Below are 46,576 nucleotides of genomic sequence, written 5' to 3'. Positions count from 1 at the left end.
AAATTACATACAATTTCAATTGCAAAAAGCACTCCTCATACAGTTTTTTTCACTTCCCTAGAGCATATTTACCCTGTTTTATAACATAATAAAATTTGAGCTGTAAAACATATAGAATTATCAATGTGCTTATGTAAAATGTTTACAACTAGGTATTTTAATTACATAATTAGGCAATGATAACTATTAGTAATATAACCGACTTAAATATACTCAATATAATCAGTCAGTTAGCTTCCGATGTTACAAGTGATAGTATCACCCCTTCGTCTGCTCAACTTGCCTGTGAAGTTAATGACTATATAACTACTCATGAGTTAAAAAACATTGATGTTATTAATTTACAACTTAAAACAACTAAGACACTTTATAAAAAAAAATTCATATCCATACTTGAATATAGGAAATATCAACAATACTGTAAACTTACTCAACTAAAAGACAGTATAGATCAATTTACATTATATTTTTCTTCAAACAATAAAGATTCCAAAAGCCTAGAGTTAGCCATTTCAGAATTAAAGAAGACATGTCAGTCAGATTTGATTCTTGAATTACCTTATGATTACATCAAAAAAATAGACAACCTCCTAAACATTATTGATAATGCAATTCAAAGATCTAGCTCTTTAAATAAAACTCTTCTAAAACAGTTTAATAAACTAAAAAATATTCTTTCAAAATATATTGCCTACAACTCAGTAATACAAAAACAAGAATTTGTAATAAATATAAAACCTATTAATGAAAGTTTTGAAGTTCAAAACATTAACTTCATATCTACAAATAACAAACAATACTTTAAACAAAATTCTCTTACACTCAAAAACTCACATATTAAAAATCTAAAAATATGTGAAAATATCTATGGAATAAGTGGAGACTTAACTTTTAATTTAGCATATATAAATAATCATAAGGATTTTGATTTTCTATTGATCCCAAATCAGCCCATATTGATAGATATTCAAATTAATGATAGTTTCAATTTCTATAAGAAAGACTCTAAGAAAGAACATCACACTAGATCAAGTCGATTTGTTGTCGTGGGATTTAACTCAAACAATGTGGATATCAATGAAGATTTTGAGTATAGCATTTACTCTTACTCTAAAAACATTTCTTCAGGTGTAAAGGAATTTAAAATAAAATTTCATGATCCTTTGAAAGCATTTTGGTCAAAACACAAGCCTTCTTATATCGATATCAATAAAAGTTTGGATGATATTTTTAAAGATAACTTTTTCTTTAATAGTTTATTCTCTCTAGATACAAACAAAAGTGATAGCTTAAAAAACCGTATACCTCAGGTATTCATTTCAACAGTGAATAGAAGTTTTTATGATTTTTTTATTGATCAACTTGAGCAGAATAAAAGCTACTTAAAATATTTCTGTGACAAGAAAAGTGGTAAGGTAACATACTATGTTGTCGATGAAGTAGATAACTCCTTACAAAATAATATTTCAAACTCTGATGAGAACTTAAAAACTAAATTATCTCCTTATGATATAAGCTGCTTTAAAAAACAATCTCTAATAGCTAATAAACCGAATCTCTATATTAAAGAAAATGACATCTCTCCTGATATAACTATCAATAACAAAAGAAAAGAAGAACGAAAAACTTCTAATGCCTCAGCAAAAGCTTTCTCATCAATATATAAAGATAATTTCCAAGCCGTACAATACCTACAAAATAGTAACAATGAAAATAAAGAAGTTAGCTCTTCAGAGTTTCAAATATTATTAACCTCAAAAAACACCCTTCCATTTATGGATAGTGAGATTAGTTTATCCAAGCTAGAAAATGATAATAGTTTTCTTTTAGGAACGACAGCTATAAAAAATTTACTTATATATGAAAGAAAATTATCATTTTCAAGAAGTAAATATACCACTAGAGAGTTATACAAGAATCTAGATAGGTTACATTACAAAACTGATTCTGAATCAGATGTATATGAGAAAATAGCTTTTACAAAAATTCTTAATCGAACTCACGATAATTTAGTGACATATAGAATTAAAAGCTATAGTAATATAGCTCCCGAGTATCCTAACTATGAAACATTTGATAGATTTTATATTAACGGCAAAATAACAATCGGAGAAAACGTTAATAACGATTCAAAAAAAGCTTATAAATTCTTTAAAAACTATAAACCTGAAGAAAGCTCACTCTCAGAATTTCAAGAAAGTGGAGAAAAAGGAAGCTCCATTATACAAAATAGCAAGACCAGTATTTTTTATGCAGTAGAAATCGCTAAAGAGATATTGCCTGATAAATCCTCTGAAAAGCCAATTATATACCTACCTATGAAGGTAAACATAAATTCTGCTAACAACCAATTTATGCCTCTTAGAAATGATGATATTATCTTAATTGAGGTTCAATCACTTGAAAGTGCTGAAATAATCCAACTAATCTCAAATTCAGCAATTTCAACAGAAAAAGCACAGCAACAGCTTTTACAAAGGCAACTTCTTGGTGCTAAAGAAAACTGTGAAATGGCATATACACAAACAAGTGATGGCGAGACATTCTCACTAACTCAACTAAATGAAGCTTGTGAGAATTCTTTTTTAATAAACAATAAAAAAGGGATCTTTCTTAGATACAAATCAAAAGGGAATTAAAATATGACTTTTATAAAAAATCATCAAATATTAATAATTTCTCTAGCAATAATAGTAATTATATTGTCAGTTATGGGTATTTTTTTTATAAGAAGATGGCTAAAAGCATCAAAATCTTCTAATAGAAAACCTATTTCAAAAATTGTAAAACGGGCAAAATCAGTTATTAAAACAAATAAGATAAAAAATAACTTGGGCGAGCTATATATATTCTATGGAGACTATTTAGCAGCAAAAGATTATATAATGAAAATAAAGCCTGATGCTCAAATCATTGATAATGATGAATTACCCCTAATAGTTATTGATAAAAATAACTCTTCATTACTATTCGCAAACGATGATCTTTCAAGCTTATATAAGTTAAAAAGTAAATTAAACTTGCAATTTTATAAGCTTAATTTTTGTATTGATATCTCTAATACTCACGAAAATAACAATATAAACGAAATTTATAAAGAACTATCAAAACTAAGATTAAAAAACTTTATTATATCTTTCTATACATCATCTGAACATTACCAAAGCTATAATAATGCTATTGGTAAGAAGTCAATATTCAAATTAACTTCAAATGAAAATTCAAATAATGTTGATGAAGCTATACTCTTAAAAATCCTTAGCCATAAAGATGATGTTGATGATAAATATCATAATATTAAAATATTAAATCAAATAAGAAAAACGTTAAAAAACATCTACCCTCAGTTAAAATCAATTGACAAGGATGTATTTATTAACTTTAGTCTAAATATACCAGATAACATAATAGCTAAAAGAGATACAATCTTTTTTAGTAGTTCTCCCAAAGGTATTATCATTAATTTAATATCTCTACTATTTAGCTGTATATTTATTATTAATATTTTTCAACAGATTGGATTGAAAGATAAGATCTCTATAAAAAACTTAGATCCTTCATCTGAAATTAATGCTCATCAAATTTTAAAAGAGGCTAGAAAAAAAATTGATGATACTTTGCTTCTTGATATTTTGTATCCAAAATCAATAAAATATCATTTTATTTACGAGCAATATGCTAATGCTCTACTAAAGAATGTAATTTTACCAAAGTATAATGACTCCTATGACTTATCAATGGTCACATCATTCTTAATATTTTTTGAATATTTAAATAATAAAGATGTAAATCAAGAAACTGACGGTATGCTTAGAATAATAAGCAGCTTTACAAACCTCTCCGAAAAGCAGCTAGAGGTTGTAATCAAGTATACAAATCGCGATTTGAAAGTTGAAACAGTTAAAACTGCTATTGGTAGAGCTAATAAGTTATATACAAATCGCCTGTTAGTTGTAGGAGAAGATTCTGAGAGTTATTTAAGTACACAGGGCTTCAATGCTGAGTATCTAGGAATATCAAATACTAAAAGAGCGAAATTCATCAATGATATATATATAAAATACCTGTATAAATGTACCATCGACAACTCCATACTAGACTTAAAAAATAATTACATAATACCAATTGAAGTAAATAACATTTTCTCAATGTATCAAGAACAATTTGACACATCATCAAAAAAATTATGTAATTCATCATATATAAGCTCAGTCACCAAAAGTGTTTCTCTAATATTTAATCAAGAAGAAACTGAAAGAAAATTTGAAAGCTTTAGTGATATGCTAGATCACATTTATTATTTAGTAAAATCTTTAGAAAAAAATGCTAATGACGTTACCGATGAAGGCAAAGAGCAAACAGGATCGATAACCGTTTCTCTAGTAAATTATGTTCTAAATAGTGTCGTCAATTCTACATATAACAAAGATGAACTTCCATTAATAAATCCTGTAAGTAAGAAACTGTATATGGAATTTGCACCTAATTTCTACAGTAAAAAAATATTAATATCGCCTATTTATTCAAAAGAATATATTAAAGATAACATAGAGCCTATCAACAAAAAATTCGATAGACTTCTTAATAATCTTAAAAGTAACTTTAACATAGAGCCTGACTTTATGATTGCTATTTATAAGAGCTCTATAAACAATTACAATGCAAAATATATAAATTCTTATAATAGAATGATAGATCGACTCAACAATGATATTGAATTTAGTAAAAACATCTCGAATAAAAATGCTCTAAATCTTTATTTGCTAGCTATGTCATCGAAAGACTCTTCTTTCAATAGTTTAATAGAGTTCTATAGCTCAAATACAGATTTAGTAAGCGATGAATCTGAAACAAATCCAACTAAAAAAATCAATAAGCTTCAACAATTCTATGGAAAAATAGTTAAATTAAGCAAACAAAATGATTCTAAAGAACAGAATGATGTTTCACTTTGGACACCTGTAGATAATTATTTTAAAGAGAATGACGAATACCTTAAATCAAAAAATTATATTGACTATAGAGAAGTCTATAAACAATTAAACAATTTAATAAGAGAGCAAGGTTATTCAGCTACTTATAAAGAAATTAAGCAGGGATATAAACCTCTACAAAAAGTTTATTCTGACCTTTCAGAAATAAATAATCCAAACAACAATAACTTGTATAAATTACTGAAAAAGCATATTGATGTTGCTATTGATACCATCAAAACAATTGCTATACAGGACGCTATTACTAAACTCGATAATACAGTTAATGTTGAGTATGAGTTTATAAATAGTCAATTCCCTTTTAATAAGGATAGTAATAATATAGCGACGAATGAAATGATAACCAAAGATTTTGATAGTAATGGTTATATATACTCAGCGTTTGTAGAGCAATTATCTCCATTACTATCTTATAATAAAACCGATGATAAGTGGTACAGTAATGATTTTACTACTTCTGAGCAGGTAGATTATCTAAATAAATACAACAAAGTCTACTTATTGAATAAATTATTATGGGATGAAAAGAGAAATCCTCAACCTATCAAATTTGAGATAACTCCTATACCAAATAAAGATAATGATTATACATTCTTTAGTATCATTCTAGATAAACAAAACTATGTTAACTCTTTGAATATAGCTTACTCAAATAGTATGGAAATTAGTTATAACTGGAACTCGCTTGAATCAACAACTATAACTATAAAATTTGAAGATGGCAGCACTGATCAAATAAGCTATCATGGTAAGTGGTCTATATTAAAAGCAATCAAAGATGCAAACTGTGATCAAAGTAATATATGCACATGGGAAGTTAAGCATAATGGTAAAACATATCCTGTAAGCTTTAAAATCGAATCAAAATTCTTACAAGTATTAGGTTGGCAGAAACAAGGAGATACTGATGTACAATAACTTATTTAAAAAGGTTTCATTGATACTAGTTATAGCTCTAGGCCTTAGTAGTTGTGCAAGTGATGGTCTGTATATCAACAACAATATACCTAAAACAAAAATAGTCCTAGAGTCAAAGCCTAACAAAAACACTTTCTACTCTGATAATTACCAATCAATTTCTCAAAGAATATATGATGATAATGTAAAAGTGTTAAATCTAAAAATTGGAGACAATGAGTTCCCACTTGATAAAGATAGTAAAGACTATGCTTTGTATTTCATATTGCCTGATAATAAAAGCATTGAAAATTGGAAATACATAATAAGCTCAGACTCTGTAAATGAATTTACTATTAAAAATGATAGCAGTATAGAAAAAGATTAAGGGGACACTGTTATGTCAAAAGCAGACCATATTTTCAACCTAGAAGAACAAGGGTTACTCATAGATATAAAAGATGAGTCAAAAGGCTGTACTACTAAATTAGAATCCTCAGGAAAAATCTCTCACAACGCAACAGACTCAATAGAGTCAACAGCTGAAAAACAAATTACCGAAAGTGTTAAAGATTCAAAAATTTCAATAACGGAAAAAGAAATATTATTAGCTACAAAAAAATCAAGTATCATGCTTAATGATAGCAAAATTGTGATAAAAATAGGCAATTCGACTATTGTGCTTGATGACTCAAGCATTTCTATAGAGTCTGCAACCATTAATGTAAAAAGCACTGCTAATACCAATATTCAAGCATCACAAAACATTGGGATAAAAGGTCTAAACACTAGTATCAAAGCTGATGTGAGCTTAAATACTGAAGGTGTGAATGTGAATATAAAAGGAAGTGCTACAGCAAGCATTAAAGGTTCTGCAGCAACAATGGTTGGATAACACTTATGGATAATTTGGATAATATCGTTAATAAAGGTTTTGAAACTTTATTTAAAAATATTGACTTATACTATGATCAAGAAAGATCTTTTAGAGTAAGTACAATTGAACAATCTATCGACAATATTATCAAATTTCAAGATAAGCATAATTATACAAAGTTTGATTTGTACAATCTTAGATATCTTATTGAAGATATTAGATATTCAACGAATCTTATATTGTCTGATACATCAAAAAGATTTTGTGAGCAGATATTAAAGGTTAGCGATAGTATTTTAGACTGTACTGATACTAAATTCTTTATAAGCCATTTCAAAGATTTAAAAAAATTACTTAATGACTATAAACTGGCAATCAATAAAGATATATTACATCGAATAGAAATTACAAAAGCCAAAGAAATTAACGAATTAGAGTCTATATTTTTGCATATTTTAAAAATTGATTGTTCATGGAATTATGATGATAATCTTATACGGCTATACATCAAAACCATACACAATCCTAACTCTGAAAATCTTATAGAAGAATATAAACAATATTTTCATATCCTCAAGAGTTTCGTAAAAGAGTATCAAAGTCTAAATAATTTTTTGCCATTGAGAAAAAATCCTATATTAAGCTTATTAAATTTAGCTTATGTAATCAAAAATGGTCTTTATAAAGCTGATGCTTTTTTGGCTACTGATCTTATACTTTTAAGAGCTTTTTATTCATCAACACAAGATACTAATAAGTTAAATATTATTAATGATAGAACAAAAATAGACATTATCAATACTTCATTAGTATCTCTACAAGAAAAGCAAGCTTCACAGAATTTAAAGAAAATTATCGACTTTATAGACTTACAAATTTTTAGTATATCCCAATATTTTAATGATTTTTCTTTAGAGGATATTTTTTTTCACAAAAGTACTGCGACAAGTACATCTAAAGCAGAATCGTTTGAACAACTCATACTAAATCTAAAAAACATCCCAAATATTATCTTTGATGAAGAAACCTTATACAAGATGATTAATCAAGAAAAAGATATTTACAAAAAACTATTCGTAGATGACTATCATAATAATCTTATTGAAAAAATTATAAATGAGTCTCCAGCAAATTTATTAAACAAAATATACAATAAATATTTTCAAGCTTTATTAGAGATAGCCACATCTATAAACCTTGCCTTATTTGATGAAAATTTAAAATTAATATACCCTTTTGTCGAATTTGAAAAACATCTAAAAAAAATTGCTATAGAAATAGCAAAAAAATCGGATTTCAATCCTGAAAAAATAAATATATCCATAAAAGAAATCCATAAAACATATCCACTACTGAAATCTAATTACTCTTTACTGAAAGATGCCGAACAACAAATAATCAAGGAAAAAAGAGGAATAGAAAAACTTAGTCTTTTTATTGATAAAAAAAACTTTTTAACATATAAACAAATTAAAATATCTATATCTAACAATAAAGGAATAAATATAGATAAACACCTTGTAAAAATAAATAAAAATATTGCTAGTACCAATTATAAAAGCGCACAAGCAAAAGCCAAGGAGTTAACTATCTTTCTTTTAAATCAAGCATGCTATGAATGCCCTACTCTCATCGGAGTACATGATTTACCTCCTTTTTCGAATAATTACTTATTAGCACTTAAAGAGATTACAGATAGTCCAATTATCGATAAATTAAAAAATAAGCAAGAAGCTTACTGGAGTGTGTAATGCTAGATATTATAAATGACTCACTAAAACGATTAGAAGCTATATCTAACAATGATGAAGATATTAAAGACTCAATCTCGAATCTAATATCAGAACTTAATAATATAAAAACATTACTAAATCCAACAAAGCTTAATCTGTCAAGTAGTGCCTCCACATTGATACCTTCGATGACTGCGCAAATTAAGTGTTCATTTAGTCTTGCACCAGGAATCTATTTAAGCACAAGGATAAAAACACTAGCAGGTAATTTACCAGCTTCAAATATTACTGATTCTAAACTTGGGGCTAATATACTTCCTTTTGCAGGATGTACCAACCCAGCAAATCCAACAATGAACCCTTTTGTTTTTCCTTGGGTTTGTATACCGAATCTTTCTCCTTTTATACCAACAAATCCAACCACTCTATTAGAAGGAGCACCAATAAATACTATGAATAGCAAAGCAATGTGTACTTTTGCACCTGGAGGCATTGTTAACTTCATAAGTAGTGGACAAATTAATGTAAAAACATCTTAAAAGGTACAAACATGAGTGAAATAAAAAATAATCTAAGTACAAATGATGCTGCTATTTTAAAGAAAACTTTTGATAAATTAAGTATCGATATAAAAGTTGACTTTGATAAAAGAATTTCTGACTATAGCAACAGCCTCTTATTCAAATATTATAGTAGTTTATATTATTTTCTCCCCAAATCGTGTTTATTAGAAATAAAAGATAAAGGTCATAATGGTTACTATATTCGTCCTCAAGAATATTTTTTTATTGAAGATAAGAGAACTAATAGATCTTTAACATATACAACTAGATCAGAAAGTCTTATCTTACCATTAAAAAATATAACTACAATCAAACAAAGCGATACTTTAATAAACGTATCTTTAGAGTTTGAGAATAATTTTGAATATGACTATATTACTATTTGGCTAGATCCTAGATTATGTGAAGAAGATCCATTTTTTGCAACGTATATTTTTAATCAAATATTAGTAAGTAATAGCTCTGTCAAAATTAAATTTTCTGATTATTCCTATACGACTAAAGATATAACAACAGAGCCTATTAACCTACAACTTAAACCTACAGAAAAGTTAGTGCTCAATATTCACTCCCCTAGTTTGATGTATGGATTCAATATAAGAATTAAAGATCTGTTTAAATATAAGCACAACAACTTAAAAAAAATAGATCTTAGCTTCAATATTAAAACCGATAATTTTAGTGAAGAAAAACTATCCTCACTGTTTAGAGCAAACTTAGTACCTATATTTAATAGTTTTGATGATTATTCAAGTGCTACATTTACTACATTGAACTTATCAGATAGTAAACTTAAACATCATCAAACAGACAATGCCCAAGCAATAGAAGTATTATCTATATATGAAAATAATAAACCCTGCTCTTTCGATGGTTTTCTTTTTTCGGGTCAAAATGAATATTACCTCAATAGAAATACTCAATCACTAAATTACAGCATCGTTTTTCCTGAACTTGATAATAAAATACTAGAAACAAAAATCCATACTTATACAACATGGACACAATTAGCTGAGGTTTCTGATCTTATTGAAATTAATTCAAATGCAATAACATCTATAAACTCAAGTATCTCTCCAATATTTATAAATAAAGCTATAGAAAACTACAACAGCAACTCTAGAGATATGTTTAATATGGTAGATATGATTATATCTAGGAATATGTACTCAAAAACAACATTTCTAGCTATAGCAAAACTTTTAAAGACTGATGATAATAATATATCATTACTATCAAGTCTATTGGATAAAGTAGAATTAGACTCGGTAATTAACGAACTAATTCTAACCACAAGCGATAGATATAACGAGAAATATAAATATTTCTTAGATTTTTTTATAGGTGTTATATGTAAGTTCATAAACCAAAATACCTTTAGCTTTATAAAAAAAATTGTTTTGAATAACTCTTGATAAAGGATATAAAAATGGCAGATTTTGTAGAAATAGAAATTATTCTAGACATTATAAAAAGTACAATAGAAATCACTAAAGAAAAGCATGTTGATAATGAACAAATTGCATACTATCGTAACAATATTAGAAAAAGTATATTTTTTCTTCAAGAAGAGCTATTAGAAAAATATAGTGAAACAATATGTAAATACATAACATTTCCAATAATTGCGTATGTCGATGAAAAATTAATGATTCTAAAAGAGGAATCAGGAAGTGGTATTTCTTGGGGATTATTACAATTAGAATACTACGATAGAAAAGATGGTGGCGAATATGTTTTTGAAATAATTGATAACCTACTATCAGATAATATTTATCCACAATTATGTTATCAAACAGTGTCACTAATTCTTAACAATGATTTTTATGGTAAATACTATGAAAATATTTATAACCATAATTTCCTTGCATATAAAAAAGAAGTTATTAAACATATAGATAGATCTGTAGTTGACTCAATTAGTTTTATTGATACGTCTAATAGTCCAACTCCTCCGAAAAGATATCACAAAATTGCGAAACTCTTATTAAGATTTGGTGTTCCTGTTACCCTATTCCTTGTAAGTTTATTAATTTTTTTAAGTTGGTAATACTAGGAGACTGCTGTGAGTAAATTAATATCAGTTTTAAATAACATAGACTTAGAGACCCAAGATAGAATAAATCTTATCAGTAATATGCAAATTCATGCAAAATATGAAAACGCAGAGTATGATCAATTTATAGAGAGAGTAGTTACTAATACTAATGACACAAAAAGCATAGATATATACAGTTTATTCCTTTGCTTAAATTCAGAAATATGTTTGACTTTAGATCAAATTAACAAAATTCCTGAGATTATTGAGAGTTATTTTTCAATTTTAGAAAGCAAATTTTATAATATTAGTCCCTCAGACTCTAAACAAAAAAATGAACTAGCGGAAAAAGGTATAAATAAGTTCTTAATTATAGTTGATGCTAACCTTAGTGAAATTAAAAATTTAGAAATTATATCTTCTGCCAACATAGATAATATTATAGACCTAATAAATAAACTGATAGACTTTTTTGATGATAATAATCTAATTTATGATTCTGATTTAAAAATACAACTTAGTAAAACATTAAATAAGCTCAAAAACACACTTACTCTTGAGGAACAAAAAAATCAGAATGATGAACAAGTACCTATTCAAACAACTGAAGAGGTAAAAACAAATAGTAAACAAGTCAAACCAGCTACAATGGCAAATACTAAAGGTTCTGAAAAGTGGCTGTCTCTAGTTGAGAAAATAGAAGTACTAAAAAGCCTAGTAGATAGTCAAAGAATATTTGAGACATCCATAGTTTATGATGATATCCAAAATTTATTAGCCAACTTTGATCCTAAAGAATATTTCCCTGAAGTTTTTTTTCCATTATACAAAAAGATCGCTCCAATCATTGGCGATATACATAAGAATATAGACTATTACTCATCTAGTATTCAATGGAGCGTAGCAAAAAAAATGTATGAAATTGACTATAACCAGTTTTTAGATAATCTTGAAAGAATGCCCGAAAATAATTTTCTCAATAACTCATCATCACTAGCTCAAGATCATTTTTATGAAACAAACTCTGAAGCAAAAAAGCAATATAGAGAAAATAATAAAATATTAGAAGATAGAGATGCCCATAAGTCGAATATAAATATAAAAACAAAGATTAAGAAAACTACGAACAATCCTCAAAATATTATGGATTCGGAGGATGATGTTGAAAATACTAATAATGACAATATTAGTGATGATGATTTAAATAAACTATTTAACTTTTAAAAGCATATAAATAATTTATGAATATAGAAAATTTAAATAGAATATGTCATAAACTTTCTCTGAATCATCTTCTTAGAATTTTTTCAGTCTACAATATTCAAACTAAAAATATGAGATTTGAACCAATCTTAATGGATAGTACAACAGCAGCTACTATCCTTAGAATCTTGAGAAAACAAGAACATATATATATTGATATAAATGTTTTCAAACTCAAACCTTTTGCTGGATTAGAGGTAAGATATCAGGAGTACATCAATGATAATAACAATTTAGCTCTTGAAGTATTAGAGTATGGTATTGGATCCTTATTGTATAGATATATTATAAGAACTAAGGAATTACATAGATTAACTCAAAGCAACTCTTATATTAAAGCAGCCCCTAAGTTTACTATTGATAATACAATAAATGCTTTATATAAAGCTTTAAGTGAAGATTACTGTACTATCATAAACTATGAAAAGGAACTAGTTAAAATCAAAAGATCTCCTTCTCTTGTTGGGCAAAAAAATATTGGCAATATCTATCTTGGTGGATATATAACTTCCTTTATATATTTAATTAAAGTAAATATAGTTCTTTTAAATAAAAATCATAATGATGTGAAGCGAATAAAGACTAGAATTAAGATAATTAAAAAAAATATTAGAAATAACTCAATAAGAATAAAACTAAACATAACTGTAGAAAATAATAAGCCCAATAACAAATATATTGGTGACACATACCTATAACAAAAACTACTATTAGGTAAATGCTATAAAGAAATCAAAGTTTTCACTACCTTCAAAGGCTGTAAAAACCGCACTACTATCCGCAAGTATAAAGTCCCATTCCGAGCCTTTTTGAATTTCATATATTGCATCAATATTATCAACCCGTGTTGTAAAATTCATCATAGAGTACTCAACTTCAACGAGTTTCACTCCAGAAAGAGAGAGAGTTACAACGTTTTTATTTCTACTTATACTTGTTATTCTCATAGCTTTTTTATTTTCAAATTTTACATTAGCTGGAGCTATTGCCTTTCTTTTGATGAAAATATAATACCTAGTAGCAACGAAAAACTCTTCGGGGAAGTTTTCACATAAATATTTTTTTCCTTGCAGTTCAAATTTAATAAAGTTATTAATTTTTCTATATTCACAAAGAGTCAATAATCTATCAGCCAATAAGTTTATCTTCCTTATAGATTTATAAAAATCAAACTCAATATTATCAACATCCTCAACCTTATCTAAGTTAAGCTGGATTAAACTATAAATATCATGAATTAGATCAAATATTTGCTTAGGAGAACTATTTAACTTATTAGATTCAGCAAATTTAAGTTCTCTTTCTAATTTATTAATTAAGAATACAAGTAAAATTGCAGCATATGATCTTGAGGTTGAGAAAACAAAACGATTGAAAGATTTTAATTCAGAAACCATTCTATTGAGCTTTATAAAAGTATCATGCATCAAATAGTGATTAAGAGTTAGTAAAGGAAAATCATATGTATCTGATACTAACTTGCCTCTATCTAACTTAAATAATGCAATTTGCGTACTATACTTAACACTATAATCATACTCTAATGAAAGTGATAGTTGATTATATATGTACTTAACACCTTCTTTTTCAACTATCTTCTCCTTAACATTTAAGAATAGAGAGATATCATTAGTTAACTCATCTGTCATTACCTGCAAAGATAGAGGATAGCATTTATCATAAAAAATAAATGTTTTTTCATCTAAGTACAATACAAGATCTTTTATTAGAATAAGTCCCGTCTGCAAACTCTCTATATCTAAATCGAAACTAACGATACCTTTATTAAGATTAGCTGGCAAATAATTTGCAGACTTTGACCTTTCTAAAATAGACAAATTCGATTGATCTAAGATATCTCTGTCTAATCTTAGACCATCTTCCCAATATATCCTTTCGAGAAACATTTTAATAATATAACTCCTATTTACTATGCAGCTGCTATGTACCCTATTTTAGCAACTCCTTTATCAGTACTTGCAGCACCGCATACAGGCAAGCTACCTTGTGAAGTTGTGAGTCCATCAATAGATATTATATGATATCTCATACCATCTTTCGCAACTCCCATAAGTTCAGTTGGTTCTATTTTTATACTAAATGCTTCTGCACTAATAGGATATAATTCTAAATTAGATATATCAATCATAATGCCCCAAGCATCATCTGTTTTGTACTCTTGTTTTTTGTTCGAGTTACCCAATTTTATTTTCATATCAGTTGCCCCTGCTTGTAATATACTTGATACAGCACCTTCAAGTAAAGTCCTAGTATTTGATTTAATCAAAGCTCCAAGTGTAATACTTATTGTTGGATTTATAGAGCCTGGAGTTATAGATAGGCGTATAACACTCGCTGCAGCAGTTGCAGAATCTGCTTTTGTAACATCCTCTCCGCCTTCTATAGCAACAATATTTTTATCAAGATTTACTCCTGCCATAGTAAATGAGTCTATAAATAATCTACGATTTGGATGAGATCCTATACATGCTGTAGGATCAGTCCTAACATGAATAGTTTCACCACTTGTCACTTGCTGTCTTGTTATCATCTCGCTCATAATCATTCTCCTTGTTTTTAGTTATTATTCGCACCGAATAATTCTGGTTCTAACCTAGTATCAATAGTCATTGTAGTATCCATACCTTCAAATTGAATGTGAGGAATCACATTTATTTTACATGAATACCACCCTGGTTTACCTGGTATAGTTTTAACATCAATAGAAACATTCCTAAAAGGATATCTTGCCATCTCTAAAGGTGTTGGTTGATATACAGTAGTAACGAACTCTGATATCCAATCTGAAAGAATATTTTGAATTTGCTCAGCACCTACAACACTTCCTATCTTATCTCTGATAACACACTTAATATAATGTGAAATTCTGGATATACACATAGTATAAGAAAGATTAGCAATCAACATTGAATTAGCAGAATCAAAATTATCTACAAACTCTTCAACTTTCTTAGCTGAGTTCACACTAAAGAAACAAGCGTTGCTTGTACCTTTTTCACTTACAAATGGTATTAAACCTATATTTGCTAATGACAACTCCATATAATCAGCAAATAGTACATTTAATGGCGACTTCGTTTCTAATACACCTTTATTGTCATAAACACACGATACTAAGTTTCTAACATAACCACCACTTTCAACACCTCTTATATACTGGAACCATCTAGTTTTATCATATGATCTCATCATATTTTTAACTAACTGAATAGATGAAGGTCCCCATAAGTAGCTATTATTATTCTCATAATCCACAAACTCATTAAAGCCTTCCATAAGCTTATATTGAACAGGGTTATTCTCAGGGTTATATGGCTGACGCAACATGAAATCTCCGACAGTCAAACCGATATATGCAGCTACATCTAGGTTTCTAAAGTCATTCCACTCTTTATATCTAGGATGTTCTAACAACGATTCAAAACTCTTTATGTGAGTTATTTCTGATAGATCTTTAACACCAAAAAATGACTTGTCTATTGATGCTATAAATGGCGCATGAGAATTCTTTGCCACCATGCCCATCCCTGTCAACCAAATTATATCATTTGTAGTGTTTTCAAAATTATACAAGCCAAGTATCGCACCATACGGTTCACCACCATATTGATCAAATTCTGCAACATACACTTTCTTAAAGAAGTCGCTACTAGATATGTCATATAGATTTCTCTCAAAATCATACTGTAATTCCTCTTTCTTAACATCTAATATACTTACTTCTACATTATCGTAGTCATCTTGACAAACTTCCTGAACTTTAAGCCACTCTTGCTCAAGAGATCTAAACTCATCATTTGATATAATAGCATTAACTTGTAAATCAATAAGTCTATCAATTACCGTAATAACTTTCTGGATATACTTTTGGTTATAGTTATTTATACTTTCATTATTTGCTAACACAAGAGATAATGCCATGAGGTTTCTAGCATTATAATCTGAAGATAAAGAAAGAACTTTAGATGCATCACCTGAAACATCAAAATCTATATTTTTAAGTACGCTATCAATCTCAGCTGAACCACCAAAATTGTTTAAAAGTTCATCTGTAAGACTTAAACTATTTTCTGACATTCTAAAATTCTCCTATTTATCCTCTATTGTCTTTTGATTGCTTGACTCTTGAGATTCTACAGCTTCTGCATCATCAGAATCTTTAATCGTATAGTTTGTTAAAGCAGGAATCTTACTCTTTAAAGCTTCTAGCTCATTATTATCTGAAAAAATCATATCTATAGTCTTTTTAAGATTGCGATTATTTTCAATATCCTTAGCAAAAGATGCTAATATCTCTTTCATTTCGAGTAGTGCTCTGATTTCTGGAACTTTTTTAGCAACAGCATCAGGTTTAAAATCTTTTACACTTTGGATTCTATAATTAACTTTTAGATTACTAGGATCTTTTGAAACAAAGTTTGGAGCTTCAAAGTCAAAAGATATATTCATATCTTCTAAGGCTCTATCAACACCATTATTTACTCGTCTAACAGCTCTATCAGTAAACTCTTTTTTTGCATCTACCGATCTTCCCTTTGACAAATCACCAACTACCAAAACTCTGTAAGGTAATTCTTTTTTCTTTAGAACTCCATCCACCTTAGTTTCATAGTTTATCATCAACCTTGAATTTGGAATCTTATTTTTTGCCATTATCACTATCTCCTGTTTAAAAACTTTCTAATAGAAAAACTACATTATCATCTGCTGTAAAACAATACTTTCTACAGCTAAAATCAAACCCAAATCATTGGTCTATAAACTCTATTTAAATCATCAATAGAATATCCTTTAGCAGGTATTGTTGCTAAAACACTAAATCCTTGCGAACTTCTCACTTCTTCATGTTCAAAACCAAGATTAAGCGCCACTTTTGCCTCTACGATATTTTTAATTTTCTTAACGTATTCATCTTTACTCATATTGCTATATGAGTAAAGGTTTTCATTGTCTTTATTAACATCAATAGATACATCATTAGTTATTGGGTCATATGTTAATCCTATATTAAAACCAGTTTTATCAGTATTTGTTGAATTTTCTTGTTTTAATATCCTAAAACCTCTAAATAATCTGTCTAAATCTTGTTCATCAAGCTTAGCGATGTTATCGTAAATATTCTGTAATACAGCTTCAGTATTAGCATCTCTATCAATGCTGGTAAACTCATTTACTTTACCATCACTAGATTTAATAGAAGAACTCTTAATGTTAAGTTTCATATCTTGATTATTTGAGCCAAAAAGTTCTGAAGAATAACTAAAAGTTGATTCAAATACAATTCCTGTAACTCCACTTTTTTCAACCGTATAACAAATATCTCTCAATAAGTCTTTATTATCATTGACTAAAGCAAAGAAAGAGTCACTAGGTACACATATTGAAGCACATAGTCTTTGTACCTCAACAAAACTATCCATAAAATTCAACATATTAACTAATGCAGACAAGAGTTCTGTATCTTCGACCTTTTGTGTAAAATTTTTATATGGTTCACATAACGATGTTAATATCTGCTTAACCATATTAAGATGACTTTCAGAAACATCATGAGATCCAACTCTTGAGTTTCTATTTTTTGCCATTCTTCTTAATAGCAAATAGAACCCTCTTGTAAGCTTATCTAAAGATCTGATAATACTACAAAGTTTGATTACTGTTTCAGATGATGAACTATCTTCTTCAATAGAAAAATTGATTACTAAACCTGTAAAATATGCATACTCCTGAGATAATTCGAAATCAAAACCAGGAAGTCTATCTTTCAACCATCCAGTAAAACTGAAGTTATCACTACTTGAGAATACACTTTTAAAAGATGAGCTACTCTTCCATTTAGCTTCTTTATTCAAAATCACTAGATTATCTAGCAATTTCTTTTGACACTCCATCATTGGTGATACAAATGACCTGATGAAATCAGCTTCATCATCCACACCCATAACTTCAATATATCGCTGAACTGTAAGCTTTGTAAAGTACTCTTCAAATGTTACTTTATACTTGTTTTTTCTAGTTGAGAAGCTTGATAATTCTTCAAGGGGAGAAGCACCAACCCTTGATACTCTAGAATTAAGAGCGTACATTCTATTGAATTCTGCCAAACTCACAGTAGAACCCAAAGAAACTGAGGATGCTTTATTATTTTCCGTAATAACAGAGCCAGCTCCTTTATTACACAACACATTTATTGAAGTATAACTAATATTTGATTCTGGACTTATTACAGTTGCTCTATTTTCTAAAGATTCAACAAATTGTTTTGTCTTTTCTGAATTTTCTTTTTTACTAAGAAAATTTTTAGCTTCTTCCTTTCCTGACTCACTAGTCATCATTTTACAAAGATTAAATAATATAGGTAAGTCACTACTATCATCAAACTCTACTACATTTATTACAGACATCTGATCTTTAAATTCTTCTTTTTTCAGAGTCTGCGAGTAGTTAATCAGAGTATCTTGGACATAAAATGAATCCGGGCTACTAAATGTTTTGGCTTTATTAAAACTAGGATTATACTGTTGCTGACTAGTTGATAATATTGCCTCAGAAGCTTTTTTCTTTATATCTAAAGATGCAATGTCTTTAAACTTTGACTTAAGCTCATTTAAATCCGCCCCAACATTACCAGATAAATTAGCTAAAGAGGAATTTTTTGACAATACATTAAGAATTTCATTAGAGTCAATATTAGTTAACTGATTTCCTTTAAGCTTATATATTTCACTTAGAGACCCTATTATCGAATCAAAAGTACCCCCTTTATCATATATGCTAGACAATATATTTTGAGCACTTCCATATGCACTTGTTCCTGTTGTTTTAGCAAGATCAAAGTCTTGTTGGGCCGCAGTTGAAACACTCTCCATCATCGAACCAGCCTTGTTCTTTGCATAATTACCAAAATCAACATAGTCTTTTGTCAAATCTTTAGCTGTTGATGTCAACTGATTCTTTAAATCTAAATTCTCACCTGTTAATAGTCTCTGTGCTGAGCTTTCTAATAACCCTTGCTTATATGCAATAGCTCCTTTCAAATCATTTCTTTGAGCCATCGAATATCCCATCCCCGATTTTATATCATATGATCCAGATGTTTGATTGAAATCTAACATCTTGGTAGTCATAGGTATAGAAATTCTTAGCGTTCTAAGCTTAGATGCTGACTGTTTAGAATATAGTCCAAATCTTGCCTTAATCTCCATATCACTAAACTCAGACAAGTTTGGTATCTTAAAAGGTGACTCATAACTTTCACCTATATTCTTTTTAATAATTGAATCAACCTGATTTCTAAACTTATTTACAGAACCTTTAGCATCTGCAAAACCTATCAAATTATCTGCCAAAATCTTACCTTTTATTTCGCCAGATAAAAGATCAAAGCTCGCAGTGTTAGTAGAAGTCTTTACTTGAATTAATGGATTTTCATAATCTTTAGAACTTACCGCAAGAGTCATGAGCCCTTCACCATTTTTCTCAATACCTAGGCTCTGTTTTTCATAATTACTTTTTGAATAACCAGAGAGTGCACTTCTACCAAAATAAATCTGCTCAATCTCAGGATATGTATACTCTCTAATTAAATCAAGACCATCTCTAGTTTTAGGAACTAAGTATCTATATGAACCATCAGGGGTATTCAAAACAAAGCCTAATTCATTCAAAAGTTTATAGTCTTCTTTAAATTTAGGTGTATAAACAAAGCTCTTAGCTTCTTTTGAGCCTTTTGCTGTTACTAGTTTAAGATTCACATTCCCTTTAAAATTATCTAGCAATTCCAAAGATTTCGAATCTGTAAAGTTCAACTTACTTGTATTTGCACTAATATCAACATTGTAACTAAACATTGCTGATGATGCTTTACCACTCATTCTAAGGTATAGAGGTATAAATGATTTAACATCTCCTCTTTCACTATCGAATATAGGTAAATTAGACCAGATATTTATACAAGAGCTACCCATAAAGCTTTTTTCACCCGCAGCAACAAGACTCGCAGCAGCTGAAGCATTTTCACTATTAATAGACGCTGTTAATTTAGCATTAAACTTAAATTTTGGCAGTGAAGTTAATTGCGCTACATTTCCACCACCAAGCATCTGGTTGACACTTGATTTTATGAAAAAATTATAAACTTCTGTATCAGTAATACTACTCCACAGTTTAACTCTAGTAGGATCTTTATAAAAAGCAAAATCTCTATCTTTAATTCTTGTAAGAATTCCTTTTTGTTTATGCGAGTCCTTCAAAAATTTTTCAAAATATTTTTTTCTTTCTACAGCATAAGTATTAGCCATGACATCTATTGTTTTTAATTTTTGAGCAACAATAATCTCATCCTCAAAAAACATATGCCTTTCAATGTCATTATAAAACCATGCTTTTATAAAATCAAAAAAGCCTCCATTAACCTTTTCTTTTTTTAGATCATCAGTATCATATAATATATCGTTAATATCTTCAGCCATGTAAACCCCAAACAACAAAACATCTGTATTTGTTATTTTTACATGAACCTTGCTACTAATTAAATTATTTTACAGCACTTCTAATAGATGTTTATCTGCCCCAATATCACTCTATCTTTTGCACCTGTTGCCGATGGGAGATTATTATAGCTATGGTTAAGAGTTTCATTTCCTAGCACAGCAAAGGCTATGGCTTCTTTTGCGTCACTATTATGACCAATATCTTCAAATGTTAAGACTTCAGTTTTGACTAATTTTTTAATAGTTTCTATCAGAAACTTATTATACGCTCCTCCTCCAGTGAAAATTATTTGATCAAGCTTAACTTTCTCAAATACAAAATCTCTATAAGCTTTAATTATACTCTCTGCTGTAAATATAGTTAGTGTATGGACTATATCTTTAGGACTGCTTTGCTTATATTTATCAAGAATATAATCCGTATATTCAATACCAAAAAGCTCTCTACCTGTTGATTTTGGTGGCTTCTGAGCTAAATATGGATTTTGCAAAAGCTCTTGCAACATATCTACAATAACTATCCCAGAGGCTGCTATTTCGCCATCTTTATCATAATCTCGATTAAACAAAACCTCCATTGCCCTATTTATCATCATGTTACCTGGACCAGTATCAAATGCATATATATCATTGATATTTGCATTTTTAGGGATAATTGTAGTATTGGCTATTCCACCAATATTATGTAGAGCACGTGATTTATTTTTATCACTATAAAGAATATAGTCGACATATGGTACCAATGGTGCTCCATCTCCTCCAGCTGCAATATCTCCCGCTCTAAAATTTGACACCACTGTTGTTCGACATTCATAAGCTATCGTCGCAGCATCACCCAACTGTAATGATGATTTAATAAATCCATCTTCATTTTTTGCTTGGTGATATATAGTCTGCCCATGACTAGCTATGAACGCGATATCTTCTAATTTTAGGTTATTTACAGCTACTAACTTCCTTACAGCATTAGCATATTCAATTCCAAGCTTAAAATTAAGACTACATAATAGCTGCGCATTACTTTTTGTTAAATCTAAAGACTGATTAATATCATTTAATAAATTATTAGAGTAAGAATAAGTCTTAAAGTCTAAAAGTTTAATATCTGTGTTTAATCCATATCCTCGAATCTTACATAAAGCTACATCAATTCCATCCAGTGAAGTTCCAGACATAATTCCAATACAGTATTTATACTTATTCATCATTACCATCCCAATAGTAAAATCTTAATTTTATTATAACCCACTGGCTAATTCACAAACACTGATTATTTCAATTTTTGAAGTCCTATTACTTTTTAGAATTACTCTTTCTTAGACTTGTTTACATATATAACTTTGTTTATCCTAAAGTTAGAAACAATTTTTTGTTAATCATATGAAATATTTTCAACTTAAACTTTCGCTATTTCTCATTTTCTTTATTAGTGCTATTTTACTTAATAGTGTTGGTATTGTGATTCTACAATCAGTTACTCACTATCAAGTCACAGAAGTTCAAGCAAGTATTCTTGAAGCATGTAAAGATCTTACTATAGCAATAGTTTCATTTGCCATTTGTTCATTTATACCAAGATTTGGTTATAAAAATGCCATGCTAACAGGACTTATAATAATAGCTACTGGTTGTATTGCTATGGCTACTTTAGATAGCTTTTTAACAGCTAAACTACTATTTATCTTAATAGGAGTAGCTTTTGCTCTTATTAAGGTATCTGTATACTCAACTGTTGGATTAATTACCAATGACTCAAAAGCACATGCTAGCTTAATGAGTTTATTAGAAGGAGTCTTTCAGATAGGTGTTGTATTATGTTTTTTTGTATTTAGCATATTTATTCATTTTGGTAACTGGCTTGGCACATACTGGTTATTAGCTGGCTTATGCTTAGTTGCATTTTTGCTACTTTTATTTACCAAACTTGATGAATCAGCAGTACAAACATCTAAAAATTCTAATTTTCTAGCAGATACTTTAAGTATGCTAAAACTCATAAAACTACCAATTGTGATGTTATTTATAATTAGTGTATTTTTTTATGTATTTATCGAACAAGGTGTACAATCTTGGCTTCCAACATTTAACACTAGAGTACTTCACCTTTCTACATCAACCAGTGTCTTTATGGCAAGTATTTTTGCTTTAAGCATAGCTGCTGGTAGAATCACTTTTGGCTTCATAATGAAAAAGATTGACTGGAAAGTAATTATTATCATAGGTCTTATATGCTGTGGAATATTAATAGTATCAACCTTACAACTATCTAAACTAATAGATACTAATCAAACAGATTCTTATTTAGCTGTAGTTATAGCCTTATTGTTTCCTATGATTGGTTTTTTTATGGCTCCAATATATCCAACACTATGTTCGAGCATTCTTAGTAGCCAACCTGAAAACTTACAAAGTGCTATGGCTGGTTTAATAATCATATTTTCTGCTCTAGGTGGTACTATTGGTTCTAGGATAATTAGTGAAATATTTGCACACTTTGGTGGCGTAACCGCATTTTACTGCGTACTTATACCTATAGCACTTTTAGTACTATTAATACCCCCTTATGCTAAACTTCATAGGAATAAATAATTATGTCTAATAATCAAGAACAGCTAATACAACTATCAGGTGAACTTTTTGAAGCAGTTCAATTAAAACCATGTTTTAACGACTCAAAATACTTTGTCGATATGACTCCTAAAAGATCTCCTGAAGATATCTTAGATGATTACAAAAAACTCAAAGACATTGTTGATTTTGATCTTAAAACTTTTGTTGAGAATAACTTTTATCCTCCAGTATCAGAAAAAACTTTTGATAATAGCAAAGAAATATCACTACAACAATACATAAAACAAATGTGGCATTTTTTACATCAATCATCAGATGAAAAAGACTCACTAAGTTCTCTTATAGCACTTCCAAAACCTTATATAATCCCTGGTGGAAGGTTTAGAGAGGTTTATTATTGGGACTGCTATTTTACCTGTGAAGGTTTACGAGTTGATGGCGAAATACAGATGATTAAAGATATTGCAGATAACTTTGCATATTTGATAGATACTGTTGGCTTTGTACCAAATGCAAATAGAAAATATTATCTAACTCGTTCGCAACCACCTCTATTTTACTTAATCGTAAATATCTTATATCAAGAGCTAGGTATTTCCGCTATTGAAAAATATTTACCATCTTTAGAAAAAGAATACTCATTTTGGATGAATACTCAAAGAAATGTAAACGGTTTAAATAGATATTGGGATGAGTCTGCCACCCCTAGACCAGAATCATATCGCGAAGATATTGAGCATGCGCAAAATATAGCAAACAAATCGGACTTCTATCGTAACATCCGTACAGCTTGTGAATCTGGGTGGGATTTTTCTAGTCGTTGGTTTGCTAATACAAATGATTTTAGTACTATTCAAACAACAGATATTCTACCTATTGATTTAAATAGCTATCTATATGGATTAGAGAATCTATTAGGTAAATGGTTCACTGAAATTTCAGACCAAGAAAAAACAACTAAATATTTAGAGTTAGCTGAAAAAAGAAAAAAACTTATTCAAAATACTTTTTGGGATAATGAAAAAGATTTTTTTTATGATCTAAATACTAAGACAAATAAAATTACTAGCATTACAAGCTTAGCAGGAGTGACACCACTATTTTTAAATATAGCCACTCAAGAACAAGCTATAAAGGTAGCTAAGGTTATAGAAAATCAATTTCTAACAGAGCATGGACTTATTACAACCACTTTAAATACTTCTCAACAATGGGATTCTCCAAATGGCTGGGCGCCATTACATTTTGAAGCTGTTATAGGTTTAAGAAATTATGGTTTTGACAAGCTTGCAGAAACTATTGCTAAAAGATTTGTAAATACAGTTAATGAAAAATTTAAAGAAACTGGAAAGATCCGTGAAAAATATGATGTAGTCAATCCTAAAGCAAATGCTGGTGGTGGCGAGTATATAGTACAAGATGGCTTCGGTTGGACAAATGGCGTTGTCGCAAACTTTATCAAAATGTATAAGTTATAAATATACAGAATCTTAACACTCTTAAACCATTAAGAATATCAAGCTAAATAAATGTAACTAACTAAAAAAATTCTGGCTAAAAATATAGAAAAAATTAGAAAGAAATATTATTTCACGATTGGATCAAGTTCACCACTTTCATAACGTTGGAACATTGTTTCAAGTGAAATTGGCTTAATTTTACTAGCCATACCAGCGCTACCAAATGCTTCATATCTAGCTTGACAGATTTCTGACATAGCTACTTTTGCTACGGCATTATATTTACGTGGATCAAATTCAGCAGGATTTTCTGCCATAAATCTTCTAATCGCACCAGTAGCAGCCATACGTAAATCAGTATCAATATTTACCTTACGCACACCATACTTGATTGCTTCAACGATTTCTTCTACTGGCACACCATAAGTCTCACCCATAGCACCACCATAAGTATTGATTACTTCTAACCAATCTTGAGGTACTGAAGATGAGCCATGCATTACTAAGTGAGTATCAGGAATTCTTGCATGAATTTCTTTTACTCTCTTAATAGATAGTACATCACCTGTAGGTGGCTTAGTAAACTTATAAGCTCCATGAGAAGTACCTATAGCAATTGCTAAAGCATCTACTTTTGTTTTCTTAACAAAATCAGCTGCTTCTTCTGGATCTGTAAGCATTTGATCCATAGACAGAGTACCCTCAGCACCAACACCATCTTCTTCTCCTGCCTGCCCAGTTTCTAATGAACCAAGACATCCAAGCTCACCTTCAACTGATACACCACAAGCGTGAGCCATATCAGAAACAGTTTTTGTAACATTAACATTATACTCATAATCAGAAGGAGTTTTACCATCTGATTTTAATGAGCCATCCATCATTACAGATGAAAAACCTAATTGAATAGATCTTTGACAAACAGATGGAGATGTACCATGATCTTGGTGCATACAAACCGGAATATGAGGATACTCTTCAATCGCTGCAAGGACTAGATGTCTTATAAACGGAGCTCCTGCATACTTTCTTGCACCCGCAGAACCCTGTAGAATAACTGGTGAATTAACTCTATCAGCAGCTTCCATAACAGCTCTTACTTGCTCAAGATTATTTACATTAAACGCTGGCAACCCATAACCATGCTCTGCGGCATGATCCAATAGTTGACGCAATGAAACTAAAGCCATGTTTATCTCCTTATCTTACTTGACCTGCAATTATTACTTTAATTTTATTAGTACTTCCATGTACACCCATACTATCACCACTTGTCAAAACAAGAATATCACCATCCTTGGCTAAGCCTCTACTTTCTAACTCTATAGAAGCTGATCTATTGACATACAACTTAGACATTCTAGTAGAGTCAAAATATAGAGGAACAACTCCTCTAAACAATGTCATTGCTCCTAATGTTGTAGCATTACGTGATAGTGCATAGATAGGTAGCTCAGAATTTACACGTGACATCCAACGCGAAGTATTTCCACCCTCTGTCAATACTATTAAGCCTTTAGCACCAATATCATTGGCAATTTTAACAGCTGCAACTGAAACAGCATGATCAACTCTATCACAATCAGCAATCTTCTGTTTCTTAGTAATATGTGTATATTTGCTTCTCTCTGCAGATTCACAAATTCTTGACATAGCAGAAATAGTTTCAACAGGATACTTACCGACCGCTGTTTCAGCTGATAGCATCACAGCATCGGTACCATCAAATACAGCATTTGCCACATCAGATGCTTCAGCACGAGTTGGAGATGAGTTTTCAATCATTGATTCCATCATTTGAGTAGCAGTAATAGAACCTTTCTCATTTCTTCTAGCTGTGCTGATAATTAATTTTTGTACAGTTGGAACATTTTCATCACCAATTTCAACTGCTAAATCGCCTCGAGCCACCATCACAAGATCTGAAGCATCTACTATACTTTTCAGATTATCTTCTAATACTGCCTCTGCTCGCTCAATTTTAGCAACCATTGCAGGCTTCCAACCAGCTTCATTTACAAGCTGACGTGCATACTCCATATCTTTGCCATCTCTGACAAATGAAACTGCTAGGAAGTCTACCTGAAGCATTGCTGCTACTTTGATATCTTGCTTATCTTTATCTGTTAAAGCAGGAGCAGTCAAGCCACCACCTTTTTTGTTGATTCCTTTATTATTGGAAACTTTACCTCCGATAACAACTTTTGTTACCGCTTTGTTACCCTTAACAGAATCAACTTCTAGAACAATTTTACCATCATCAACTAATAGTATATCGCCCTTCTTAACGTCCTGAATAAGCTCTTTATAGTCAATACCAACTGTATTTTCATCACCATCTTCGATACCAAGATCTGCATCAAGTGTAAATTTTTGACCTTTCTTGATTATCACAGAACCATTTTTGAACTTCGATAGTCTTATTTTTGGACCTTGTAAATCCGCCAAAATACCAACGTAAGTATCTTGCTCTTTTGCTATTTGACGAATTAGATCAACTCTTTTACGATGATCTTCAGCAGATCCATGCGAAAAATTACATCTTACCGCATTAACACCTGCTTTAATCATCTCTGTTAACGCTTCTCTAGATTCACTAGCAGGACCAAGAGTAGCTAAAATTTTCGTTCTTCTCATATAAATAACCTACAGTTATATAGTTGCTTTCTCTTTCAATATTTCTACAGCAGGTAGTTTCTTACCTTCAAGAAACTCTAAAAATGCTCCGCCAGCAGTTGATATATAAGACACTTTATCTTTAATATCAAATTTCTCAATCGCTGCGATAGTATCACCACCACCAGCAACAGAGAAAGCATCTGATTCAGCTATCGCTAAAGATAGAGCTTTTGTACCTTCTGCAAAATTATCAAATTCAAACACTCCTACAGGACCATTCCAAAGAATAGTGTTAGCAGATTTTAAAAGCGCTGCAATATTTCTTTCAGACTTCGGACCTATATCTAGTATCATTTCATCATCAGCAACATCAGCAACATTTTTAACTACTGCAACAGCATTTTCGCTAAACTCTTTTGCAACTCTTACATCTACTGGTACAGGTATGTTTACACCAAGCTCTTTCGCTTTTGCCAAGATATCTTTAGCTTCACCAACAAGATCTTCTTCATATAGTGAATTACCAATATTAAATCCTTCAGCTTTTATGAAAGTGTTTGCAATACCTCCACCAACAATAAGAATCTCAACCTTATCAAGAAGATTGTGTAAAACAGATAACTTTGTTGAAACTTTAGATCCACCAACTATAGCCACCATTGGTTTCTTAGGAGCCTTCAAAGCTTTTTCTAGTGCTTTGATTTCATTAGCTAAAAGTAGACCTGCACACGCTACAGGCACATACTTAGCTACTCCATAAGTCGATGCTTGAGCTCTATGAGCTGTAGCAAATGCATCCATAACAAACACATCACCAAGACTTGCTATTTTTTTTGATAGCTCATCGTCAGACTTTTTCTCACCTTTATTGAAACGTACATTATCGCACATAACAATTTCACCAGCTTTAGCATCAACACCATTTAGCCAATCTTTAGCAAATCTAACTGGTTTTTTGATGATTTGAGATAATGCTTCAGCAACAGGTTCAAGTGAAAATTGAGAGTCATACTCGCCTTCTGTAGGACGACCAAGGTGTGACATTAAAATCACAGCTCCGCCTTGATCTAAAATATACTGAATAGTTGGAATAGCCGCCTCAATTCTGACTTTACTTGTAACCTTACCATCTTTGATAGGTACATTAAAATCAACACGAACTAAGACTCTCTTATTCTCAAGATCAACATCTTTTAATGTTAGAAAACTCATTTATACCACCTATAAGTGTTTACAGAGCTCCAAAGTACTCTACTACTCTTACCATTTGATTTGTATATGACATTTCATTATCATACCAAGATACAACTTTAACTAGAGACTTATCTCCAAGTGAAGTAACTTTAGTTTGAGTTGCATCAAATAATGATCCTTCAGAAATTCCTACGATATCACTAGATACTAATTCCTCTTCAGTATAACCAAAAGATTCATTAGCAGCTGCTTTCATAGCAGCATTTACATCTTCAGCTGTTACACTCTTAGACACTACAGCAACTAATTCTGTTAATGATCCAGTAGGAACAGGAACACGTTGAGCAGCCCCATCTAACTTACCTGCAAGTTCAGGAATTACTAAACCAATAGCTTTAGCAGCACCAGTTGAGTTAGGTACAATATTTACAGCTGCAGCTCTTGCGCGACGGAAGTCATTTTTAGCATGAGGTGCATCTAAAGTATTTTGATCACCAGTATAAGCATGAATAGTTGTCATAAAACCACTTTCAATTGTTGCTAAATCATGGAGACCTTTAGCCATAGGAGCTAAACAGTTAGTTGTACAAGAAGCTGCTGAAATAATTTTCTCATCTGCAGTTAATATATCATGGTTAACACCAAAAACTACTGTTGGTAAATCATTACCAGCAGGAGCTGAAATAACTACTTTTTTAGCACCAGCATCAATATGAGCTTGTGACTTTGCTTTTGATACATAAAAACCTGTACATTCTAATACTAGATCTACTTTCAATTCACCCCAAGGCAAATTAGCAGCATCTTTTTCAGCATATATTTTAATTTCTTTACCATCTACAACAATAGCGTCATCTTTTGCAGTTGTAACAGCTGCTTTTGAAAATCTACCTTGAGCAGAATCATATTTTAATAAATGTGCTAACATTTTTGGATTTGTTAAATCATTGATCGCAACAATCTCTATACCAGCCTTGTCAAACATTTGACGAAAAGCTAAACGACCAATTCTACCGAAACCATTAATTGCAACTCTCATTTTAATCTCCTTAAGATATTATCTTTCGAAAGTTTATTACACATATTTAGCAACTATGTTGCTGATATTTTCTACAGTAAAACCAAAATGCTTAAATAAATCCTCAGCTGGCGCGGACTCACCGAAACTATAAATCCCTTTCACTTCACCACCAGCTTTAGGCATATACTTATACCACCCATCAGGCTGAGCCATCTCCACAAAAATTGCTGGGATATCATCTCTTATTACTGATTTTTTATACTCATGAGTTTGAGTATCGAAAACGTCGACACATGGAATAGAAGCAACATTAACTTTTATTGCTTTGTCTTCATATTCTTTTACTACTTTAATTGCTAGCTCGACTTCTGAGCCTGTAGCTACAATAGTTAATCTAGCATCTTTATTATTTCTGACTAAATACCCACCTTTCACAATATCAGAAACTTGTTCTTTAGTCTGAACCACAGGCTCTAAACCTTGACGCGTTAGTACCATAATACTTGGAGTCTCATTAGACTTAACCGCTTCATTCCAAGCAACCATTGTTTCTATAGTATCTGCTGGTCTCCAAACATTTAAATTTGGTATCAATCTTAAACTAGGTATATGTTCTATAGGTTGATGAGTTGGTCCATCTTCTCCCAAACCGATAGAATCATGAGACATTACATGAACCACGGGTTGTTTCATAAGAGCAGACATTCTAATAGCATTTCTAGAGTAATCACTGAACACCAAGAATGTTCCTCCGTATGGCTTTAAACCACCATATAAACTTAAGCCATTCATGATAGCAGCCATACCAAACTCTCTCACCCCATAAGAAAGATAGTTAGCTCCTTTATCAGTATTGTTCAACCAAATTGATCCACTCCAATTTGTATTGTTTGATCCTGTTAAATCTGCTGAACCACCAAACATTTCTGGCATATTCTTGCACAACACTTCTAAAGCCATCTGAGATGCTTTACGCGTAGCCACTTTTACAGGATTCGCTAGCTGTGAAGCAATATATTGCTCAACTTCCTGCTCAAGATTTGCAGGCAACTGTTTTTTCAACACTCTATCAAATTCTTCAAACTTAGGATTACTCTTATATAAATCCAATTGTTTCTGCCAATTTGCTTCTAAAGCTTGTCCTTTTTCTTTAGCATCCCAGTATTTATATACATCATTAGGAATTTCAAAAGGAGCATAATTCCAATCAAGCTCTTTTGCGACTGAAGCTCTTTCTTGTTCACTCAAAGGCGAGCCATGTACAGATGCAGTACCAGCCTTTTCTGGAGAGCCAAACCCAATAATCGTTTTACAACAAATCAAAGTTGGCTTACTTTGTTCAGATTGTGCTTTAGCTATAGCTTTTTCAATAGCCTCAAAATTATGACCATCTACATCCTCAATCACATTCCAGCCGTAGGCTTTGAATCTCTCAACTGTATTATCAGTAAACCAACCTTTTGTATCCCCATCTATAGAAATACTATTATCATCCCAAAATGCTATTAGTTTATTTAGACCTAAGGTACCAGCTAACGAACACGCTTCATGAGATATACCCTCCATTAGACACCCATCGCCTAAAAATACATAGGTGTGATGGTCTATTACTTTCAAGTCAGATGTATTGTATCTATCTGACAATAGCTTTTCACCTAGTGCCATACCAACAGCATTAGCCACACCTTGACCCAATGGTCCAGTTGTAGTCTCTACACCTGGCGCATAACCATATTCAGGATGACCTGGAGTTTTAGAATGAAGTTGCCTAAAATTTTTAATATCATCAATACTTAAATCATAACCACTAAGATGCAGTAAAGAATATAAAAGCATAGAACCATGACCATTTGAAAGTACAAATCTATCACGATTTATCCAGTTTGGATTTTGAGGATTATGTTTAAGAAACTTGGTCCACAAAACCGTAGCGATATCGGCCATACCCATAGGCATACCTGGATGTCCTGATTTTGCCTTAAGTGTTGCATCGATAGATAAAAATCTTATAGCATTTGAAAATTCTCTAGGGATAGATAAAGACATTATTACTTGATCCTTTTACTGTGTTATCAATTTAAAAAAATATAACTAGTAAGATGATACAGTACAGACTTTCATAAAACAAGAAATGTATATAGAATAGTATCACAATGAAATATGAAAAATACATATATGAAAGGCAAACACAGCCAAATAAACTATAGCATATACGCAAAACAAAAAAGAGAGTTAGAAAACATACAAATAACTATAGAAAACTTAAACCATATCTCTAAACTCATAGTTGACACGCCACACACATTTAACTGCTCTTTTTCTTTTTTTGAAGAGAAAAATCACGCATGCATTAGATATAATGTTAATGGCGTAATCAAACTAATATGCCAAGACTCTCTTGAGCCATTTGACTACCCTATTACAATTACAAATAGCATAATAATTACTGAAGATGATAGACTCGTTCAAGATAGCTTACACGAGCCTTTTATCTGCGAAAGCGCATTGATAGATTTAAAAGATATTATCAAAGAAGAAATACTTCTAGAACTACCATTAGCACCAAAAAAAGATGCTAGCTCTTGTAAAAAGACAAAAAAACATTCATACTATAGCGAGCAAGAAACTGTTACTGAAGAAAAACCGAATCCTTTCGAGATTCTCAAAAAGCTTAAGTAACGACAGATTTAGAATTTAAAAATACATAAAAGAGGTTATCTAAAATGGCTGTACAACAAGTTAAAAAAAGCAGATCAAAAAGAGACATGAGAAGATCTCACGATTCTTTAACAGGTCCAACATTATCTACTGACAAATCTACAGGTGAGTTGCACTTAAGACATCATGTCTCACCTAACGGATTCTACAAAGGCAAGAAAGTAGTAGATACAAAATCTGAAGACTAATATTTATTCCAGTCATCTTTTAAAATCATCTCACACTATATTTATGCCTTGGTTGGTGAGTATTTACAAATATATCAATTAGCGACATAGGAAGTTTTATTAATTATGGGTTACAAAATATCTATAGATGCAATGGGTGGAGATAATGGTTTAAACACCACTATTCCTGCAGCTCTTGAAGCAGTTAAAAAAGACTCTAACTTACAAATAGTATTAGTTGGAGATCACCACAAAGTAAAAAGAGCCTTAGACAGATATTCAAAAGTCAAAAAAATAAAACTGCCCGTTTTACAGAGAATAGCTATTCATCATGCTAGTGAAACAGTCGGTATGGATGAATCTCCTTCAATAGCAGTAAGAAAAAAGAAGGACTCATCAATGCGTGTAGCTATAAACCTTGTTAAAGATGGGACTGTAGATGCTTGCGTGAGTGCTGGTAATACAGGCGCATTAATGGCAACTTCAAAGTTTGTACTCAAAACCGTAAACGGGGTTGATCGCCCTGCTATAGTATATGCATTGCCTGCATTTAATAGAGATACAAAGCAACTTAGCAAAACATACATGCTTGATCTTGGTGCTAACGTTGTTTGTTCTTCTGAACAGCTTTTCCAATTTGCTATTATGGGATCGATACTTGCAGCTAGCTCAAAAGGCTTAGCTGAGCCAAGAGTCTCTTTACTAAACATTGGTGAAGAAGAGATGAAAGGTCTAGATAATATTAAGAATGCTTCAAAATTATTACAAGGCTGTGATTTCATTAACTATCAAGGATATATTGAGGGAAAACACATTTTTGATGATACAACAGATGTAATTGTATGCGATGGTTTTGTCGGCAACGTTTCTTTAAAAACAATGGAAGGTAGTCTAAGACTTATAGAATCATTGATTAAAAAATCGATTACAGAAACATCGTTATTAATGAAGATACCCGTAATTATGTCTCTACCACTATTTAAAAAAATGAAAAAAGGAATGAACCTAGATAGCTTCAATGGTGCATCATTACTAGGTTTAACAGGCATAGTTGTTAAAAGCCATGGTAGTGCAAGTGCGAATGCATTTGAAACTGCCATCTATGAAGCTGTAAAAGAAATCAAACACAACATTCCTAAAACTATTCAAGAATCATTAGAAAAAGTTCTTTAATCTTTACCAATCGTGATACAATGTTTTTAGACAATAGGCTTTCTTATGACTGCTTATTTACAATAACTTTTGTTACTAATCTAACTAAATAGGTATAACTATATAATGTTTGCACAAATACTTGGTACAGGAAGTTACTTACCTGAAAAAATCTTAACCAATGAAGATATAAGTAAATTTGTTGATACTTCAGATGAATGGATCAAGCAAAGAGTTGGTATAGAAAGACGCCATTGCGCGAATGAAACAGAAACCACGAGCTTTATGGCAACTGAAGCAGCAAAAAAAGCACTAGATTCTGCCAAAATTAATGCTAACGACATTGACATGATAATAGTTGCTACAAGCACGCCAGATTTTATAATGCCATCAACAGCATCCATGGTACATCAAAATTTACAAATTGATCATTTTAATGTTAGGTGTTTTGACATATCAGCAGCCTGCAGTGGTTTTGTGTATGCTCTTGATATTGCAAAACAATACATTGAAACAGGCATATCAAAAAATATATTAGTAATTGGTGCTGAGAAAATGACTCGAGTTCTTGACTGGAGTGATCGTTCAACATGTGTACTTTTCGGTGATGGTGCCGGAGCTGTAGTTATTTCTATAAGTGACGAGAAAAAGATCTTATCATCTTTACTTTATACAGATGGTTCATGTTTAGATATGCTTAATGTACCTAACAATCTCCCTACATCAAGAGGAGAAGCCATAAACATAGACCCTTATCTAATTATGGAAGGGAACAAAGTTTTCAAATTTGCTGTCTCAAGGCTTTCATCTCTTGCAGATAATCTAATCAAAGAAGCAGGAATACAAGCTAATCAAATAGACTGGCTAGTTCCACATCAAGCAAACTATAGAATATTAAATTCAACTGCTAAGAAAATAGATATGCCTATGTCAAAAGTAGTTACAACACTTCAAGATCATGGTAATACATCAGCAGCTTCAATACCTTTAGCCCTAGATCATGCTATCAAAACAAACCAAATCAAATCAGGAGACACCATAATCTCAGAAGCATTTGGCGCAGGATTCGTATGGGGCGGATTTATTGCAAAAATTTAGTCATTTTTTTAAAAGTTATTTCAATATCATAGAGGAGATTTATTATGTCAAAAATTGCTGTAGTTTTCCCAGGTCAAGGATCACAAAAGCTAGGAATGCTTCAAGATTATTATGAAAATTTTGAGACTTTTAGAAATATCCTAGACGAAGCAAAGACGCACCTAGGCTACGATTTATGGGATATTATACAAAATGATGAGTCAACCTTAAATAAAACAGAGTTTACTCAGCCAGCACTGCTTGCTACAAGCTATGCTATATATAAAGTTTTAAAAGAACAGAAGCCAGAACTACAAATAGAGTACTTCGCTGGGCATAGCTTAGGAGAATACACTGCTCTACTAGCGGCCGAGTGTATCTCATATAAAGATGCTCTACAATTAGTATCAACTCGCGGAAAATTAATGCAAGGTGCCGTCACTGACAAGGAGTGTGCTATGAGCGCAATCTTAGGACTGTCAAATGAAGATGTTATAAGTAGCTGTCAAGAGGCATCTGATGCAGGGATTGTTGAAGCAGCAAACTTTAATTCAACTGGCCAAGTAGTAATATCAGGTGAAAAAGCCGCTGTTGAAAAAGCTAACGAAATAGCAAAAACAAAAGGAGCTAAAAGAGCTCAAATTCTAGCTGTAAGTGTACCCTCGCACTGCTCACTTATGAAAGCCGCAGCTGATAAATTTGAAGTAGCACTTAACAATGTCGAGTTTAAAAAACCTACGACTGCCATAGTACAAAACTTCGATGCGATGTCACATGAGACACCAACAGAAATAAAATCAGCGGTTATTAAACAGCTTTATAAACCTGTGCTTTGGACTCAATCAATAGAAGAGCTAGTTAAACTTGGAGTTACCGAAGTTATTGAATGTGGACCTAATAAAGTCTTATCGGGATTAGTAAAAAGAATTGATAAATCACTAACTATCAAAGACACTAATAGTGTTGATAGTCTAGAAAATATTTAAGAGGAGATAATATATGTCTTTAAATGATAAGATTGCTCTAGTTACAGGAGCTAGCAGAGGAATTGGTTTTGAAGTTGCTAAAGCAATAGCAAGCAAAGGGGCTATGGTAATAGGTACAGCTACTAGCGAAGGTTCTGCAGAAAAGTTTGAAAATGAAATGAAAAACAAAGGATTCAAGGCAAAAGGTCTAGTTTTAAATATCTCTGATATTGAAAGTATTCAAAATTTCTTTGCTCAATTAAAAGCTGAGAACCTAGCTATAGATATTCTAGTTAACAATGCTGGAATAACTCGTGATAATCTAATGATGCGAATGTCAGAAGATGAATGGCAATCAGTTATAAATACTAATTTAAGCTCTATTTTCCGCATGTCAAAAGAATGTGTAAGAGGCATGATGAAAAAAAGATGGGGCAGAATAATCTCTATCGGCTCTGTGGTAGGCTCTGCTGGTAACCCAGGACAAACAAACTATTGTGCTGCTAAAGCTGGGGTTATTGGCTTTTCAAAGTCATTAGCCTATGAAGCTGCAACTCGCAATATTACAGTAAACGTTGTTGCACCAGGCTTTATAGCTACAGACATGACAAACAAACTTACAGATGAACAAAAATCATTCATAGCTACTAAGATACCATCTGGTCAAATGGGTGAACCTAAAGATATTGCAGCTGCAGTTGCTTTCTTAGCTTCTGAAGATGCAAAATACATAACAGGACAAACTATCCATGTAAATGGTGGAATGTATATGGCTTAAATTTTGCAAAGTTATTGCAAAAGTGATTAAAAAATAATATTATTGGATGTGAATAGTAATTTTAATTTTTTCAAAACAAAAATAAGAAGGAAAAAAACATGAGCGCAAATGAAGTATATGCTAAAGTTAACTCTATAATCGTTGAGCAATTAGGTGTTAAAGAAGAAGATCTTAAACCAGAAGCTTCTTTCATCGATGACCTAGGTGCTGACTCTTTAGATACAGTTGAACTTGTAATGGCTCTTGAAGAAGAATTTGATACTGAAATCCCAGACGAAGATGCTGAGAAAATCAGAACTGTTAAAGATGTTTACGATTATATCGATTCTAAAGTAAACTAATCAAAATTAATCTCTAAAGTCAGTACGATTTGTGTTCGTACTTTTTTTCTAAATGAATATAAACAGGTTAATTTAAATTATGAAATCTAATCGTAGAGTAGTTGTTACTGGCCTTGGTATGGTAACACCTTTAGGAAATGATGTCCCTACAACTTGGGCTAATATCTTAGCTGGTAAAAGTGGTGTAGCGACGTTAACAGGATTCGATACGCCTGCTCCAGATATTAGCGAGTTTAAAGTTAGATTTGCAGCAAGGATTAAGAACTTTGATGTAAATACACTTGTAGGCAAAAAAGATGCTAAAAGAGTAGACCCTTTCTGCTACTACGGTATCGCTGCTGCTAACGAAGCTCTAAAGGATGCTGGCATTGATAAAGTATCTGAAGAAGATTCATATAAGTTTGGTGTTTGTGTTAGCTCTGGTATCGGTGGTATCGAAACACTAGAAACTACTAAATCTGTAATAGATACTAAAGGACCTTCTAAGATATCTCCATTCTGTATCCCATCATCTATTGTTAATATGCTATCTGGTATTATTTCAATAAATCATGGTTTACGTGGTCCTAACGTTCCTATAGTTACTGCTTGTACTACTGGTACTCATAATATTGGTATGGCTGCTAGGCTAATCGCTAGCGGTGATGCTGATGCTATGCTTGCTGGTGGTTCAGAAAAAGCTAGTAATGCTATTGGTATGGGTGGATTTGCTGCGGCTAGAGCACTATCAACTCGTAATGACGATCCTCAAGGCGCTTCTCGTCCTTGGGATAGAGATAGAGATGGTTTTGTTCTTGGTGATGGTGCTGGCGTTGTAGTACTTGAAGAATATGAAAAAGCTAAAGCGCGTGGTGCTAAGATATATGCTGAAGTAGTAGGTTTTGGTATGTCAGCTGATGGTTATCATATGACAATGCCATATGCTCCAGGTCAAGAAAGATGTATACAAAATGCTTTAGCTGATGCTGGTCTTGAGAATGATCCTGATGCTATTGACTATATAAATGCTCATGGTACTTCTACTCCTCTAGGTGATGTACAAGAATCTCAAGTAGCAGAAAAAGTAATTGGTCAATATAGAAAAGATCTAGTAATGAGTTCTACAAAGTCAATGACAGGACACTTATTGGGTGCTGCTGGTGCAATTGAATCTATATTCAGTGTACTATCTATAAGAGATCAAATAGCTCCTCCAACAATCAATCTACATAACTTAGATGATGGTTGTAACTTAGATTATGCTGCTAATGCTGCTAAGAAAATGAAGATTGATTATGTACTTAACAATTCTTTTGGATTTGGTGGTACGAATGGATCTGTAATTTTCAAAAAGATTTAATCAAAAGACCTCTAATATTTAAAGCTAATTAAATGGCCACAAATGTGGCTTTTTTTATATAAAAGGAATGGTAATCATGCAAATCCACATTATAGATTTAAAATATTTAGTCAATGAAGATACGGTCGCAGCTGTAAGACCTCTTCATAGAGAGTTTCTGGATATAGGATATGAGAAAGGTATCCTTCTAGCTTCAGGACCTAAATCAGATAAAACTGGTGGAATCATCCTCGCTAAAGGAGATATAGAAGATATTAAAAAATTTATTGAAAATGATCCTTTCTATACAAGCAATATAGCTCAGTATAGCTTCAATACTTTTGATGCTGTCAAGCATATAAAAGAATTAACTAATTAATGAAAGTACCATACATCATTTCTCTCTTCTTACCAAAACCTATGTCTTTATTAACTTTAAAACCATACTTCTGCAATAATTTTCTAATTTTTGATGCTGATGTAAAAGTCGCAAAACTACTTTGATTTTTTGATAATTTCATCATATTTGCAAAAAAAGATTCATCCCAAATGCTAGTATTTTTTGCTGGTGAAAATCCATCGAGAAACCATGTATCTACTTCACCTAAATCATAATTGCTAATATATCTAGCATCATCAATAATTAACTTTAAAATTACATTATTAAATTTGTATATATTCAGTCCAAGCTTAGGATCATAAACACTCAAAAGTTTTTCATGCTCTGTTATACCATTTAGTGCTATAAATATCTCTTTTAAATCACATGGTGAAATAGGATATTTCTCAAATGAGATATATTCTAATTTAGCATTATTGGGAGCTAAGTTTTCCCAGAGATTCATAGTTAGAACAAAATTTAATCCAGTACCAAAACCAGTTTCACAAACTCTAAAGATCTGATAATCAGCTAGCTTCTTAAATCTCTGTTGTAGAAAGTTATGCTCTAAATAATTATATGCGCTTTCATCAATCCCAGATATACTAGAAAAATAAAAATCATCAAACAATTCTGATTTTGGAGTATTATCTTGCCATATTATTTTTGTATACATATATCACTTATATTTAAATAAATTTGTCCGAATAATTAACAAGATTAGTATCTTGCTAAAAATAACTACTTATGCAAAAATAATCATTCTATATCCTCACAATATAAAATCAACATGGAAAGTGGAACAAACAACACATCGTCATTTAAAAATAAACTACTAATAACTTTTATATGTTACCTTTGTTACTTTTATACAGCTAATGTAGTATTAGTTACCGGGGCTGTCATGAAACCCCTATCTGAATATTTTAATAACAGCAATATTGGTTTTGCATTCACATTTATTAACGTAGCAATGTGGTTTGCTATCTTAATTATTGGTATTTTGATGAATAGATTTTCAATAAAACTACTACTTGTAGCAGCTGTGGCTATTGGTGTTATTTCATCACTTATAACTGCTATTGTACCATCTATGTTCACACTTAAAATACTACTAACTTGCGTGGGTATAACAGGCGGATTATTTATGGCAATAGCAAGCTATATGATTGTACATATTTATAACGATCATAAAATTAGAGCTATGAATGTAATTTTCACAGACTTCTTTTTTAGCTTTGGTGGAGCTTTAATTCCAATATTTGCAGCTTATTTGATTACCCAAAACTTCCAATGGTATACTATTTACTCAATCCTACAAATAACTGCTGTTATTATTCTAGTTTTAGTTATTTTTTCTGATTTCTCTATACTAAATAGACATAAAACAGTAAATGACGTAAATACAAAACTAAGCTTTTCATCTTGGAATTTAAGCTTATATTGTATTGCTTTTGCAGCATTTTTGTTTCTACTAGCTCAATTAATAATGACTAGTTATGCTCAATCATATTTCCAAGAAATATTAGGCTGGGGCACGATTGATGCAAACAAACCACTTTCTTATTTCTGGACTGCACAATGTGTAGGGTTATTTATAAGTCCACTTATAACAAGATTCGTACCATTAAGATATATTTTGCCTACATTTATGTTAGTTGGATTAATCGCATTATCTGGCATATTATATATCCCTGATATGAGTACAGTAATCAAATCAGCTATTATATTTGGTTTATTTAACTGCTATATATATGCAGGTTTACTAGCTTATGGAACTTTCCAAATGGAGAATGCTCCTCCAACTCTTATTACGACTATTCTTTTATTTGGTACAACAGGTACAGCGCTATCTACAACAACAGGTGCTTTTATAAATAAATATTTCGGACTTACTAATGTAATGCACTCTGTAGTTATTTTTTATATAATATCGTTCATACTTGTAATATCAGCTGTTATATTCTCAAAAGAACAAAAAAACGCATAAGTCTCAAGATATAAATTTTTCTAATAATAGATATAAATACTTTTAGTTATAAAATAGTAGACTGATAGTATATATTTATACAAAACTTATTTTAACTAACGATAGAAAATCATGAAAAAACATTTCACTCAACCGATGATTCTAGGCGTACTGTTAGTAGCAATTCTTGCTGGCATAGCCTATTTTATAGCAAAGATCCCTGCAATTGAGGATCTTGGAATTAGCCCATTAATTATAGGGATTGTGCTAGGTATGGCATTAACTCATACACCAGCAAGTAAAATTATTCATAAATGGAAAGAAGGTATTGTATTTAGTGCAAAGAAAATCCTTAGATTTGCAATAATCTTTTATGGCTTCAACCTAACTTTCCAATTAATAGCATCTGTTGGTTTAGCTGGGCTTTCAGTATCAATAATTATGCTAGTTTCTACCCTAGTAATAGGTATTGTGCTAGGTACTAAGGTATTTGGCTTAGATAGAGATAGCTCTATTTTAGTAGCTGCTGGTAGTGCTGTATGTGGTGCTGCTGCTGTATTAGCTACCGAAGGCACATTAAAATCAGAACCGTATAAGGCAGCTATGGCTGTAGGTACAGTTGTATTATTCGGGACTGCTGCGATGTTCTTGTACCCTATTCTAATGAAAGCTGGTCTTTTAGGTCATATGACTGATGCTCAATATGGTATTTTTGCAGGTGGTTCAATACATGAAGTTGCTCAAGTTGTAGCTGCTGGAAGTGGTGTAAGTGCTCATGCTGAAGAAGTTGCTGTGACAGTCAAAATGATACGTGTGATGATGTTAGCGCCTATGCTAATCGTGATAGGTATATGGATAGCTAAATCTGCAGCGACTGTAGGTGGAGTAAATGGATCAAAGCCTGAAAAAGGATCAATTAAAAAAATCATTCCATGGTTTGCTATTGGTTTTATAATAGTTGCTGGCTTTAACTCTCTAGATTTACTACCAGTAACAACTGTTAGTAGCATAAGAATAGCTGACCAATTTTTATTAGCTATGGCAATGACTGCTTTAGGACTTGAAACTCATGTATCTAAATTTATCCAAGCTGGAATAAAACCTTTAGTGTTAGCGTTAATATTATTCGCATGGTTATTTTTCGGTGGTATAGCAATCACTTATGGTATTACTAGTATAATATAGTCTCTTATTTGACCAAAGCTATCCTATTTTGAAACTAAATAATGTATCATATCTAAAAATAATAATCTGACAATTTTCACAACAAATGAAACCTATTCTTAATGCTGTAACAACTATTGCTAGAAAAGCAGGTAAAATTATTCTACAAGCTCAAAATGATCCTAGTACTATCCAAATTTCTCAAAAATCTGATAATACAACTGTATCAAATGTTGATGTAGCAGTAGAAAATTTCATCATCGACAATATCAAAAAATCTGGATTCAATGACTATTTCATAACTGAAGAAAGTGGTGAATTTGGTAACAAAGATAGTCGCTTTACATGGATTATTGATCCTATAGACGGTACTAATAACTTTGTCCATGGCCTGCCACACTGCTGTATTTCAATTGCAGCAAAAAAAGATAATGATATCGTTTTAGGTGTTATTTATAATCCATTCTTAGATTTAATGTTTTGTGCCTATAAAGGACAAGGCGCCCTACTTAATGGTAAAAAAATTAGAGTTGCGCAAAGTCAAGACTTAGAGAAGACTTTAATTTCAGCGTCTCTAAAATACTCACGTAGAATATTCAAAGATACTTATGTTGCTGAACTTATCAAACTTCAACAAGTAATTTCTGGCTATAGATATTCTGGAAGTATAGCTATGGATATGGCTTACTTAGCAGCTGGTTATATCGATGGATTATGGGCTTGTGGTAGTGTCAAGATATGGGATCTAGCAGCTGGATATATAATCATGAAGGAAGCTGGTGCTATAGTTACTGACATTCATGGTAGTAGCAATCTTGAATCTGGTCTAATCGTAGCAGGTAATAAAAAAGTTCAACCTAAGCTTATCAAAATTTTAGCAAAACATATCAAATAATGAATACCCGTGCTATTGCAGCTAAGTCAATTTTAGATATTATTGATAACAAACACTCTCTATTAACTATAGAACATAAGCTTATTGAACATAATTTATCAGATAAAGATAAATCGTTCGTAAAACTATTATGTTATGAATTCTTTAGAAATTATTATTCTTTAGAAAATGTAGCTAGTTTATATTTAGCTGAAAAAACTAAGCTAAAAGCTAAAATATTAGTAATGCTGGGTATCCTACAGATTTTTGAGATCAATCAACCTCATTATGCTAGCATTAATGAAACTGTAGCAGCTTGTAAAAATCTAAAGATACTATGGGCAAAAAAACTTGTTAATGGTGTACTAAGACAAATAGTTCGTGATTTAGAGGATATTACGCCGAATTATACAGAACATAAAACTCATGATCTTGCACAATGGCTTAGTAATATGCTTAAAGAACAATACCCAGTTGATTATCAAAAAATAGCTAAAGCTGTAAACTCAAAAGCAGATATGTTTATTCGCCTGAACAAAGCAAAAGATCCTCAATATGTTATTGATTATTTTGATAAAAACAATATTAGTTACTCAAAAACTGAACTAGAGAACTGCATCAAATTAGATAAAGCCATTGATGTCAAAAATAATACTCTTTTTCAACAAGGTTATTTTAGTGTTCAAGATATATCCGCTCAGTATATGGGACATATTATTAATGTCCAAAATAATGATATTATTTTGGATGCTTGTGCTGCTCCTGGTGGCAAAACAACTCATATCCTAGAATTAGCTCCACAAGCTAAAATTACAGCTATAGATATTATTGATAAACGCCTAGAATTACTTAAAGAAAATATAACAAGAATAGCCAAAAATAATCATGTAAATGTAACAAAGCATGATCTGACACAACCTCTAGCCGGACAGTATAACAAAATCATCCTAGATGCCCCATGTTCTGCTCTTGGCACACTTAAGAGAAATCCTGACATCAAAGTTTTAAGAAAATCTGAAGATATAAAGTCTATCCAAACTCTTCAAGCTGAAATACTTGATAGCTTATGGAACAACAATCTTACAAACAATGGCTATCTGCTATATATTACATGCTCTATTTTGGCTCAAGAAAATCAATTACAAATAAAGAATTTCCTATCAAAACATCAAGATGCTGAGATTGTAGAAATTAAAATTCTAGAAAATTATAAAACTGATTATGGTTATCAGATATTACCTACAGAAGATAAAGGTGATGGATTTTATTATTGTTTGATTAAGAAGATTTCTTCTTAGCTGCAATTCTCTCAGCGGCTTCCTTTGGAGATATGGACAATTTTAATCTGTTTAGTTTATATCTATTATCAAAGAAAATATCATCTATTCTATCATCAATAATAAATCCTAATGCTGTATAAAATGCTAGAGAGTGCATATCAGAGCAATAGACATAAGCAGTATCTATATCATGATTTTCAAATAAATACTTAACCATTGCTTCACCAAGACCTTTACCAAAAAAGCTTGGTAATACAGGGGAAAACAATAGTTCCTTATCTCTAATACATGCAAAGCCTACATTTTTATCATCCACAACTTGGACAAAACACTTAGTTTCTGGCGTATCGAAATATTTTTGTTCTAGAATTTCAACTTCTTTATTTATCTCACTCGTTGTTAAAAATTCACAGGTTGTAGATATACACTCTTTCCATATATTTAGCATATCTTTGAAATCTTTAGATGTTGCTTTTCTTATTTTCATAGTAACCCTTTAATAATTTTGTAAGTGATTTAATAAAAAGTATCCACAATTTAATTCTATGATAAAGCACAGAAGTTGTAAACTGTTATTAAATACTACCTAAAAAAGCTCTATGAGTAAACTTTTTATCTAATGATAAATTATTAGGGTGTGAGCCAGACTCACCTTGAGGAACTTTTAGACCATACTCACCATAGAAATCTATCCAGTACTTCGATACTTCAATATCGTTAAGTGCAATATAGTTAAGGCTATGCTGAGCAAAATATTGATCCTCACACACACTGTTAAAAGCTACATGAATTAATTCTGAACAATAGAGTTTGCCTTTTATATTCGGTAAAAACAAATCATTATAAGCAAAACCTATAAATTCACTAGCATTATTAACTAATTCTTGTAAAAACTCCTTACTCTCTGATACACGAGCCACTAGAGTTTTCTTATTTGAATATTTAGATAATTTAGCTTGTATAACTCCTGCAACAGGAATAGCTTCTATAATATTTCCATTGCCTATATATAAGGCACAATGATAGTAACTATAACCACCAAATCCTGTAGATAAACTAGAAATATTTTTCTCAGCGTCATCTACTATGAAAACTACATCACCCATTTTTAAGTTATTAATCTTCATAACAAATTTTGCAAATCTTCTTCAAAAATAACCTCAACACCTAAATCTTGAGCTTTGATAAGCTTACTTCCTGCATTATCACCACAAATAACCATATCAGTTTTTTTAGAGACACTTGAGGTAACTTTTGCACCCATTGATTTAAGAAGTTGTGTCAATTCTGTACGGTTATAGTTTTCAAAAGTTCCTGTAATCACAATAGTTTTATTTGTAAAACTCTCATTATGCGCTTGCTCAATTTTTTCTGGATTTTGGATATTAATAGAATTGCCTAGTAATTCATCAACAATTTGTATGTTTAGGGAATCTTGCCAAAATGAAACAATATTTTTAGCAATAATTTCACCAATATCATTAATCTCTATTAATTGCTCAAATTTAGCTTCACGGAAACTTTCTAAACTACCAAAATGATTGGCTAAAGCTTCTGATGACACCTCACCAACATCTTTAATCCCTATTGCAAAAATAAATCTTGCTAAACTTGGCTCTTTACTTTTTGTGATAGAGTCTAAAACATTTTGCGATGATTTAGCACCCATTCTTTCTAAGCCTGTCAATTGTTCAAAATTGAGCTTATAAATATCCGCTGGATACTTGATCAAATCTGCAGCAACAAGTTGCTCAATTAGTTTAGCTCCAAGCTTATCAATATCCATTGCTTTACGAGAGACAAAGTGCTTCAAGCGCTCAGTAGTTTGAGCCTGACAATGCCACCCTCCTGTACAACGATATATAGCCTGATCGTTGATATTCTCAATTGTTGAATCACAAACTGGACAATTTGTTGGCATCTCAACCATCTGTGCATCAGGCTTACGGTATTCTGATAAGCTTTTGACGACTTCTGGAATTACATCCCCTGCCCTACGTACAATGACTCTATCACCGACTCGGATATCTTTGCGTTTAATTTCATTGATATTATGCAAAGTTGCATTTGAAACTATTACACCACCAACTGCAACTGGCTTAAGTCTTGCAACTGGGGTAATTGCTCCTGTTCTGCCAACTTGGAACTCTACATTTAGCACTTCTGACTCAACCTCTTCAGCTGGAAACTTATATGCTATAGCCCACTTAGGTCCTCTAGCAGTGTAGCCAATAGTATCCTGTAATTTAATGTTATTAACCTTAAAAACTAAACCATCAATATCATAAGCTAAATCTGCACGCTGATGACTCATCTTATGGTGATACACTTCAACTTCTGAGAAGTTTTTTGCCAAAAACATATTATCACTGATAGTAAAGCCAAAGCTTTGTAATAGGTTCATAAGCTCAAATTGAGTTTCAGGATGTACAAAGTCTTTAGAAAAGTAGCCAATACCATAGCTATAAAGCTTAAGTGGTCGCTTTGCTACGACTTTTGAGTCAAGCATACGAATACTTCCAGCTGCTGCATTACGCGGATTTGCAAAAGTTTTATTCTCATGAGTTTGCATATACTCATTAAGAGATAGAAAACTTTGCTTATCTAGGATAATCTCACCACGAACTTCTAGTTCTTCTGGAGGATTTGAA

General features: G+C 31.4%; 40 protein-coding genes (1 of these 40 cut by a window edge). 25 read left to right on the top strand and 15 right to left on the bottom strand.

Features of this window, described 5'->3' with window-relative positions:
- Window positions 1–176: 176 nt before the first annotated feature.
- The 10 genes from FTPG_RS05320 to iglJ are packed head-to-tail and all read left to right on the top strand — an operon-like array spanning window position 177 to window position 13,063.
- Window positions 177–2,639: a hypothetical protein gene (locus tag FTPG_RS05320; protein WP_004287399.1), complete on the top strand. Its 2,463-nt coding sequence runs from the start codon at window positions 177–179 to the stop codon at window positions 2,637–2,639.
- Window positions 2,640–2,642: 3 nt separating this feature from the next.
- Entirely contained in the window at window positions 2,643–5,912 is a 3,270-nt protein-coding gene (locus tag FTPG_RS05315) for a hypothetical protein (protein ID WP_004287398.1), read from the top strand.
- Window positions 5,902–6,279 carry a type VI secretion system lipoprotein IglE gene (gene iglE, locus FTPG_RS05310; protein ID WP_004287397.1) on the top strand — a complete coding sequence of 126 codons (378 nt, stop codon included), beginning with the start codon at window positions 5,902–5,904 and terminating at the stop codon, window positions 6,277–6,279. Before FTPG_RS05315 ends, iglE begins: the two co-directional genes overlap by 11 nt.
- A gap of 12 nt (window positions 6,280–6,291) precedes the next feature.
- Window positions 6,292–6,786, top strand: a complete 495-nt coding sequence (gene tssI, locus FTPG_RS05305; protein WP_004287396.1) for a type VI secretion system tip protein TssI/VgrG — start codon at window positions 6,292–6,294, stop codon at window positions 6,784–6,786.
- A 14-nt stretch (window positions 6,787–6,800) separates the two neighbouring features.
- Window positions 6,801–8,519 carry a hypothetical protein gene (locus FTPG_RS05300; RefSeq protein WP_035722461.1) on the top strand — a complete coding sequence of 573 codons (1,719 nt, stop codon included), beginning with the start codon at window positions 6,801–6,803 and terminating at the stop codon, window positions 8,517–8,519.
- On the top strand, window positions 8,519–9,040 hold the full coding sequence (gene iglG / locus FTPG_RS05295; protein ID WP_004287394.1) for a type VI secretion system PAAR-like protein IglG: 522 nt from the start codon (window positions 8,519–8,521) through the stop codon (window positions 9,038–9,040). Before FTPG_RS05300 ends, iglG begins: the two co-directional genes overlap by 1 nt.
- Window positions 9,041–9,051: 11 nt before the next feature.
- Entirely contained in the window at window positions 9,052–10,479 is a 1,428-nt protein-coding gene (gene iglH / locus FTPG_RS05290) for a type VI secretion system baseplate subunit TssF/IglH (RefSeq protein WP_004287393.1), read from the top strand.
- Window positions 10,480–10,493: 14 nt separating this feature from the next.
- Window positions 10,494–11,114 carry a DotU family type IV/VI secretion system protein gene (locus FTPG_RS05285; RefSeq protein WP_004287392.1) on the top strand — a complete coding sequence of 207 codons (621 nt, stop codon included), beginning with the start codon at window positions 10,494–10,496 and terminating at the stop codon, window positions 11,112–11,114.
- A 15-nt stretch (window positions 11,115–11,129) separates the two neighbouring features.
- Entirely contained in the window at window positions 11,130–12,326 is a 1,197-nt protein-coding gene (locus FTPG_RS05280) for a type VI secretion system protein IglI family protein (RefSeq protein WP_004287391.1), read from the top strand.
- Window positions 12,327–12,343: 17 nt separating this feature from the next.
- Window positions 12,344–13,063 (top strand): type VI secretion system baseplate protein IglJ, encoded by a 720-nt coding sequence (gene iglJ, locus FTPG_RS05275; RefSeq protein ID WP_004287390.1) that lies wholly within the window; start codon window positions 12,344–12,346, stop codon window positions 13,061–13,063.
- Window positions 13,064–13,075: 12 nt separating this feature from the next.
- Here iglJ and tssK read toward each other — a convergent pair whose 3' ends face one another.
- The 6 genes from tssK to anmK all read right to left on the bottom strand — a co-directional run bounded on the left by tssK (window position 13,076) and on the right by anmK (window position 22,083).
- On the bottom strand, window positions 13,076–14,272 hold the full coding sequence (gene tssK, locus FTPG_RS05270; protein WP_004287389.1) for a type VI secretion system baseplate subunit TssK: 1,197 nt from the start codon (window positions 14,270–14,272) through the stop codon (window positions 13,076–13,078).
- A 23-nt stretch (window positions 14,273–14,295) separates the two neighbouring features.
- The gene (gene iglC, locus FTPG_RS05265; RefSeq protein ID WP_035722451.1) at window positions 14,296–14,925 is read right to left on the bottom strand and encodes a type VI secretion system tube protein IglC; all 630 of its coding nucleotides are present in this window, start codon (window positions 14,923–14,925) and stop codon (window positions 14,296–14,298) included.
- Between the two features lie 17 nt (window positions 14,926–14,942).
- Window positions 14,943–16,463: a type VI secretion system contractile sheath large subunit gene (gene tssC / locus FTPG_RS05260; protein ID WP_004287387.1), complete on the bottom strand. Its 1,521-nt coding sequence runs from the start codon at window positions 16,461–16,463 to the stop codon at window positions 14,943–14,945.
- Between the two features lie 12 nt (window positions 16,464–16,475).
- A complete protein-coding gene (gene tssB, locus FTPG_RS05255) occupies window positions 16,476–17,039 on the bottom strand; it encodes a type VI secretion system contractile sheath small subunit (RefSeq protein ID WP_004287386.1) in 564 nt (187 codons plus the stop codon).
- A gap of 83 nt (window positions 17,040–17,122) precedes the next feature.
- The gene (locus tag FTPG_RS05250) at window positions 17,123–20,857 is read right to left on the bottom strand and encodes a hypothetical protein (protein ID WP_004287385.1); all 3,735 of its coding nucleotides are present in this window, start codon (window positions 20,855–20,857) and stop codon (window positions 17,123–17,125) included.
- An 80-nt stretch (window positions 20,858–20,937) separates the two neighbouring features.
- Window positions 20,938–22,083: an anhydro-N-acetylmuramic acid kinase AnmK gene (gene anmK / locus FTPG_RS05245; protein WP_004287384.1), complete on the bottom strand. Its 1,146-nt coding sequence runs from the start codon at window positions 22,081–22,083 to the stop codon at window positions 20,938–20,940.
- Window positions 22,084–22,258: 175 nt separating this feature from the next.
- Here anmK and FTPG_RS05240 point away from each other — a divergent pair, with 175 nt between their 5' ends.
- Window positions 22,259–23,467 carry an MFS transporter gene (locus FTPG_RS05240; protein ID WP_004287383.1) on the top strand — a complete coding sequence of 403 codons (1,209 nt, stop codon included), beginning with the start codon at window positions 22,259–22,261 and terminating at the stop codon, window positions 23,465–23,467.
- Window positions 23,468–23,469: 2 nt separating this feature from the next.
- On the top strand, window positions 23,470–24,927 hold the full coding sequence (locus FTPG_RS05235; protein WP_004287382.1) for a trehalase family glycosidase: 1,458 nt from the start codon (window positions 23,470–23,472) through the stop codon (window positions 24,925–24,927).
- 107 nt (window positions 24,928–25,034) lie between these two features.
- Here FTPG_RS05235 and fba read toward each other — a convergent pair whose 3' ends face one another.
- From fba to tkt, 5 genes are read right to left on the bottom strand one after another with little or no spacing between them, the layout of a single operon-like run.
- Window positions 25,035–26,099, bottom strand: coding sequence for a class II fructose-bisphosphate aldolase (gene fba, locus FTPG_RS05230; protein WP_004287381.1), 1,065 nt, complete (start codon window positions 26,097–26,099; stop codon window positions 25,035–25,037).
- A gap of 10 nt (window positions 26,100–26,109) precedes the next feature.
- Window positions 26,110–27,546: a pyruvate kinase gene (gene pyk / locus FTPG_RS05225; RefSeq protein ID WP_004287380.1), complete on the bottom strand. Its 1,437-nt coding sequence runs from the start codon at window positions 27,544–27,546 to the stop codon at window positions 26,110–26,112.
- Between the two features lie 15 nt (window positions 27,547–27,561).
- On the bottom strand, window positions 27,562–28,740 hold the full coding sequence (locus tag FTPG_RS05220) for a phosphoglycerate kinase (RefSeq protein ID WP_004287379.1): 1,179 nt from the start codon (window positions 28,738–28,740) through the stop codon (window positions 27,562–27,564).
- 19 nt (window positions 28,741–28,759) lie between these two features.
- Window positions 28,760–29,761 carry a type I glyceraldehyde-3-phosphate dehydrogenase gene (gap, locus tag FTPG_RS05215; RefSeq protein WP_004287378.1) on the bottom strand — a complete coding sequence of 334 codons (1,002 nt, stop codon included), beginning with the start codon at window positions 29,759–29,761 and terminating at the stop codon, window positions 28,760–28,762.
- Between the two features lie 36 nt (window positions 29,762–29,797).
- On the bottom strand, window positions 29,798–31,789 hold the full coding sequence (gene tkt, locus FTPG_RS05210; RefSeq protein ID WP_004287377.1) for a transketolase: 1,992 nt from the start codon (window positions 31,787–31,789) through the stop codon (window positions 29,798–29,800).
- A 129-nt stretch (window positions 31,790–31,918) separates the two neighbouring features.
- On the opposite strand from tkt, the gene FTPG_RS05205 reads away from it, so the two are divergent.
- The 9 genes from FTPG_RS05205 to FTPG_RS05165 all read left to right on the top strand — a co-directional run bounded on the left by FTPG_RS05205 (window position 31,919) and on the right by FTPG_RS05165 (window position 38,638).
- Window positions 31,919–32,422 carry a YceD family protein gene (locus FTPG_RS05205; protein WP_004287376.1) on the top strand — a complete coding sequence of 168 codons (504 nt, stop codon included), beginning with the start codon at window positions 31,919–31,921 and terminating at the stop codon, window positions 32,420–32,422.
- A 44-nt stretch (window positions 32,423–32,466) separates the two neighbouring features.
- On the top strand, window positions 32,467–32,649 hold the full coding sequence (rpmF, locus tag FTPG_RS05200) for a 50S ribosomal protein L32 (protein WP_004287375.1): 183 nt from the start codon (window positions 32,467–32,469) through the stop codon (window positions 32,647–32,649).
- A gap of 105 nt (window positions 32,650–32,754) precedes the next feature.
- Entirely contained in the window at window positions 32,755–33,801 is a 1,047-nt protein-coding gene (gene plsX / locus FTPG_RS05195; RefSeq protein ID WP_004287374.1) for a phosphate acyltransferase PlsX, read from the top strand.
- Between the two features lie 105 nt (window positions 33,802–33,906).
- Window positions 33,907–34,878 carry a beta-ketoacyl-ACP synthase III gene (locus FTPG_RS05190; RefSeq protein ID WP_004287373.1) on the top strand — a complete coding sequence of 324 codons (972 nt, stop codon included), beginning with the start codon at window positions 33,907–33,909 and terminating at the stop codon, window positions 34,876–34,878.
- Window positions 34,879–34,922: 44 nt separating this feature from the next.
- Window positions 34,923–35,843, top strand: a complete 921-nt coding sequence (fabD, locus tag FTPG_RS05185; protein WP_004287372.1) for an ACP S-malonyltransferase — start codon at window positions 34,923–34,925, stop codon at window positions 35,841–35,843.
- Between the two features lie 13 nt (window positions 35,844–35,856).
- Window positions 35,857–36,600, top strand: a complete 744-nt coding sequence (gene fabG / locus FTPG_RS05180) for a 3-oxoacyl-ACP reductase FabG (protein ID WP_004287371.1) — start codon at window positions 35,857–35,859, stop codon at window positions 36,598–36,600.
- Window positions 36,601–36,698: 98 nt separating this feature from the next.
- Window positions 36,699–36,941: an acyl carrier protein gene (gene acpP / locus FTPG_RS05175; RefSeq protein ID WP_004287370.1), complete on the top strand. Its 243-nt coding sequence runs from the start codon at window positions 36,699–36,701 to the stop codon at window positions 36,939–36,941.
- A gap of 79 nt (window positions 36,942–37,020) precedes the next feature.
- The gene (fabF, locus tag FTPG_RS05170; RefSeq protein ID WP_004287369.1) at window positions 37,021–38,280 is read left to right on the top strand and encodes a beta-ketoacyl-ACP synthase II; all 1,260 of its coding nucleotides are present in this window, start codon (window positions 37,021–37,023) and stop codon (window positions 38,278–38,280) included.
- 76 nt (window positions 38,281–38,356) lie between these two features.
- Window positions 38,357–38,638 (top strand): YciI family protein, encoded by a 282-nt coding sequence (locus FTPG_RS05165; RefSeq protein WP_035722447.1) that lies wholly within the window; start codon window positions 38,357–38,359, stop codon window positions 38,636–38,638.
- Here FTPG_RS05165 and mnmC2 read toward each other — a convergent pair.
- Window positions 38,631–39,314, bottom strand: a complete 684-nt coding sequence (gene mnmC2 / locus FTPG_RS05160; RefSeq protein WP_004287367.1) for a tRNA (5-methylaminomethyl-2-thiouridine)(34)-methyltransferase MnmC2 — start codon at window positions 39,312–39,314, stop codon at window positions 38,631–38,633. The genes FTPG_RS05165 and mnmC2 overlap by 8 nt on opposite strands.
- A gap of 114 nt (window positions 39,315–39,428) precedes the next feature.
- Between mnmC2 and tsgA the strand changes: the two genes are divergently transcribed.
- The 4 genes from tsgA to rsmB all read left to right on the top strand — a co-directional run bounded on the left by tsgA (window position 39,429) and on the right by rsmB (window position 43,943).
- Window positions 39,429–40,628, top strand: coding sequence for an MFS transporter TsgA (tsgA, locus tag FTPG_RS05155; RefSeq protein ID WP_004287366.1), 1,200 nt, complete (start codon window positions 39,429–39,431; stop codon window positions 40,626–40,628).
- A 111-nt stretch (window positions 40,629–40,739) separates the two neighbouring features.
- Window positions 40,740–41,792 carry a YeiH family protein gene (locus FTPG_RS05150; protein WP_004287365.1) on the top strand — a complete coding sequence of 351 codons (1,053 nt, stop codon included), beginning with the start codon at window positions 40,740–40,742 and terminating at the stop codon, window positions 41,790–41,792.
- 85 nt (window positions 41,793–41,877) lie between these two features.
- Entirely contained in the window at window positions 41,878–42,666 is a 789-nt protein-coding gene (locus tag FTPG_RS05145) for an inositol monophosphatase family protein (RefSeq protein ID WP_004287364.1), read from the top strand.
- Window positions 42,666–43,943 carry a 16S rRNA (cytosine(967)-C(5))-methyltransferase RsmB gene (rsmB, locus tag FTPG_RS05140; RefSeq protein ID WP_004287363.1) on the top strand — a complete coding sequence of 426 codons (1,278 nt, stop codon included), beginning with the start codon at window positions 42,666–42,668 and terminating at the stop codon, window positions 43,941–43,943. The genes FTPG_RS05145 and rsmB overlap by 1 nt, the downstream gene beginning before the upstream one ends.
- Here the strand turns inward: rsmB and FTPG_RS05135 are convergent.
- The 3 genes from FTPG_RS05135 to ligA all read right to left on the bottom strand — a co-directional run.
- Window positions 43,924–44,412 carry a GNAT family N-acetyltransferase gene (locus tag FTPG_RS05135; protein WP_004287362.1) on the bottom strand — a complete coding sequence of 163 codons (489 nt, stop codon included), beginning with the start codon at window positions 44,410–44,412 and terminating at the stop codon, window positions 43,924–43,926. The genes rsmB and FTPG_RS05135 overlap by 20 nt on opposite strands.
- Before the next feature lie 88 nt (window positions 44,413–44,500).
- Window positions 44,501–45,052 (bottom strand): YiiX/YebB-like N1pC/P60 family cysteine hydrolase, encoded by a 552-nt coding sequence (locus FTPG_RS05130; RefSeq protein WP_004287361.1) that lies wholly within the window; start codon window positions 45,050–45,052, stop codon window positions 44,501–44,503.
- Window positions 45,049–46,576: the 3' portion of an NAD-dependent DNA ligase LigA gene (gene ligA, locus FTPG_RS05125; protein ID WP_004287360.1), read on the bottom strand. The gene runs 509 nt beyond the window's last position; the window shows 1,528 of its 2,037 coding nt (coding positions 510–2,037); the start codon falls outside the window, past its right edge — the gene reads right to left on this strand; the stop codon is at window positions 45,049–45,051. Before ligA ends, FTPG_RS05130 begins: the two co-directional genes overlap by 4 nt.

It is taken from the genome of Francisella philomiragia subsp. philomiragia ATCC 25015 (genome assembly GCF_000156715.1).
Classification (GTDB): domain Bacteria; phylum Pseudomonadota; class Gammaproteobacteria; order Francisellales; family Francisellaceae; genus Francisella; species Francisella philomiragia.
The sequence above is the reverse complement of the archived record's forward strand: the minus strand, read 5'-3'. Positions and strand labels throughout refer to the sequence as shown.

Bases quoted from the DNA above. Each gene is read 5' to 3' on its own strand.
- FTPG_RS05150 (WP_004287365.1), top strand. From the start codon at position 40,740: ATGAAAAAACATTTCACTCAACCGATGATTCTAGGCGTACTGTTAGTA.
- FTPG_RS05130 (WP_004287361.1), bottom strand. From the start codon at position 45,052: ATGAAGATTAATAACTTAAAAATGGGTGATGTAGTTTTCATAGTAGAT.
- FTPG_RS05145 (WP_004287364.1), top strand. From the start codon at position 41,878: ATGAAACCTATTCTTAATGCTGTAACAACTATTGCTAGAAAAGCAGGT.
- iglJ (WP_004287390.1), top strand. From the start codon at position 12,344: ATGAATATAGAAAATTTAAATAGAATATGTCATAAACTTTCTCTGAAT.
- FTPG_RS05240 (WP_004287383.1), top strand. From the start codon at position 22,259: ATGAAATATTTTCAACTTAAACTTTCGCTATTTCTCATTTTCTTTATT.
- FTPG_RS05165 (WP_035722447.1), top strand. From the start codon at position 38,357: ATGCAAATCCACATTATAGATTTAAAATATTTAGTCAATGAAGATACG.
- pyk (WP_004287380.1), bottom strand. From the start codon at position 27,546: ATGAGAAGAACGAAAATTTTAGCTACTCTTGGTCCTGCTAGTGAATCT.
- tssC (WP_004287387.1), bottom strand. From the start codon at position 16,463: ATGTCAGAAAATAGTTTAAGTCTTACAGATGAACTTTTAAACAATTTT.
- iglG (WP_004287394.1), top strand. From the start codon at position 8,519: ATGCTAGATATTATAAATGACTCACTAAAACGATTAGAAGCTATATCT.
- FTPG_RS05285 (WP_004287392.1), top strand. From the start codon at position 10,494: ATGGCAGATTTTGTAGAAATAGAAATTATTCTAGACATTATAAAAAGT.
- FTPG_RS05135 (WP_004287362.1), bottom strand. From the start codon at position 44,412: ATGAAAATAAGAAAAGCAACATCTAAAGATTTCAAAGATATGCTAAAT.
- rsmB (WP_004287363.1), top strand. From the start codon at position 42,666: ATGAATACCCGTGCTATTGCAGCTAAGTCAATTTTAGATATTATTGAT.
- tsgA (WP_004287366.1), top strand. From the start codon at position 39,429: ATGGAAAGTGGAACAAACAACACATCGTCATTTAAAAATAAACTACTA.
- tkt (WP_004287377.1), bottom strand. From the start codon at position 31,789: ATGTCTTTATCTATCCCTAGAGAATTTTCAAATGCTATAAGATTTTTA.
- tssI (WP_004287396.1), top strand. From the start codon at position 6,292: ATGTCAAAAGCAGACCATATTTTCAACCTAGAAGAACAAGGGTTACTC.
- FTPG_RS05320 (WP_004287399.1), top strand. From the start codon at position 177: ATGATAACTATTAGTAATATAACCGACTTAAATATACTCAATATAATC.
- acpP (WP_004287370.1), top strand. From the start codon at position 36,699: ATGAGCGCAAATGAAGTATATGCTAAAGTTAACTCTATAATCGTTGAG.
- iglH (WP_004287393.1), top strand. From the start codon at position 9,052: ATGAGTGAAATAAAAAATAATCTAAGTACAAATGATGCTGCTATTTTA.
- FTPG_RS05235 (WP_004287382.1), top strand. From the start codon at position 23,470: ATGTCTAATAATCAAGAACAGCTAATACAACTATCAGGTGAACTTTTT.
- fabF (WP_004287369.1), top strand. From the start codon at position 37,021: ATGAAATCTAATCGTAGAGTAGTTGTTACTGGCCTTGGTATGGTAACA.
- FTPG_RS05250 (WP_004287385.1), bottom strand. From the start codon at position 20,857: ATGGCTGAAGATATTAACGATATATTATATGATACTGATGATCTAAAA.
- iglC (WP_035722451.1), bottom strand. From the start codon at position 14,925: ATGAGCGAGATGATAACAAGACAGCAAGTGACAAGTGGTGAAACTATT.
- fba (WP_004287381.1), bottom strand. From the start codon at position 26,099: ATGGCTTTAGTTTCATTGCGTCAACTATTGGATCATGCCGCAGAGCAT.
- fabD (WP_004287372.1), top strand. From the start codon at position 34,923: ATGTCAAAAATTGCTGTAGTTTTCCCAGGTCAAGGATCACAAAAGCTA.
- FTPG_RS05315 (WP_004287398.1), top strand. From the start codon at position 2,643: ATGACTTTTATAAAAAATCATCAAATATTAATAATTTCTCTAGCAATA.
- tssK (WP_004287389.1), bottom strand. From the start codon at position 14,272: ATGTTTCTCGAAAGGATATATTGGGAAGATGGTCTAAGATTAGACAGA.
- iglE (WP_004287397.1), top strand. From the start codon at position 5,902: ATGTACAATAACTTATTTAAAAAGGTTTCATTGATACTAGTTATAGCT.
- FTPG_RS05205 (WP_004287376.1), top strand. From the start codon at position 31,919: ATGAAAGGCAAACACAGCCAAATAAACTATAGCATATACGCAAAACAA.
- FTPG_RS05190 (WP_004287373.1), top strand. From the start codon at position 33,907: ATGTTTGCACAAATACTTGGTACAGGAAGTTACTTACCTGAAAAAATC.
- mnmC2 (WP_004287367.1), bottom strand. From the start codon at position 39,314: ATGTATACAAAAATAATATGGCAAGATAATACTCCAAAATCAGAATTG.
- rpmF (WP_004287375.1), top strand. From the start codon at position 32,467: ATGGCTGTACAACAAGTTAAAAAAAGCAGATCAAAAAGAGACATGAGA.
- fabG (WP_004287371.1), top strand. From the start codon at position 35,857: ATGTCTTTAAATGATAAGATTGCTCTAGTTACAGGAGCTAGCAGAGGA.
- gap (WP_004287378.1), bottom strand. From the start codon at position 29,761: ATGAGAGTTGCAATTAATGGTTTCGGTAGAATTGGTCGTTTAGCTTTT.
- anmK (WP_004287384.1), bottom strand. From the start codon at position 22,083: ATGAATAAGTATAAATACTGTATTGGAATTATGTCTGGAACTTCACTG.
- FTPG_RS05220 (WP_004287379.1), bottom strand. From the start codon at position 28,740: ATGAGTTTTCTAACATTAAAAGATGTTGATCTTGAGAATAAGAGAGTC.
- plsX (WP_004287374.1), top strand. From the start codon at position 32,755: ATGGGTTACAAAATATCTATAGATGCAATGGGTGGAGATAATGGTTTA.
- tssB (WP_004287386.1), bottom strand. From the start codon at position 17,039: ATGGCAAAAAATAAGATTCCAAATTCAAGGTTGATGATAAACTATGAA.